The sequence below is a fragment of the Hyunsoonleella aquatilis genome (assembly GCF_014270105.1).
GTDB lineage: Bacteria > Bacteroidota > Bacteroidia > Flavobacteriales > Flavobacteriaceae > Jejuia > Jejuia aquatilis.
The window spans coordinates 115,344-173,014 of sequence record NZ_JACNMF010000003.1 but is presented as its reverse complement, the minus strand read 5'-3'; the positions used below and the strand labels follow the sequence as shown (position 1 = coordinate 173,014).

Here is a 57,671-nt window from a genome sequence, read left to right as displayed (position 1 = left end):
TCTGCAGATGCTGGCTCTGGGAAAGCTCCAATATTTTGTACCCAACCTACACGACCATCTTCGTGCTGACAAGCAGCTATTGCACTCCATGCCTTTTTTACTGCTGGCGTATGCTTTTTATCTACTAAACCATTGTTGATGCCCCACGCTAAAGCAAAAGTATGGAAACCGCTACCGCTCACCTCTCCATGATCGTAAGTTTCTGGACATAGCAAACTGGTTCGCCATAATCCATCCTCTGGCTGAATTTTCAACATTTTATCGGCTATTTCCTTGTATAGTTTTTCATAAAATGGACGGTGTTTATAATCGGCTGGCATATCATCCAAAATCAAAGCTAAACCTGCAATTACCCAACCATTGCCTCTAGACCAAAATACTTTTTTACCATTAGGCTCTTTAGTAGGGTTGTCGTTACCTTCCCACACAAAACGCATGTCCCTGGCAAACAACTGCTCCTCTTCATCGTACAATTGATTGTAGGTTTGCATGTAAAACTTATGCATATCATCTAAGTATTTAGGCTGGTTTGTGTGTTTCGCATACAAGTTTAACACAGGAGGTGCCATAAAGAGTGCATCACACCACCACCATAAAATAGTTCTACCATACTTAGTCTTATCTGTCCCAGCTTTCCAATTATCGTCTTCGTACAAATGGGCATCTAAAAACTTTTTCGTAGGCTCTAAGTCTACAAAATTTTTCCTATTCTCATTCCTATCAATATATATATAGCTATATGAGATAGCAACATCATCAGCATGATGTAAACGAGTATAGGTTTGCCAATTGTTCCAATAGGCTTGATTTTTTAGGGCCGCCATGTACATCATATCTTTGGTGGTCTTGTGGGCTCTTGCAACCCCTACATAATAGGCTCCTGCCGTCCAATCTGTCGGTGCAAGTGCAAAAATAGGATGTGCTTCTTGCCATTCCAGAGCCTTAATCATAGAGGCCTTTACCTCCTCTTTATTTATAGACTGTACTTCTGCTACTTTTTGTGCAGTGGAACAGTTGAACAATAGCATAACCGCTATTAGTGTTACAATGGATTTACTCATGATGTTTTTATTTTACAAGTTTAAATTTAGTTTCTAAATAATCTTTTGAAGAGGTGCCAAGCATAACAGTGTAATCTCCGGCTTCTAGTCCTTTTTGCATGTCCAGACGGGTGAACTCGAGCATTTTAGGTGTTATTTTAAATGAAACCGTTTTACTTTCTCCTGCATTAAATTCTATCTTTTGGAATCCTTTGAGCTCCTTATCAGGGCGCGTAACTGAACCAATTTCGTCTTTAATATACATTTGAATCACTTCCTTGGCTTTCATACTTCCGTTATTAGTAACCTTCACACTTACCTCAAGTTCCGTATCTGGTGTAATCTCTCCGTTAGAAATTGAAATGTCTGAATATTCAAAATCGCCATAGCTCAAACCATGACCGAATGGATACAATGGCCCTTTACCTAGGAACAAGTACTCTTTCTTATAATTGATTTCCTTCATACTATAATGAAATGGAATTTGCCCAATAGACCTTGGAATAGTGACAGGTGATTTACCCGATGGCGACACCTCGCCGAAAATAATTCTTGCGGTAGATTGGTCTCCAAACTCACTTAAATCCCAAGTATCCAGAATAGCATCGGCGTGCTCCGCAATGGCATTAATAGAAAGTGTTCTTCTATGCTTTAATACCACAATAACTGGTTTGCCTAAGGCCTTTACACGCTCAATCAATTCGTCCTGTGGCCCTACAGGATCTATGGTGGCTCTATCACCTAAGGCATGGGTAAAGAAAGCTTCTTTTGACGTAAACTCATCGCCTCCCATAAATAATACAACAACATTAGAGCTTCTAGCAATGGATACCAGTTTATCTAAGGCCCTTCCATCTCTTGGCAACAATTTTGGTTCACCACCTGTTTCATCTGTTAAATGAAACCCTTTTTCTGCAACAAATTTAATATTGTCGCCTGCTACAGATTCAAACATAGCTTTGGTGTTCTCTGTTACAAGAGGCCCTAAAAGCGCAATTTTAGTAGGTTTTTTAGCATCAAGTGGTAGCGTATTAGCTTCGTTTTTTAGAAGAATAATAGACTCCAAATCTGATTCCTTCGCCAATTCTAAAGACGATTCTGCTCTGTTTCCTTTTTCTACATCTTCTATATTAATGTAAGGATTATCAAAAAGTCCTAAAATAAATTTTGTTCTTAAAACACGTCTTACAGATCTATCAATTAGTTTTTCAAGTTCTGGATTTTTCTTTACCATTTCCGGAAGATATGAATAAGAATCCTCAGCATATAAATCGATGTCTATTCCTGCTTCCAAGCCCATTTGTGCGGCATCCTCAGGGGTTTCGGCCACATTCATAAAATAGTGCAAACGTGCAATATCGTTAGAATCAGAAACCACATATCCTTCAAACCCCCATTGGTCTCTTAAAACACCGGTAAGCAACTCTGGATTACCATGAGAGGCCACACCATTTATATCACCATGCGATGCCATTATACCTAAAGTTTTAGCTTCCTTAACCGCGGCTTCAAAAGGTGGGTATATTTCATCTATTAATGTTCTTGGAGAAATTTCGATAGCTGCAAAGTTAGAGCCTCCTAACACTTGTCCGTAAGCTGCAAAATGTTTTGTCACTGCACCAATATGGGTCCCATTACCTAAACCTTCGTAATTCCCTTGCACACCAATAACAGCGTTTTTAACCATTTGAGTGGTTAAATAGGTGTCTTCACCAAAGGCCTCGCTCATACGCCCAAATCTTGGGTCGCGCACCAAATCCGCTTCAGGTGAATGGCACATATGCATCCCTCGTAGTCTTGCTTCTCTACCTACAATATCCCATTGGCGTTGCACCAATTCTGGGTTAAAAGATGCGGCTGATGTCATTGGGCGTCCAAATCGAGTACAACCTTCTGCATCTACACCATTATAGGATTCTGTAACGAACAATGCTGGAATACCCCAACGGTTATTTTCAATAATATATTTTTGAAGTTCGTTATTCATTTTTGCTGCTGCAACAGCATCAATATGCTCTCCAGGGTTTTTAATTCCTGCAATGCCCAACTTTAATTTTTTAATGACTCTATCTGAAAGTTTTAAGTTGCCATTTGCATCAGGTTTTGTACCAATATTGGCATGAAAAATTCGCATTTGTGCCACTTTCTCTTCAATGGACAACTTTGGAAGCAATGCTTCAACACGTTCGTCAATCGATAATGATGCATCTTTATAATCTTTGGAACTCGAGTCTTCGGTCTTGCAAGACGCTAGAATTAAGAGTACTGCTAAAAAAAGTAATTTCTTCATTAGTTTTTAAGTGTTTAAATTGGTTTAGTTTTTAAATTGAAAACGGTTTAACATTAAAGGTTCTTCTCCTCTGAATACCAAACAAATGGTAATGTTATCCCTTAAGTTTTTAGTCTTAAATTGTCTTTTTTGAAAGGTATAAATATCATTTCTGGGGATTTCTAAGGTAGCCAATAATTTACCATCAGCATCAGTCTCTCTTAGTTCAATTGAACTAGCTTCGCTTGCCAACACTTCCAATTCCAAAACAGTTTTATCATCCAACCCTTTCACATTGGGGTAAACTACATAACTTTGATCTACCATTGGTTGTATTGAAAACCCTCCCAAAGTGTTTTCAACTTTTTTTATGCCTTCGGCTTTAAAATAATCCTCTGCCTCAATACTCATATCGGCATCATAATTACCTACTCCAATACCATCTACCCGTATTGTGGCCATTTCGCCATTATCCCTATAATGTACATAGCTGATAAAGCTATCCCTAAAATAACGATTTCCTGTTTGACTGATATCGCAATATACATAGTACCATTGATTATGCCACTCAAAAAATGAGCCATGACGACCTTGTAAAAATCCGTTAGGCCATGTAGGCGCTTCAAAACCTTCTGCAAAACTCGTTTCTTTTATAACCGAATCTTTATAATCATAAGGGCCATAAAGATTATCTGCTATGGCATAAAAGCAACCCCAAGATAAGTAATATTTGCCATTGTGCTTATGCAAAAACGGCTTATCGTCCGTTGGCATTTTGTTGTTATTTCCATGTGGGTTATAGGGGCCTCTTGGATTATTAATTTCGATTTTCTTCGGTGTTTCGGCTAAACCAATCATATCGTCATTAAGTCTAGCAATATAATAATCCCAAACACCAAAAATGATGTAGTGCTCACCATTTTCTTCAAAAAGGGCCATGTCGTATTCATGTGTGGGCGTTAAATCAGAACTCAAAAGGGGTTTACCTAAAACATCTTTCCATGGCCCAATGGGCGAATCACCAACTACTACTCCAGTCTGCTCGTTTCCCTCGGAAAAATACCAATAGTATTTTCCATCTTTGTGGGCAACATCGGTGGCCCAACACCTTGAAAACGTTTTTCCAATATAGGTGTCTTTGGGGCTTAAAACACTCCGTTTTGTCCAATTAACCAAATCTGGAGACGACCACACCCACCAGTCTTCCATAATAAATTTGTCATTATTTATAGATTTATCATGTGATGCATAAACGTAGGCGGTATCGTTGAAAACGTGGATGTGCGGATCGTTCAATCCTACGTTCGGCACAATAGGGTTTTGAGCATAAATTGATGATACAAAACTTATCATTGCAATCATTAAAATCTTTGAAATTTTAGAATTTACTTTCATAAACTACTCAATTCCACAAAAGGTATCCATAATTTTAGTCACTACTGCGGCCTCTCCTACTGAGCATGGATTTTCGTTTTCTCCTAAAAAATAACCAACAACCTCCTCTATCATAGGTTGCTGTACATGTTTAGGGTTTTCAAACTTAAAAGTTTCGGTTTTGTTGTTGGTATCAACGCTAATTTCATCGCTATAAAAAGAAAACGTAATAGTACCTTTTTCTCCATTAAGAGTACATCTATCACTATCTTCGGAAGCTGCAAAATTCCAACTGCCTTTAAATTGAACGCCGTTTTTAAATTCCACTTCACCTATAACCAAATCATTTGAAGAAACGCTACCTAAAACGTTTCCCTTTGTTATTTTGGCAACTTCACCAAAATAATGATACATTAAATCTATTTGATGGGGTGCAATATCATGAAAATAACCACCACCCGAAATTTCAGGATTTAACCGCCAATTTTCATCGGTTTTGGCTATTAAATTGGCGTTTTGAGATTGTGCAATATCAATTTCTGCTGAAGATACTTTACCAATTACATTGGCATCTAACAATTCCTTAACCTTGATAAACAAAGGTAAATTTCTACGATAATGCGCTACGGTAACCTTTACATTGCTTTGGTTCACTATCCCTAAAAGCTCATCGGCCTCCTTACTATTTAGTACCATAGGCTTTTCTAAGTACACATTTTTACCGGCTTGAATAGCTTGTTTTGTATAGTTTAAGTGTGAATAAGGTGGAGTTGCTATATACACAGCGTTCACCTTTTTATCGTTAATTAACTCTGAAGCACTCGTAGTATAATTTGGCACATGATGTCGCGCGGCAAAATCCTTTACTTTTTCCTCATTTCGACGCATGACGCTAATTAAAGATGAGTTCTGTACCTTTTGAAAAGCAGGACCACTCTTAATTTCCGCAACATCGCCACAACCTACAATTCCCCAATTGATATTTTTTAAAGCCATTTAATTACAAGTTATCTCGCCGAAAGTAGCATTTTGCGCTTGAGATAGTGATTGGTCCGATTTTAAATAATGCAAATTGATAAATTCATTGACTAAAACCTACCTTTATGCTCGAGGGCAGAAGTCCTAAATTCAATTTCAAAATAATTAGTGTTAAAGATAAAATTTGAAATCTGTAGACCTGTCCTGTACTGTGCGGTTATTGTTAGGGAAAAAAGAAAAAAAACTACTTTATATTGAACGAATAAGCCATTTTAACCTAATTAGCTCAAATGGAATCAGTACTCACTAAAACCATCCAATCTTTATCAATTTCTGATGGTGGCTCTCCTAGTTGAACTATTCCTGGGCCTTTGGCCGAAGAAACCCTGCCTTCTTGTAAATCGCCACCCTTCCTTGGGTCAAACCACTTTATTTTATATGAGCTAGCAGAGGCTCCTAAATCTAGTTTTATTTCACCTGCATACGCTTCTGCATAAATAGCATAAACCTCACCTTCCTTAGCTAAACAATACGATATTTCGTCGGAAGTCACTAAATCATCACGCGGTTCCATGTCCCAAAACGGGATATAATTATTGAAAAAGTGTAACGCATATCCATTTTGATCCCAAAACAAATCGCGACTTCTAAAATCCTGACATGTTAAATCAGAATTGGGGCTTGCATAGCCAAAATACCATTCTACACCATAACCACCTGCCATCAGTGTACCGTACATAGCCCTTCCTCTGGCATAATTATGTTCTGGGTCTTCGTCATCTGGCAATAGCGCAATATTTGCTTTTCCAGGTTCGTCAACGGCCAAGGCCCATTTTTTACCAGTGGCGTTTGATTTTTCCCGCCATTTTAAAACCCTAGCGTGAACATCATTAAAATCTGGATGACTCAGTTGCAAAGACGCTCCCGTTAAGGGTGATTTATCACCAATAAAATCGTAGTACCTATCGTCCTTATTCGGGAAGGTGTGCAAGACCAAATGACTCTTATATGCATCCAATTTTGAAACATAGTCCGCTGCTTTTAGGACTTCCTCAGTAGGTTGATTATTTTCTTCACCTAAATTCCAGTTCATTGATAAGTGGTGCCCAAAACGTGCAATTAGCTCGCGGTAGTACAATTTACCTTCTGTACCAAAAACGCCCTTATCCATTAAATGATCCGTTTCGGTTTCGTGGGTTTTAAAATGCAAAAACATGCCTTTAGTTTCGGCATATTCAAAAATTCGTTCCCATTGGTCTAGTTTAGAAACATCAAACCGTGTTTTATGGAACATGCTTTCCCACGCCTCTTTATTTTTCTTTACGCTAGCGTAGGTTTCATAGTCTTTAACTGGTACTTTTAATAAATGAGGAAATATATTTCTATCATCTCCATCAACATTAAAGGTTAAAAAAGAAAAGACATTTAATTCCTCAATTGCCAAATAATTAATAGCACCTAAAAGGTTCTTTCCTTTGGTTTCCTGCCATAGGTATGGAGCGGCGCTATCATCAAAATCTTTAGAATGTGGCTCCCATGTTTTTTGAAAACCGAGTGCATTGGTGGACACATCAAAATCAGTATAGGCGAGTAAGTTCTCGGGAGCATCCACTCCTAATTTTATAAAATACTTTTGGCTATCAGCGAATCTTAAATAAGACTCCCCAACATACTGCAACTTTCCTTTAGCTCTGTTATCAATGCCCGTTTTATCAGATTCTGCAATGGTAAAACTACCTGTTTGTCCATCCATAAAACCGGCACTTGAGGCATTGGTTATATCTTCTGCAATGGCAACATTTTCTCCTTCCTTAAAGGAAACGTTATAGGTCCATTCCCCAATAGCATTGGGTGTAAAACGCACCTGCCAAATATTCCCTGAATCACTACTAGTTTCTGCCGAATTTCCATCGGCGGCATAAAACCCTAGGATTTTATATTCCTTATCTCCATTTTTGAATGTGACGTCTAAACGATAATTTAAAAAGGGATTATCATCAGACATCTCACTAGTTTCAGGCCCTTCAAAATTTAGAACAATTCTATGCCATTTTTTTAATTGACCATCTATTTTAGCATCTTTTTGTTGTCGACATGAACTTAGAATTATGAGAAAGAAAAATAGAAAAGTAAGGAGTTTATTCATTCTGTATTAGTTTATTCAATAACTATCTTTTTAACAAGTTTATTAATTTCGTTGGATAATTCTAAAAAATAAATCCCTTGTGCGTGGTTCGAAAAATCTACTTTACTGTGAGAAACTTTTCCCCTTTGAATAATTTGACCTTGAATATTTAATAAGTTATACTTGAGGTTTTGAGCATTAGACTGAATATTGAAAACACCTTCACTAGGATTAGGGTAAATGGCGATATCATCTTGGTCTAACGCATCTATGCTCAAAGGTGTTTTTAAGTATAACTCCAGTTTGTCCGGTTCGCTAGATAGCGAGCTTACCTGCTCCAGTCTTATTACATTTTCACCTTGAATCAACGAAACATTAGGGATGGTATTCTCCCAATACGTGTTCCAGCTGAAAGTTCTTTGCATTAATACGTCATTATACAACTGCCCATTTACTGTAACATCCATAAGAGAATTGTCATTATTTTGAACCGCCACAAACAGCACTAAGTCGTAAAGACCTGCCTGGGTCACTTGAAATCTATATTCCAAAAATTGACCACCTCGGAAGGCGTCAATGTATTCACCCCCGGAAGCACCAGGGTTTGTACCTATTACTATATCAGCCGAGGCTGTTGTATAATCTTCAGCCTCAAGTACAATATCAGGGTTTGCTGGAGCGTCTTCCTCTGAAAGTGTAAACTCTTGAAAATACAATGGGCGTTTATCTCCCACTCCTGGTGTGTTGTTTCCAGTATCTTCCATGAGATAAACATATAGTTTATTACCTTCAACAAAAGCATCAAAATGCTCAAAGTTTATAGATTCTGTTCCGGTATAAACTATTTTCCAATTATTTTGTCCTTCCAAAGTGGTTTTAATATTTACTTTTCCTCCTAAAAGCTCCACCATAAACACATGGCTTTTGTAACTGTAAATTTCTCCACGAGTTTGTGGATTAGGGATAAGTCCGCCTACATTACTAGAAAAATTAATATCGGTAGCCAACTTATAATAGTGTACGTTTCTACTATCAACGCGTTGTACAAAATGAATCGCACCATTTTCAGTAACTGTCCATGCTGGATCGGAAGACGATCTAGGCAATGAAGCTGTCCCATAATCATCACCTGGTTGTGCTATCTGAACTGGATCTAAGTTTGGGTTAATATTATTTCTGATTGGTAACGAAATAGAAACATCATCAACATCAAACCATGGTGTGGATGCATTTGCAGGAATTCCATTGGTATATGCATAATATAATCCGCTATTTAGCATATAGCCATTACTGGTATCAGTATCACTATTAGTGGAGTATCGTATAGAAAAACCAGAATAAAATTTACCGTTTAAAAAGCGCTCACCGCCATACATATTGTTTCTATTAGGTAATGCAAGCGTACCTTCATGAAACAACCAATTATCACTCCACACACTACCATCATAATGTGCTAAAAGTATATCGCCATTACCAGAGCCACCTTGCCTGTATCTGGCAATCAAACTCCCGTCATCAGCTCTGTGTATCATTGGATACGTCATACGTTCATAGTCCTCACCAAGTTTTAAATAATTTCGCTTAGGATTAAAAATATCGAGGGTAAATTCATTATCAGGCACAAAAGCTTTGTTTGCCATGGATACCGAATAATTAAAGAAATGATTGGGCAACGAAGATGACCTATAAGCGTGCATGTCATATAATATATGAATGGTATTATCAATTGTACTTACTCCAATAGCCGCTGTATTATGAGAATCGCCACGTATACCTGTACCATTAAGAAGTTCCCCACCTTGTCCAACATGTTGGTGTGGAAATTCAATAGTAACCCAATTGGAGCTTGGTACGTTTAAATTCTTTCTTGACAACATTAAATTACGGGTGTCCATACCCCCTTTGTACCAAGTAACAAATGCATAACCGTTAACAACATCTACACAATCACCATGTGGTGTTATTCTCGGTGAAAACCTATAGTTTACATTCCTGGTACCAGCAAAATACAAACCGCCTTCACCATCACCAGACACTCTAGTTGAACTGTCTAATGTAGCAACTAATTCTTTTTGAGCTTCAACAAAAGAACAAAACACTAATAACAGGCATAACCCAAAGTAACTCTTTTTCATTTTTGTCTTTTTTTTAAGATTTTGTCTTTATCTTTCTTAAAACTTACAAAAAAAGCCAGTAAAAACATAATCTTACTGGCTTTTTTTAAGTATTCATTTTCTTTTAAAATGAATTAATCTTAAGTTGAATTGTGTGCTTACCTGGCGACAATCTGATATATTTAAAAGCAGACGGTACTTTTTCACCATTATGAATTAAGTCTTTCCCTCCTAAGTCATTTAGCGAAAATTCTCCAACCATATTCCCTGGAATTTCAATTTCATAAGTTTGCAATCGTTTTCCATTATAGGTGTATTTTCCTTTTATTTGACCTCTTACAGTTGGTACAGTAATCTCACTTGATCTTAATTTACTCATTTGCGGTTTAATAGTAACAATGCCAAATCCTGGAGTTTTAGGTTTTATACCCCACAAACCTCTTGGTATCACATTAGCCGGTGCTGCACCCCACGCATGGTTCCAATCTAGGTTTACTTTATATTCATAATCCCAGGCTTCTAAACTAATTGTTGAGCCTATTCTGATCATATTGTACCAACTTCTTTTGGCTTCACTTGTTAATAATTCCAGTGCGTAATCTGCTTCACCAGCGTTGTACAAACCATCCATTAAAAATTGTGCGCCATAAACACTACAGGCCATGCCTCGAGATTTAACATAATCTACAACAGAACTAAAGTGTTCTTCTGGAACAAGCCCAAATGCCAAAGGCATCATATTAGCATGCAAAGACGCGTGGTCTGTACCAATGCCATCTACGTAAACTCCACGTTCTTTGTCGAACATTTGTTCGTTTACTGCTTTTTTAGCTTTCGCAGCTCTATATTCAAAATCTAGAGCTTCTTGAGTTTTTCCTAATAAAGTAGCAAACTCCGCCATAATTTTCATATTCTCGTAAAAGAACGCATTAATTACTGTACTGTAAGGCTTAAACACAAATCCATCACGTTCTCCTTTTGTTTTGCTTCCTGCAAAATTCTTTGAAGGCCAATCTACTATATCAGTCAATGGCTTTTTATAACCTTTTTCGAACCCTAGCTTGTACATAAACTCTTCGGTAACTTTTGTTGATGTTATTAAACCATCTTCATTAGAAAGTTCATAGAGGGTTTTATGCTTTAATGGCTCATAGTAACGTTCTATTAATTCGGTATTTCCGGTATACATGTAATCTGCATAAATCAATAGCGCCACATGCTGTTGCCATTCTGTTGGCCAAGTAGGGTTTTTCATGAAATACTCTATGGTACGTCTTGCTATTGCGTATTCCCTATCTGTGGTGTAATGGCTTAACTGATTAAGGTATGCATCGGCTTCATAAGGAATACGTTCTCTGTCGCCATCTACATATAAACCAGCAAAAGTGGTTGCCTTAATGGAGTATTTACAGAAATCCCAAACTTGGTTTAAAATATCATCATTACTTTCAAAGCTACTTGCGTTATCATCCCAATAACTTGTGTATCGTAATTGTTCAAAATCTTCTGCTTTTAAAGCTGTTTGAGCACCTTCAACTTCCGCATATCTAAACGGCTGTAAAACAGGCCATCCTTCTTGTAAAGGAATAGCCTTACTTGGCCCCTTCATACGCTTGTCTGGAACAGGATTAATTTCTATTTGATATCTCGTTTTTCCAGGGGTTACATTAACCTTAATTTCTTGGTAACGAATGTTACTTTTTGCTGGAGGCGTTCTGTTTACATTACCCTTATCATCCAACATTTCGCCAATTCTAACAGTTAATGTGTGTGGTTCTTTCGCTGTGTAGTTGAAATCGATGGTCGCAAAGGCCGCCTTACCAAAGTCAATAAAGTAAAAGTCGCCTCTATTTTCGAAATTAACAGGGTTTACTTTATCTATTTGATATTTATTTTCTGTTGAAATGATGTAGTCATCTGGCTTTCCTGTGGTAAATTTTTGAGCTTCAGAATAATCTACAAGCCTATTTTCCTGCTCCCAAATTCTAACTTTCCAGTAGTATGTTTTTCCTATTTCTAAAGGATTACCTTCATACTCCACATCCGTTGATTGCGTTGAAGCTACTCGTCCACTATCCCATACGTCACCATTATTATTGTCAATTTTAGATTTGCTTGAAGCCACTAAAATCTGGTACGCGCCTTGAAATTTGGAACCCAAAGGCACAGTCCATCCAAACTCTGGTTTTAGGTCAAAAATTTCAACATCAGTTGAAGGTTCCCTTATCAACTCAACGGTGAGATCAGTGGGTGCCGCTCTATATGCGTCGCTGTTTTTTTTGCCCAACTCATCAAGCTTGGCTCTTAACTTATCTGCCACAGCTTTAAATTTCTTATTGCCCATGAGGTTTTTAGTCTCTTTAGGGTCTTTCTTCAAATTATAAAGCTCCTCGATAGATTTGTCGTTTACGTATCTAAAATATTTCCATTCTTCGGTACGCACACCTTCACTAGGAGGTATATTTACAAAATCCCATAGATGCTCAATTAAAATAGTATCTCTGCTCATCGTATTAGTTTCCTGCTTAACGATTGGCAATAAGCTTTTACCCTGCCACGTTTCCGGTGCTTTTACACCTGCAATATCAGCAATGGTTGAAGTTACATCAATATTTAGCACCATATCTGTGATATCCTGATGCTTATTCACCCTTGGATCAAAAACGATTAGTGGCACACGAATGGAGTTCTCATACATCAACCATTTTCCAGCAAATTGCCGCTCACCAAGAAAATAGCCGTTATCGCCCATCAAGATGATAACCGTATTTTTATCTACACCCTTAGCCTTAAGTTTCTCTCTTATTTTCTTGATTTCCAGATCGATCCCTGAAATCATCCTGTAGTAGCCCTTTAAGCTATGCTGGTACTTTTCTGGGGTGTCATAACGCCATGTCCAACGTAGCCTGTTGAAGCCGTCCCTCACCATTTTTGGTTGTGCCAAGAAGTATTTGTCGTCACCAAGCTCCGGACCCGGAATTTTTGTGTTTTGCAATAAACCATCCGTTTCAGGTTGCCAGAAATATTGTTCTGGTGCACCATCGTGGGCATGCGGTGCACTAAAACTTAAGGATAAGCAGAACGGTTTTTCGTTTGTGGCATTTTTATCGATAAAATCTAACGCCTGTTGCCCAGTATATCTCGTTAAGTGAACTGTATCGTTATCTATGGTCTTATAATAATAGCCCCTGCGGTCCTTAAAACGATTGTTTCTGTCATAATCATCAAACTCATCAAATTGTTCATCTAACCCATTATATTTCACACCATATTTGCCGAAAAACCCAGTATAATATCCATTATTTCGAAGCAATGTTGGATAGGAATTCGCCATATACTCGCCGCGAATATTACCAGTCTGGAAATTGTAATTATGGGTTCTTTCATGCAAACCTGTCCAAATGGACGCTCTACTTGCTGCACAAATGGGTGTGGAAACAATAGCGGTGTGGAAATAGGTTCCAGATTTTGCCAAATTATCCATCTCTGGAGTTTCGACAAATTTGTTTCCGGCGTAACCGATGGCATCGAAACGCTGGTCGTCGGTTAGAATAAAAATAATGTTTGGTTTATCAGATGCACTTTTTTGCTGGGCATATAAGGGAGCAAAAATGTATAAAGCACTAAAAATAAGGATTAAAAAATTGTTGTTTTGCATGAGAATATATGTTAAAATCTGATTTTTGTGTTTAGTTAAAATGAATTAAAATTGTAGCAAATAAAAGTAAAACTTATCACGACAAATTCTGTCCTGCTGTGTCCTGAAACGGATTAACACTAGCCAACAAATTTACCAATTATCTGTCCTGAAGACAGACATGGGCAAACCTGATTTAGTTTTTAGGTCATTTTCAAAACAATCTTCAAACCCATATCTAACGGCTTCAGGATTGGTGATGTTTTTATTTTTCAGGACTAAAGTCCTTCCATCACTACCAAAAACGACATCAGCGTCATGGAAAACTTTATCTTTTCCTGCTATTGCAAAACCGTTTACCTTTTCAGTTAAAACAAAACTATCGTTTTTATCAAAATGAAATGACAATATCACCTTATTGTTCTTAATCTCCATCGACCTATATTCTGGACTTCTGTAATACAAACCTGTACGGTGATATTGTTCTGTTAAAGCCCAATTGACCAATCTTTTGGCTATAATCTCTTTTTTTGAAGGATGAATATCATTACAATCTCCAGCATCAGTGGTCACAACTATACCTGTATTCTTTATTTCTTGTGCTATCTTTAGTTGTGCCTCACGAATCAGGTTTGCTTTAATTCCTTGAGATTTTCTATGTTTGGTATAGTCATAGGGAGCTATTTGCACGAAATAAAAAGGAAGATTTTCATTCTGCCATTGGCTTCTCCAGGATGCAATTAAATCTTTCATATAACCATAATACGACTCAGGCTCCGATCTATTTGATTCACCTTGATACCACAGCATTCCTTTTACTTTGAAATTTTTGAAAGGATGAGTCATGGCATTGTAAAGGAAGGTAGGCTTTTTTTGTTTATTCTGCTCCTTCGGCAAGCTATCTGAAAATTTTATACCATCATACTTTAATAGATAACTCTTAGGAATCCAACTTTCTATTTTGGTGCCTCCCCAAGAAGATTCAATAATACCAATGGGAACATTTAATTTTTCAAAAAGTCTAGTGCCAAAAATGTAGCCAATTGCACTAAAGGAAAAAGCTGATTCCCTACTCGATTCTTGCCATTTTCCATTGACATCAAAACTAGGCGAAACACTTGCTGTTCGTGCATTATTAAACAGCCTGATGTATATATTATCAGATTTTTGAAGATATTTTTCTGCGTTTAATACTTTCGATTTCCTAAGTCCTTTTAACGGCATTTCCATATTGGACTGCCCTGAACAAAACCAAACTTCACCTATTAAAATATTTCGTAATGTTATGGTTGTACTTCCTTTAATCTCGAGCTCTTCAGTTTTAAAAGATGCCTTTTTAGTTTTTATTGAAGTTTCCCAAAAGCCGTTTGGATTTGCAATTGCATTTGTCTTGATGCCCCAACTAGAGCGTATTTCTATTTTCGTCCCAGGACTATCCTTTCCCCAAATTGACACGTTCTCGTTTTGTTGCAAGACCATATTATCACCAAAAACCGCTGGCAACTTGGTTTGACCCTGCATAGACAAAGCGCAAAGGATAAAAAACAAAAAAACTATTTTGATGTTGGGCATCGTAATTATCCTAATATATCATTATTCCACCCAATTATTTCATTATTGTACATGGCATCCAATCCCATTTGTACACAAATTGAAGTTTTGGCCCCTGTGAGTACATTTGATATTGGGCTTGAATTATCAATAATTGCAGTTTTAAAATCCAATAATGCTTGTTTACTTGGACCTAAGTGTTCAACATTAATGCGCATACCTTTTTCGGCATCCCATTGTGCAGTTGCCCCACTAACTCCATCTACGTCTTTAATTACTCTATTTTTGCGTTTGCCTTCAGCATAAAACCAGGCATGCCTAGTATCAATAATAATCGTGCCCTTATCGCCGATAACCTTTATTTGATAACCATCTTTGGCATTGCTGGTCAAACAGGTGAATTTTGCCTTTACGCCGCTTGCATAACTGTAAATTAGATGAATGTTATCAAAGGTTTCCCTGCCATCTTTCCAATAATCAATGCCGCCAACTCCCATTACTTTTTGTGGCGTTTCGCCCAATACCCAATTTGCGAAATCAATTTGATGCGAACATAATTCTGCAACAAGTCCACCTGAAAACTCTTTATACATCCGCCAGTTGATAGCCCTTTCAAATTTTGGATCTGGAACTGGCCGTCTCCAATTACTATGTCTATTCCATTGGCATTCAAAGGCTGTAATATTGCCTACTTTTCCATTTTTAATTAAATCCACAACGTGGGTATATAACCTTGAACTGTGGTACTGATGGCCAGTTTGAAAAATGTGGCTTGAATTTTGAGCTTTTTCCACTAACGCCCGAATGCCTCCATATCCTTTTGCCATTGTTTTTTCGCAATACACATGTTTGCCTGCATCAAGTGCATCAATCGCAATTTTGGAATGCGTATTGAATGGTGTTGCTACTATAACCGCATCAATATCTTTATTATCCAAAAGTTTGCGATAATCGGCATATCCTTTTGGGTTTGAATCCACCTTTGCCAAGCCTTTTTCTAACCTAAATGGCAAAATATCACATAAACCAACAACCTTTACGCCATCGATTGTGTTAATTATAGAACTAAGTCCTCCACCTCTATCTCCTGACCCAATAACACCAATATTGATAGAACTATTAGCGCCAATTACGGAGAATGGCTTAGCATATAAATGACTTCCACTGGCAACACCTATGGTTGCTAGCCCTGCTTTTGTAATGAATGATCGTCTTTTCAATTATTATAATTTCGGTTCCCAACCAGGTTCGTAAGTTCTAGACCAAAGTTTCATAGCCTCCCTATCGAAAATTTTGCCTGTATTCTCATCCACATTGAAGCCCTTGTTAATTCTATAAGAAATGTTGGCATAGTGCGTAAGCATTTGAGAAATAGCGCCTACCTCTATGTGCGAGTTAAGCTTTTCTTTCCCTCTAATGGCATCAAAAAAGTTAACTACATGCATCGTAGATAAATCGCCTCCACCTCCAAGGGCAGTACCACCTTCTTTTCCACCGGATTTATTTTCCTTTATTAGTTTTCCTCTAAGGTCATAAAGTTCAAATCCATTTCTGTCTACAATTACAGAACCTTTAGAACCATAAATAATAGTTCCACGCCCTCGTCCGTATTTTGAATATCCATTTCTACTACTCCCATCCCACTGGATCATTTTATTGTCAGCAAATTTATAATTAGCTTCCATTGTATCGTACATCTCCCATCCGTCATCAATAAATTGATGTTTTCCGGCTATAACATCCACATATTCTGGATATTTTACATCCAATGCCCATCTAGCAATATCCAATTCATGAGTAGCATTATTACCCATTTCAGCAGTACCGTAATCCCAACCATACCAATGCCAATTATAATTCCAAGTGTCGTGCATATAATCTTTTCTTGGTGCAGGGCCTTGAAATAAATCCCAATTTAATCCTTCAGGAGGTGCTGATTTTACTGGTTTTGGCACTTTACCACGCCCATTGGTATAAAATGCAATGGCTTTATAGACATGTCCAATAATACCGTTATGAATTTCGTTAATAATTTCGATACTCTGTGGAGAAGACCGCTGCTGGTTTCCCATTTGCACCACTTTACTATATTTTTTTTGAGCCTCTACAATAAGTTCATTTTCTCTTGGATTATGGCTACAGGGTTTCTCTACATAAACATGCTTACCTGCATTCATTGCCATTATAGCACCTGGAGTATGCCAATGATCTGGTGTAGCCATAAAAATTGCATCAATATCTTTATCGTCCAATATTTTACGAATATCAGCTTCTAATGCAATCTTATTATCAATTTTTTCACCAACCTTTGTAGTTGCTTTGGTCATTTGACTCGGTAGCACATCACATAAATATTTCAACCGAACATTGTTATCTTTTGATGCTATTGCAGGAATGAATGCCCCATATCGCCTTCCCAGTCCTTGTATGGCAACATTTATTCTATCATTTGCTCCGAGAATATTCCTATAGCTCAAGGCGGACATTGCGTTTACACCTCCTGCGAAGCTTACGCCAACCCCAGCCAACGCACTTTTTTTAATAAAGGTTCGTCTTTTATTTTCCATTCTTGTCTTTTTTTGGTGTGTGGACCTTAATTTTAATATTTCTATAAGACACAGGAAACCCATGTTCTTGCAACAGAATATTTCCTTTTTTTAACATCCCAAAATTAGGCCATTTAGCATATTTACTTTCAGAAACTAATTTTAAAAATTCATCGCTACCGCGTTCGTACTCTAATACCTTAACGTCATTAATCCAATGTTCTACATGATTATCTACGGATTTAATATAAGCTGTATTCCACCCTCCAATTGGTTTAACTGGCTTATTGGGGTCCGCCTTTATTAAATCGTACAGAGAACAGACTGTTCTACTGCCTTCATGCGAACCCAATTTAGCATCGGGGTGTAATTCGTCATCTAAAATTTGATATTCCAAACCAATAGAAGATCCGGGACCCTTATTAATTTCAGTATCTACATAATACTTAATACCACTATTAGCGCCAGGAGTTAATTTAAAATCTACCGATAATTCAAAATCCCCAAATTGTTCTATTGTGACAATATCACCTCCGGCGGCAGATTCTTCTCCTCCCGCAGTTATAACAGATAATTCGCCATTAGATATCTTCCAAATACTATCTCCAGGAAATTCATTTGACTTTGCACCTCGCCATCCATTCGTAGTCGTTCCATCCCAAAGCATTTTCCAGCCGGCACGCTTCTCATCAAAAGTGAGATTGTTTTTGGTGATAATTGGTTCTAACGGAGTTTTTTTCGAATATTTTTCTAAATCATCAGTCATAATTTTAGCGTTTCGCCACATCACTTGTTTTCCTAATTTTTCTTTGTGCTTTCCTATGCCATGTACCTGTAAACCAATAAAACCAGAAGCTGTTTTATCATCAATTAAATAGGATGCAGGCACCCCATTTATCCAAGTTTTAATCGTATCAGCTATGGCCTCAACACGATAATGGTTCCATTCATTTTGTTTAAATGCTTGTTGGGCAGAGGTGTTGCCATCGAGAGGGTGAAGCCATCTACGTCGTTTTTCATCATATATGCCCCCACTCCAAGCACGTTTCGATGGATCGATCTCCACTTGATAACCGTGCACCATACCATCTCGGTAATATGGTAAACTATTACTGCGTATCTGGATACCAGAATTCATTGTTGAATCTACCTTAAACTCTATTTCAAAAATGAAATCGCCATACATTTCATTAGTCGTTAAAAATGTATTTGGTGTATTGGCTACAGTCGTACCTATGATGACGCCATCGACATTTTTATAAGGGGCATTGCCTCCTTTGATGTTCCAGCCATCAAGGCCCTGATCGGGTATTAAGTTAACCCAAGGTGTAATTTCTTTCTGTTTACATGAATACAGATTGCTCAAACTGATAAAGCCTACAACAATTAACAAATACGAATAAAATTTTTTCATGGTATGTTTTTTAAAAATAAAAAAAGCTTTCCATCATAACAAACTAAAATATATGATGGAAAGCATAGACTAACTCAAACACTTAAATAAATTTAACTGTGCTATAAAACTGATTAACGCTTAAAACTAAAGAAATAAATAATCAATCCTATCCTGTTGTATCCTGAATGATTAACTTTGATGATGGTTTTAAGCTAGAAATTCTTATCTATATTAATGTCATGAATAAAAAAAGATGGGCTTTAAGCCCATCTTTTCATTCTTTTATTTTCAAAACGATTTATTCAAAAACTTGACCGTTTTTTAATTAGGGAGTAACAGTGGTTAAATCAACTGTAAACTCCTCAAATTTAACATCTCTGTCTCTGATAACTAAAGTATCTTTAACTGTATGCGTTAAATCAAGTGTTGCTGTTGTTGTTGAAACTAATCTACCAAAACTCCTTACCTCAGTGACTTCAACTTCCAGTTCTCGGTATTGAAAATCTAAGTAAATTACGTCTCTAGTTTCTCCCCCCCATTCATCTGCATCCTCTACAAATCTACCTGAGCCCGTTACAGTAACCGTGCTATTTGGGTCAGCATTAGTAACAGTAATTTCTTCATTATCGTTAAATGTCAATAGTAAAGACAATGTATTATTAGTAGCAAGATCTGGATCAGCTCTTCTAACATTAATAGCAGTAGTCGCTGCACTCCTTCCTGCAGTTGATACTGGAAGTAATTCATCTCGTACAACAAACTCAGATCTATAAACTGTAGAGCTATCAATGTTCCTTGTTTCTGATTCTGTGGGAGCGCCACTTTCAAAGACCGTTTCCAATCCGACAAATCCTGCAACTGCATCCTCACCACGTCTTAAATAGATCCCTTGATATTTATTCATAAACTTGATACCAAAAAGTGTATAGTCTTTAGGTTGCGTTTGCCAGTCGTCTGCTTTGATCTTAATAGGATTTGTAACACCTTCAGCCGGTACACCTGCTAAAAGCGAATCTAATTCTTCATAATCCGTAATTCTTAATGGAATTACATAATGCACTTCACCAAATTCTGCAAATGATTGCGGGTCATCAAAAAAGGCATCTGAAAGCTGCACCGGGATACGCCCCTTTGTAGAACCAGAAGGAATGGTTACTGGGCTCTCCTGTTCTATAGTATAGTAAGAAGCTGGTAAGACCTTCACATTTACAGTATCTAAGCCTAAAGCAGTAGCATCTATTAATTCAGGAGCCAACTCAAAATGTACTCTTCGGTTTGTATTATTATTATAAACTCCCGACATGATAACACCGATTTCAAACCGTCCATTATTATCATTGTCGTTAAAACCCAAATCATACTTACCCTGAATTAGTGTTCTTACAGGCGTTTGAAATGGAAAATACACTGAGGTTGATCCAAAATCAGGAAACTCATTTTCCTGATTTTCGCAAGCCATTAAACTAAAGGCAATTGCGAATATTATTACTAATTTTATTTTCATGTCTAACATTTTTTAATTCTTATAAAATATACATCTGTCCTACCAGCCATTATTTTGCTCCAGTTCAGAAAACTTTATAGTCTCTGCATTTGGAATTGGCATATAAGTCGCAAATGGTTGGAAATTTCTAATTTCAACAGACGGTAACTCAACATAATTACTTCCGTCAAAAAAGTAACCTTTAGCTGATTCATTTAAAGGTAGTTCCCATCTTCTAATATCCCAAAACCTGTGTCCTTCAAAACTAAGTTCTATACGACGTTCATTTCTAATAAGTTCTCTCATATCCTCTGTACTAGAAATAGATGCCAAGTAATTATCTGGTTGTGTAATTCCTGCTCTATTACGTATTGCTGCAATCACGTCGCGAGCGGTAATACCATCAACCTGATAGTCAGGCCCACCGATTTCATTAGCCGCTTCTGCTAATATTAAGAACAATTCGGTATATCTAAAATACACATTGGCATGTCTCTTACCTTGAGCGGTTCCATCATTATTAATTCTAACCTCTGGTTGCAATAATTTTTTAAGGTAATACCCAGTAGTTGTAGACTGCCCGGGGATAGAATCTAACCTATCATTGCCTCCACCAACACCAGTGTTAATTATTCCACCTCCATAATCAGCCCCATTAACAATAACATATTTTTCTAGCCTTGGGTCTCTATTTGCATAAGGGTCTTGAGGGTTAAAACCATTAGCCTCCGTTGCAGGATATCCATCTTGCATTGGAAATGCCATTACAAAGTTATGTGTTGGGTTAATCTCCCCATTTCCATTTACTGAAGGCGGAAACATTCTTCTTTCAATGTTAAAAGTATTACCACCTATTGAAGCACGCCAAAGGGATTCTCTACTCTTTATATTATCATCTGATATATAAAATTCAAGACCATTTGGATCTAGGCCAGCAACACCTCCAATAGTATTTAAAACTTGAGCCGCATTAGTTGCCGCGATACTGTAATACCCTTGGTCGTCTAAAAACGCAGGGCTAGCTGCAAAAAGTGCCAAACGTGCTTTTAAGGCTCTTACAATTTTTCCTGAAAGACGTAAATTAAAAAAGTTATCATTTACTGTTCCATATTTAGCATAATCAAAATTTTCTAACTCTGAATACCAAGGATCTACTTCTGCTTCTGGTAATCCATAATCTGTTGGTAATAAATTAAGTGCCTCATCAAAATCTGCCATAATAGCCTGAACCGAAGCTTCAAATGATAAACGCGGTACATTAAAGTTACCCTCAGGTTCGATAAACTTAGTAAAGTATGGAATGCCTAGCAATTCTCCAGATTCACCTACACCAGCATGGGCTTGAAGTACATAAAAATGATGCAATCCTCTTAAGGCCAAAGCTTCTCCTTTCATGCGCATTTCAAACATTGTGTTAGTTAATGTATCCCTGCTCCATTGTGTTTCTCCTGTTTCAATAGCTTCTAGGAATCGGTTTACCCAAAATACCTGCTCATACCTATCCCAACGGGCTGCCGGGTTAAACCATGCGTTTAACTCGCCAAGAGCCATTCGCTTAAAATTGTTGTCCAAAACATTATTAACAGCATCATCAGTAGCTGCTTCAGAAAATGAATATTGATTTACCAAATCTGTATATCCATTTAATAATACGCCCTCCGCAAAATCCGGATTCGAGGCAACAACATCAAAATCCCACCTGTTTTCATCAACAGGCTCCAGGGTATCGCAGGCAATTATGCCAGTAAACACCAACACAACTAATATATAATTTATTAAATTTTTCATTTTATTTATCTTAATTTTCTAATTATATTAAAATGACATTCTCAAACCAAGCGTATAAGTTCTAGTTAGAGGTGAACTTCCAATTCTTAATTGACGAACATCTCTATTTTCAGCTACCTCAACAAGATTGGTGCCTTGAAAATTCAAGCTAAAATCTTCAACTCCTATCTTATCACATAAAGCGTCAGTAAATTCATAGGTCAACTGAGCGCGAGTAATGCCAAAGAAACTGTTATCGTACAACCAAAATGTAGATGTTCTAAAATTATTTTGATTTGTACCCGCCGATAGTCTTGGATACGTTGCCGTACTTGCAGTTTCTGGTGTCCATCGTCCTAAAACAACTTCAGAGTATTTATCATTACCATCTACAGAATAATATTCGTTAAAATTATTATTTAACTTATTACCCTCAGCTCCTGTTTGCCCAGTTCCTAAAACAAATAAATTGAATCTTTTATAGTTTAAGTTTAGGTTAATAGCATACGTCCAAGGGCTAGAAGATTGCCCAATCTCCACCTGATCGTCTTGATCAATATTGCCATCACCATTTTGATCTACATATTTTATATCTCCTGGTTGAACACTTCCAAATCGAGGCACTGGCAAACCAGCGTTTAAAGTTCTCCTACCGTTTGCATCGGTAGTGAAATCCGTTTCAGCATAAAAACCTTGGTCCACTAATCCAAAAATAGAAGACAATTCTCTTCCAACTCTATTTTGGTAATCAAACTCATTAATCTCTGATCGTTTTATAGCTTCTGTTTGGCTATACAAAACATTGGCACCTATACTTACTGAAATATCATTAAAGGACTTGTTAAAATTCATCCCTAGTTCAAAACCAGTATATAAGTTCTCATTAAAATTACTATATGGTCTGAACGCATTATAAAAAGAAGGGTATTGCGCTTGTACGAATGCCAATTGCTTGTCAAGTTCTGATCTAAAGTAATTAGCTTCTATCCAAAGTGAATTCATTAAATACGTTTCGAAACCTAAATTTAAATCAATACGCTCTTCAAATGTTAAATCAAGATTCTCCCCTTGTGAAACATCTATTCTGTTATTATTATTTCCATCAGCCCAATTAATATTGTTTGCTCTAGAATAGTTTATATCATATAAATAGTAAGCGCTAGCGTTATTATTAACAGTACCATTAGCATTTAGAGCTCTAATACCTTGATCGGACCTTATAATACCAGCTGAAGCCTTTAACTTAAGGTAGTCAATAAATTTGCTGTCCTTCAAAAAAGATTCTTCACTTATAATGTAAGCTATACCCGAAGTTGGTGATAAAGCACCTCTATTTCCTTCTGGTAGTTTTATTGAATTAGCATAGGTTGCAGTAAAATCAATAAATAGCTTCTTTTTGTAGTCATAGGCCATTTGAAGCCCTAAGTGCGTATCAACATCTGTTTGCCTAACATCATTTTGCCTTTGCGAATTATAAAAAGCCAATACAGTGGTATTTAAAGAATGGTCCTTATAGAAAGTGGTATCGTAATTTATCAGTCCATAAAAACCAAATCGGGATATAAAACCATTAGTATCAAGATTTTCAGTTAGATCTTTTAGGTCTTCACCATAAATACCAGAATTATCTGCAATAGGGTTTAACGGATCAGTGTTATCAATACCAAAATTGGTTATCCTATCGCCCTCCCAACCTGGAACATAGGTTTTAAATTGATTCCTTATTGTTGCATTATAAGAATCGTAAAAATCAAAACTTAAATAGGTTTTAGCTGACAACCCTTTTGTTATCCTATCCAAATCAAAATTGATGGTGTTGTTAAACTGCGTAGAACGAAATACAGTATTTTCATATCCACCGGCAATGGCTAATGCAACTGGGGCTCTTTGTGTTGAGGTTGGATCAAATGAATTACCATTACCATCCTCATTATTAAGATATCTTGCCCCTTGTTGTATTGAAGTTCCTAAAAGCATTCCATTAAAAGAACGCGCTGCCAGTAATTGTCCTGCTACTGTAGGGTCACTGGTATCTATAAGATTTAGAGGTAAAAACGGTGAATATTCATGAGGTCTTACTGAAGTAGCTGCGTCCAAAAAATCCGTTCTAGACGACTTTTCTGTACTTATAATCGCAATACCATCTATACTACTTGTAATCCAATCGTTTACTTTAAAATCTATGTTACCTCTTACATTAAAACGGTCCGTGCCTGCATTGATATCATCATTTAGGTCTACCCATGCTTCGTTACGACTCCAACCCACATTAACGTAATACTGATTTTTATCATTCCCACCAGAAAACTCGGTTATAATTTGTGTGGAATTTACAAAAGGTTGCACAAATTCCGTTGAATATAAATCTACATCTGGGTATCTGTATTTATTTACGCCACTAAAGGTATTTCGAATAAGGTCGTTTGAAAACCTTCGTCCATCATTTATGGCTGCACCATCATTATCCAAAGCTTCATTAAAAAGTTGCATGTAGGGCACCGCACCTAAATATCTAGGTAAAGAAACAGGCGTACCAATAGCAGAACGAATATTAACATTAACTTCTCTTTTATTGGCTTTTCCACGCTTCGTGTTAATAATAATAACACCATTTCTTCCTTGACTACCATACAGCGCAACAGAATTAGCATCTCTTAGCACTGTTATCTGCTCCACCTCTTCCATGTTTAGGATGTTAGGATCACGACCAAGTACGCCATCAATAACAAAAACGGCATCTCCAATACCTCTAATATTATCAGAGCCTCTAACACCTAACATTAATCCGGCAATATAATTTCTAACAAATTGCGTGTTGTCATAAGTTAATCGGTCCTTTGTGTTAATTGACGATATTGCTCCAACAGCATAACGCCTATCTTTAGTCGTAACTCCCATCTTTAATTCGTCATCTTCCGAAGCGAGGAAAGGAGATTTCTTCATGGTAATATTGCCTATTGCATCAAAAGCACCAATAATCTCCGATGCATACCCCCTTTTTTCAAGAACAATGGACGACTCGTCATCTTTCAGATTCATTTTAAACTGTCCATTAACATCCGTAGATGCCTTACTTCCTTTAGGGCCAAAAACCTTAACACCGCTTATAGGGTTACCTTGTTCATCAACCACGGTTGCTTCTACCTCTGTACCATCTGTTTGAGCCATTGTAACATTACAAAAGCAAAACAACATTAAGCTAACTAGAGTAAACAACCTATATAATTTATTTATCTTCATTTTTTTCTTTATATTAATTAAAACGAATTTGTACAAGACTACCATCCTGGGTTTTGAGGGAAACCTGCGTAAATAAGTGTTTGCCCCGGAGGAAATGGTAACCAATAATGCTTAGGAAACTCACAAACTCTATCTATAAGAAGTGTTTCTGTGAAATTACTTCTGTCTTGTGGAAAATCTAAGGCTAATTTTCTTCTGTATTTATCTAAATGAGCTACTCCCCATCGTCTAATATCTACCCATCTATGGGCTTCATAACTTAACTCAACAGCTCTTTCTCTTCTTAGTTCGTCCATAAACTTATTGTTATCCGAAACTATATTAGGGTGTACATTAGGAATACCCGCTCGATCACGGAATAAATTAATAGCCCCCTCGGCAGTTAAGCTGTAAGAAGCCGGTGCTGTGGTTGCTCCCCTGGATGCATGTAATGCTTCTGCGTACATTAAATACACATCTGTTAGTCTCATATGCATTCTAACTCCAACGTATTGGCTTATAATAGGGTTCCATATAGAATTATATTTACCGTCCACTTTAGGGTAAAATTTAGACCACATATACCCGGTATTATTTACTATTTTGATGTTTTCAGCACCAGTACTACGATGAACACCTTTATTAGTAGAAGATTCAAACCAAAGCTGGGCTGTTTTATGCGGATCGTCAGCTCCAGGATCTATAACTTGTCCATCAATAATATGCCATTTGTAAAAGCGTGGATCACGATTTTCAAAAGGCTCAGTAGGGTCAAACGTTGGTTGCCCGAAAGCACCACTAGCATCATCTTCTATAGAAAGACCATTGGCCATACCAAAATTGTTATGAATAAAATTATGCGTAGGACTAATAACTTCAAATCCTGCAGAAGTGCTGTGGATAGCTCTATTTACTCCCGATGTCATAAATCTTCGGGATTGTACACTATTACCCCCAGTTGCAGCAAACATAAATTCTGTGCTTCCTGGCCATTCACCAGGTGCTGGTGATCTCCAAAACACATCATCTAATTCGTCCAATGTAGTAGCTAAACGATAACGTCCTTGGTCGACTAATTTAAGAACTCCTGAAAAAGCTACAACCGCCGAATCACATAAATCTGTGTCATAGTCATATGTATTTATACTAACATTATTTCCTTTCATTAAGGGGCTAGCCGCAAGAAGCAGATTTTTACCTTTAAAAGCATACGCTGTCCCTTTGGTAAGCCTACCCTTATTATCACCCCGTGTTAGTTGTCCATAAGGCTCATTATCCCAATCTACGGGCAACAATTCAATGGCTTTATTGTAATCTTCGTTAGCTCGTAAAGCAACTTCTCTATAAGTATCTGGACGTGGTATTCTAAAATCATCTACTAATACCCTATCAATGTAAGGATAGCGCCCCCAAAATTTCATAATCTCATTATGGAAAAATGCTCTAAAAAAATAAGCTTGCCCCAGGATAACATCTTTTTCGGCTTGGGTAGCATTTACCATTAAATCAATATTTTCAATTACAAGATTAGCCTTACGGATACCGCGTAAGCTACCATCATATAAACCAGGTCTTTGCCTATTAAAAGCATTTGTGTTTTCAACGTTGGCAGAGTTCGTCCCTGTTGATCCATAGTCAGCCCCTAAGTGGTTATTTAAGTAACAAAAATTGTCATTTATAACATCAAAGAACCTTCCTGCATCAATATCACCACTTGCTTTTGTAGGTCTATCTACAAACCCATCATCACCCAAAAGGAAATCTTGAAAGGTATGCGTTTGCTGTTCATACGACACCACTAAGGCATACATTTCTTCAACGAAACCTTGCGCATTTTTAAAGGTTGAAAAAACATCTTCTTTCTCTATGACCGACTCTGGTGCCACATCTAAATAGTCCTCGCATGAAAACGAGAAGACGAGTCCTAAGACTATTAATATTTTTATTTTATAGCTTTTCATAATTTCTTTTTTTTAAAAGTTCATATTAAAACCAAAGTTATAGCTTTTTAAGGTAGGATAATCCCCTCTGGACTGTCCATCACCTTGATTTGATCCACCTGTGTTAAACTCTCTATCATCGGGCATATCAGACCATAAGTAGAGGTTATTTCCATTTGCAAAAATTTGAAGTTTCTTCAGCCCAAGTTTTTCGCATATCTTTTTTGGTATATCATAAGTTAAAGAAACTGCTCTAAGCCTTGTTAATGACCCATCTAAAAAGTTATCCCTTGGATTAGTATCACCTTGAACTCCAAATGATGGTTGGGTATCCGTATTACCTGGCGTATCTACAGTCCAATAATCTAAATCTTGGGTAAAGATTAGAGGAGTTGAATTACCAAACGTTTGGTTACTGAACAATCTAGACGCATTCTGAGTACCATATAGCTGCGCTGAAATACTTAATCCTTTGTAACGGACACCTAGCGTAGCAGCCCAGTTTCTTTGAGGTTGTTCTGGATAACCAAAAGGTGCATTATCAAAACGATCGTAAATACCGTTTCCGTCAAAATCCATAACATCATAATACCCTACACGTGTTAAAGTTTGATCTTGAACTTTTGGTGTTGACATGTAAACATCGTCCCAATTTGTCAATATCCCAACCGGAATGGCCGTTCTTCTTTGCCCAATTGTAAAACCAGCATCTTTTAGGTGATCAAGTTCAAAATCTTCATCATCTCTCTGTATTATTTTATCTATGGCTTGCGTAAAATTAAAATCACCAAATATATTGATACCGTTATCGAAGGTATAGTTGGAACCAAGAACAATCTCATAACCCCTTATCTCAACGATACCTTGATTAATATCTGGAGCCGATGCTCCAAATAAATCTGGTGTAGTTTGAATATCACTGCTAACAATTACAATATTATCACGATCTTCTGCAAAATAATCTAACTCTGCAGTCAATAAACCATTAAATAAAGAGAACTCAGCACCTATATTATATTTGGTAGCTGACTCCCACTGGAGGTTTGGATTTCCTACTACAGCCTCTCTGTAAAACGTGTAGGGTGATCTTCCTGCATCACCTTGATATGTACTTGGCACTAAAAACGCAGAGCCACCAGACTCCCAACGAGAAATATAACGCCATCTACCAGCAAAATTATCATCACCAACAATACCATAAGAACCTCTAAATTTAAGATTATCTAACCAATCTGCATTTTCCATGAAGGCTTCATTTGACACTGTCCAACCTGCTGCAATAGAGGGAAATAAGTCGAAACGGAATCCTGGGCCAAATTTTTCAGAACCATTGTAAGCGCCGTTAATATCTAAAAAATATCTTGAATCGTAGTTATAAGTCACCCTTCCTACCCAGTCTTCACGGTATCTTGGAAAAGCATTAAGACCACCACTACCACTTGCACTCTCCTGTCTCCTAACTAAGAATAGTGCTGTTAGGTTATGCTTTTCAGCAAAAGTCCTGTTGTAATTTAATGAAAAGTCATATACCATTCTACGCTCTCGTTGGTTCTCTTCTACTTCTAAAGTTTCTAAATTCCATGGTCGTCGCACAAAATCAAATCGATTTTCGTTAGGAGGAGGAAGATCTGTCGGTTGATCACCATCGTAAACCCTAACAGTTATACCTCCATCATTTAAATTTTGCCTACTTCTCTGTTCATTATCTAAAGAAAACCGTCCTTGAAAAGACAAGCCTTCAGTTATAAAGTCTAATTTTTGTTTTAGTATAAAATCTGTATTGACTCTAAAGGTTCTAAAAGTATCATAACCCTGAGCTTGTAAAGTCTGAACAGGGTTTACGTAGACGTTAAAATAACTAAAGGGGTTTCCATACACCCCATCTGGATATACAGGCGGATAAAGACTTGGTGCAATTAGGTAAAGTCCATTAGTTACATTACCGATTGTACCAGGCGTCTCTCTAATACCATAGAAACCAGCTAGGTTAACAGACAACTCAGTAGTATTTGTAATATTAAAATCGATATTAGATCTAAAGTTAAACCTATCATATCGATACTCACCTAAATAGCCTCTTCCATTATCGTATCTTCCTCCATCAAAAATATCACTAACAGTTTGATAAGCTAAACTACCAAAATACTTAGCTGTTTTATTACCCCCACGTACAGAGAAGTTAACCCTATAATCTTGCGCAAAATCTTTCAACAACTCTTCTTCCCAATCCACATTAGGATAAATATAACTCTCCTCTAAACTGGACTGGTTACGGTACCTTTCTACGATAGGCAATGGCGTATAATTTTCCCATGTACTAGGTTGTTGAGCCACCCCTCTTAAAATAGCACTATTTGCTTCTAGTAAACCATCATAAGAATCTAATTTTTCTGGTAATTGAGAAACCGTTTTAATGGTTGTATTAAAAGTAAGCGACAGTTGCGCTTTTCCTGTCTGCCCTCGTTTAGTGGTAATCAATACTACCCCGTTAGCGCCCTCAACACCAAAAACCGCCGTAGCAGAAGCATCTTTAAGTACCGATATGTTTTCAATATCGTTCATATCTATATCGGACATCGACCTCTTAACACCATCCACAAGCACAAGAGGATCGCCATTACCATTCCATGAACTTCGACCACGAATAAAAATCCTCATGTTATCTTCTCCGGGAACACCACTACCTTGTATAGCAGTAACACCCGGTAAATTTCCTTGCAATGCTTGTTCAACATTGGCTATACCCATTGTCCTTTCCATCAAATCCTCACCTTTCACCTGAGTAATGGCTGCTACAACACTCTCTTTTTTCTGAGTACCATAACCTACAATAACGACTTCATCAAGGGCTGCAACATCTTCTTCTAGACTTACATTGATTGTTGTTTGCCCATTTACCGAAATTTCCACTGTTCTAAAACCTATATAAGAAAACACTAAAGTTTTCTCACCAAGGGTTAATTCAAGAGAATAGTTTCCGTCAAAATCTGTTGATGCTCCTCGAGTGGTACCTTTCTGGATCACACTTACACCTGGTAAGGGTATCCCACCTGCATCTGTAACAACACCAGAAATCTTTTCCTGTGCATGAAGATTAACACTTGAAAAACTGGATAACAACAGCGTAAGCATTAATACAAACCCAAAGACAGGAAATTGTCTTTTAATTTTTTGTTTCATTTTGAGTTTTAGTTTTAACATTCTTTTAGTTTAATAGTCAGTATAATTGTTATTAATTTAAGCCAATGTATAGCCACAAAATATACCTAACAATTTTACGATTAAAGTTAGGTATTCGTATCCTGTTCTATCCTGTTAGAACAGTATTTTTACGAAAATATGCGTACCAGAGCTATGCTAACCTGAATTGTTTATCAAAACGTTATGTTCAACATAGCTTTTCTCAATATTATAAAGGTTTTGAATAATAGTATTACTCTTAAATAAAACCATCAATTTATTCTTATCACCCATTCATTCAGCTTTTTGATCTTACAAATCAAACAACATGGATAGCCATAGTGATATCCTAAGAATATATCGATCCTGGAGGCATAATTATTTAACCCATCTTGGTTTACAATAAGTGAATCACAAAAAAACAACCCTTCCAATATAAAAGAGACATTCATATATAAAGGCTACTGTCAAGAATTTTGATTGTAGCCTTTAAGTCATTATATCATAACCTGCCTACCCTTCTATTAGGTTTAAATTTTCATCCATCGGTGTCATTTTTGGCATAATTAAATGCACAAAACCTAGGATTATTAGATAACTAGAGCCAGCAATTAAGAATGCCCAAAAGTATCCTGTATTACCGGCCTGATCTAAAACAGATCCTAGAGCAAAATCGGCAATAATACCTGCAACAGCACCAACCATACCACCAATTCCAACTACCGATGCTGTAGCCTTTTTAGGAAACACGTCAGATGCTAAAGTGAATATATTTGCCGACCAGGCTTGGTGACCCGCAGCTCCTAAGCCCATTAAACAAATTGCTAACCATTTGTTATCTGTTATAGCAACAAAAGCTACTGGAAGAATTATAAGTCCGCAGATGAGTAAAGTTATTTTTCTTGCTTTATTGACAGACCACCCTTTTCTTATAAATACTCCTGACAGGTACCCTCCTAATATGCTTCCACCATCTGCTAATATGTAAATTACAAAGAAAGGCAAAGCAATATTTTTAATATTTACATCGAAGGTTTCAGCTAAAAATTTAGCACCCCAAAAAAGATAGAACCACCAAACTGCATCTGTAACTTTGGCTAAAGCAAATGCCCAAGTTTGACGTTTTCCTGCAACAGCCTTCCATGGTAGTTTTTCTTCATTTTCAGCCTCAGAATCTTCTTGAATATAAGCCAACTCTTCTTTTGATACCTTTGGGTGCACCTCTGGTTTCTTATAAGTTCTTAACCATAAAAATACCCATATTGCACTGAGAACACCTGTAATTAGAAAAGGTATTTGCCAGTTTTTTCCATTTTCATGAACAATCCAACCAATAACAAAGGGAGCTGCAATAGCTCCAATACTGGTAGCGGCATTAAACAATCCGGTTGCAAAAGCTCGGTCTTTTTTAGGAAACCATTCTGCAGTAGTCTTAATGGCGGCAGGAAAATTACCTGACTCCCCAAAACCTAAACCAAATCGGGCCGCTGCAAATCCTATAACACTAAAACCTGGACGTACAGCCGCGTGTAGCATTCCAAACACACTCCAAAGACCAATGGACAGCACGTATCCTTTTTTAGTTCCCAAACGGTCAATTAAACCACCCATTGAAAGCATACCTATTGCATAAGCTACTTTGAAAGAGATCATAATATTTGCATAGTCAGTATTTGTCCACCCAAACATTTTTTCTAATGTAGGTGCCATAACACCAATTATACTTCTATCAAAATAATTGATCGTTGTTGCAAACATTAACAACGCCAAAATTCGATAACGATAATTCCCAATCTTATTTGTTTTACTCATAATTTATGTTGGTTAATATATTTCTAGTTAAATATTCTAAGAAAACTACATTATAAATCGCTACCCTTTATAAAAAAAGTATAATCACAATCGGCCCTAAAGCCAAATGTATTCAAATTAGTTGAATTGCATTAATTAAAATCAAAATAATTCTTTGCGTTGTAATAGCAGATGTCTTGAACCATTTTACCAAGAAACTCTATGTCGTCAGGTACTAGGCCTCGCTCAACATCCTCTCCCAATAAATTGCACAAAATACGCCTGAAATACTCATGCCGCGGAAACGACAAAAAGCTCCTGCTATCGGTGAGCATCCCGACAAATCTACTTAATAGCCCCATATTAGACAAACAATTTATCTGGTTTTCAATACCATCTTTCTGATCTAAAAACCACCAGGCCGAACCCCATTGCATCTTTCCTGGGCAATCTGAATTTTGAAAATTACCCATCATTGTGGCAAAGGTTTCATTTTGCGATGGGTTAAGATTATAAGTTATTGTTTTGGCCAACTGGTTAGTGCTGCTTAACGCGTTGAGGTATTTAGATAGACTATCTATCATAGTGTAGTCTCCAATGGAATCACAGCCGGCATCTGCACCGACCGTATTCTGTAAATGATCATTATTATTTCTAATCACTCCCAAATGGTACTGCTGTACCCACTTTTTTTCATGGTATTTTTTCCCTAAATGAAGTAGAACTGCGGAACGGAATTTTTGGGTATCTAGCTCCGAAAGCGATTCTCCTTTTAACCTGTTCTTAAATATTAAAGCTACTTCCTCTTCATTAAAACCTATATAAGCAAAAGCGCCACTTATACCATAGTCCGAAAGCCTGCAACCGTTGTCATTAAAAAATTCGATCCTTTCATCAATAGCCTTTAAAAGTGCTTCAATACTATCAATTTTGAAACCAACGCAAGTGGCCAGTTTTTCAAGGTAGTTTAAGTAGGTACCGTTCTCAATAAGCAACAAGGTATCCGGCCTAAATGTTGGAAATACCTTTGTGAAGAAATCAGATTTTGCAATCTCTTGATGGTAGCGCAAATCATCTGTTGGATCATCGGTGGTACATACTACTTCAACCTTCATATCCTCGAGCAATTGAGCTGGTGTTCTATCCTCTAAAATAGCATTGCATTTTTCGTAGATTTCTTCTGCATTGCTAGGTTGCAAGATGTCGTCAACACCAAAATAGCGCTTCAGCTCCAACTGGTTCCAATGAAACAGAGGATTACGCAATGTGTACGGTACGGTCTGAGCCCATTTTAGAAATTTCTCTTTATTCGATGTAGCTGAACCTGTGATATAAATCTCCTCTATACCGTTGGCGCGCATTGCCCGCCATTTATAATGGTCTCCCTTCAACCACGCTTCGGAAATATTTTTAACAGGCTTGTTTTCTGCAATTTCCTTGGCCGAGAGATGGTTATGATAATCTATTATCGGCAAATCCTTGGCGTACGAATGATAAAGCTCTCTGGCCACCTCAGTTTGCAAAATAAAATTGTCCGTAATAAAATTGCTAGCTTTCATAAATCACTTATTCAATTGTTACTTTAAGCGGATTATTAATTTTTAGTGAAAATTCATCCAGATAACTTTCCCATTCAGATTTGGACGAAAAGTCTTTTGACTCTTTCCACCCAAAGCCAGCATAATACTTCGCTAATCCATTTTCCACTTTAATCTCAGCAAATAGGTTACTTTGATCTTTTAAAGTTGTATCAAAGAGAACGCTTGACACCATATTATTGTTTGGCACAACTACAGCTGTCCCTAATTCTGAATCCCCATGAGGTTGCCAATAAGACACCCATCCCGAAGTTTGATTTTGGGTTGGCTCACCATCCTTTTCATGGAGTGTTAATCCCGCATAGATGGTTTCTGCACCTTTCAATTCGACCTTAAATTTTGAAAGATGACTCCCATAATCCAACGATATGTGTTTCGTTTCTGAAATTTCGTTCCCTCCAGCATCCCAATCCGCATATTCCAAAATAAAACTTGTTCGTATTGGGCCAGTGGTAATCGTCTTCCATTGGGTAAAATTTTTGGAAATATAATAGATTGAATCACTCTTAACCGCTATGCCTCCAACACCACGACTTACACCAACATGAAAATTATCCAAACCTTCGCCCTTGTCCTTATGATAGGCTCCCTTTTCTTTTTGATCTTCGGCATACCACTTGTTTATAATTGGGTAATCTACCTTTTTCAGCCATGCATCAATACCGCTGGTCAAGGTACCCCCTTTTACGGAATCTTCTACCATTTTTTGAGCGGTAGGCCCAAAAGTTCTAAAGGCCACTTTGTTATTTTCCCAGGCATAATCGTCAGTGCGCTCTGGGACAAACCTTGAATAACAGTAATCTGTAGATTCAGGCACCTTAGAGGATTCGGCTTTTACCAATTGAAACGTTTTTATTTCATTGGCTTCCACCTGTGGTTGAAAGAGCAATACATCGGCATTTCCATCTCCGTCTTCATCTACAAATTGTGATATTATGAAGGTATTGCTTTCTAAATCCTTGACCGACAAATGCTCAAATTCCGCATTCTCTGCCATTTTCAAATCGGACTTATTGATTTCAATAGTTTCAAAAGAGCGTTTAATACCCAATGGATTTTCCACTGTTACAATATATTGAGCTTGATGTTGACATGAGGTAAGGCATATCACTATGGCTACCAAAATCTTGTATAGGCTTGCTTTCATGTTAAGTATATATACGCTCTATCTTAATTCGGTTATTTTGGCAACATCCATATCGCCATAATCTAAATTCTCGCCAGCCATACCCCAAATAAACGTATAGTTTGAAGTTCCCGAACCAGAATGGATCGACCATGGTGGAGAAATAACCGCTTGGTGGTTCTGCATCCAAATGTGGCGTGTTTCTTGTGGTTGTCCCATAAAATGGCAAACGGCTTGACCTTCAAGAATATCCAAATAATAATAGATTTCCATTCTTCTATCGTGAACGTGCGCGGGCATGGTATTCCATACACTACCCGTTTTAAGCTCGGTCATCCCCATTTGCAATTGGCACGTATCTACAATACCACCGATTATTTGCTGGTTCACAGTGCGATGGTTTGCCGTCTCTAAAGACCCCAATTCAATTTTATTGGCTTCCGCCTTGCTTACTTTTTTTGTTGGATAACTCTTGTGGGCCGGAGCCGAGTTCAAGTAAAATTTTGCTGGTTTTTTTGAATCTACACTTTTAAAAACTACATTTTCGTTGCCGCTGCCAATATAAAGTGCATCTTTTAGCGTTAGCTCATAAACCTCTCCATTTACTTCAACAATACCGTCGCCACCAACATTGATAATGCCTATTTCCCGTCTTTCCAAAAAATATGATGATTTTAACGGGTCGATGGTTTCCAAAGTAATTGGGGCTTTCACCGGTACGGCTGAACCCGCCATATATCTGTCGTAATGTGTATAGACCAAAACCAACTGGTCTTCCTGCATTAAATTATCAATTAAAAACTCATCTCTTAACTCTTTGGTATCATACTGTTTTACAGCTTTTGGGCTTGATGCGTATCGCGTTTCGTAGTGTACTTTCATTTCTTTAATTCAATTTATATTGTTTGTTTTAAACCGTATTCCAATCCTCTTAACTCGGCCAAGCCTCGCAATCTGCCAATTCCCGAATAGCCGGGGTTGGTTTTTTTATGTAAATCGTCCAGCATTTGATGGCCATGGTCCGGTCTTACCGGAATTGCAAAATCGGCACGTCCTTCGGCACGCCTTCTTTTTTCTTCTACTAGAACTTCTTTTACAATGCTGTACATGTCCACATCGCCTTCCAAATGGTTGGCCTCGTAAAAATTACCATGCTCGTCGCGCTTTGTACTTCTTAGGTGAAGGAAATGTGCGCGATCGGCAAAACGCTTGAATATTTTCACCAAGTCATTATCGCCCCTTACGCCAAGGGAGCCCGTGCAGAAGGTAATACCGTTGGCCCTATCGGGAACATTATCGAATAAATAGGCATAGTCTGACTCGGTACTCACTACTCTTGGCAATCCTAAAATAGGATATGGAGGATCGTCAGGATGGATACACATTAAAACATTGTTCTCGGCGGCCACAGGAATGATTTCCTTTAGAAATGCCACTAAATGCTCCTTCAATTTTTGAGCATCAATATCCTTATATGTATCTAACACAAGCTGAAACTGCTCCAAGGTATATCCTTCCTCAGCCCCTGGAAGCCCTGCGATAATATTGTTTATTAATTGCGTTTTTCCTTCTTCTGAAAGATTATCGAAATAGGCTTTGGCCTTCTCCTTTTGCGCTTCAGAATAACTATTTTCCGCTCCTGGTCGTTTTAATAGGTACAGCTCAAAACAGGCAAATGCCACTACATCAAATCGTAAGGCCTTTGAGCCGTCCGAAACCTCAAAACCTAAATCTGTTCTCGTCCAATCTAACACTGGCATAAAATTGTAGCATACTGTATTAATACCACATTTGGCCAAATTCTCAATACTCGTTTTATAGGTTTCGATATAGTTTTGAAAATTCCCAGAGCGTGTTTTAATACTTTCATGAACAGGGATGCTTTCCACAACGCTCCAAGTTAAACCCGCCTCTTCTATTATATCTTTTCTTTTTTGGATCTCATCAACGCTCCATACTTCACCATTTTTAATATGATGAAGTGCCGAAACTACCCCAGTAGCTCCTGCTTGTTTAATATCCGATAAACTAACGGGATCATTGGGCCCGTACCATCGCCATGTTTGTTCCATAAATTTAAATCTGTTGTTCCTTTTTATTAAACTCCGCTATATGCGCTAAATCCTCCATCAATTGGAACGACTACACCCGTTACAAATGATGATCCTTCACCGCACAACCATAAAGTTGTTCCCACCAAATGCTCGGGCTCTCCAAATTTGCCCATTGGCGTTTGTTCTATGATTTGATTTCCTCTTGGGGTCAAACTGCCATCTTCATTAGTTAACAAAGTTCTATTCTGCTCAGTTAAGAAAAAACCAGGCGCCAAGGCGTTTACGCGAATACCAACTTTCGAAAAGTGCACGGCCAACCACTGTGTAAAATTTGACACGGCCGCTTTTGCCCCGCTATAAGCTGGTATTTTAGTTAAGGGCGTAAATGCATTCATTGACGATACATTTAGAATACTACAGTTATCCCTACCTACCATATCTTCGGCAAAAATTTGGGTTGGCAACAAGGTCCCAATAAAATTTAAGTTAAATACAAATTGAATTCCTTTTGGATCTAAATCAAAGAAGGTTTTAAATCCTTCTGTTTTGTTCAGCAAGTCTTCTGCTTGTAGAAACGGGTTACTTGTTGTGCCTAATGGATGATTTCCACCCGCACCATTAATTAGAATGTCACATTTACCGAGTGCTTTGTTAACCTCTTCTTTTGCCAAGACCAAAGAGTCTTTTTCTAAAACGTTGGCTTTCACCCCAATGGCTTTGCCTCCAGCATTATTTATTTTTTCTGCAACCTTGATGGCCGCATCTTTGTTTAAGTCGAGTAAGGCTATTTTATGTCCTTCCTTTGCTAATGCCTCTGCCATAGTACTGCAAAGCACCCCACCTGCTCCGGTTATTACTACTGTTTTTCCCATTTTCTACTTAGTTCTTCAATTATATTTAATTTGATTCAGTTAAAATTTGTTTATCTTATTTTTGAAACCAACGAAGCTCAGCTACATTATGCTGAAAATGTATCTGCAAGATGGCTTTTTTTCTTGAAATAAGGGTATATCTGTTTGAAGATATTGTTATTGAGTCTATAAATCATACATCATGTCCTTAGATCAACTTCTTGATACTGAAAAAAGCACTTGGGACGTATGCTCAAATAGTTATAGCAAATCTAAAAAACATACTTGTTTAACCTGTCCTGCTCTGTCCTGATAATCTTGTTTTTTTTACCGTATTACGGAGATGGATTTATCAGAAGCACCTAAAGGGATTCCCTTAAAATTAGGTTAGTTTTTAAATATGTTTGCAATGGAACATCGGCGGTAATAAATTGGGCAACTTTATTACCAAATTCTCTAAAATCAACCGAAATAACGGAGATGCCTTTTTTAGTAAAACGTTTTAACGGGGTATCGTTATATGACAAAATTCCAACATCCTTACCTACAATTAAATCGGCATCAGCACATTGACCAAGTAATTCATATAAAATGCGATCGTTCACACATATATAGGCTGTATTCTTTTTAACAACCAGCTCTGAACCATTATTGCTTACACTGTATTCTAAACGATTTGAATTACAAAACTTTTCGAAATATGACACACTTTCATAAGGGTGATGTGTATATTCAGGATAGATAAAACATAGCGCTTCGTAATTCTTAAATAAATGAAGTGCATCTTCCAAACAAGAATAAAACGCTTTGCCGAAATCTTGAAAAACATAATTTTCGGCCAATTTCAAATTAGCCTTCCAATCGATAAGCAACAGTTTATGTCTGTCAATTTTGGAAAGGGTACTTTCTACGTCCGGATGGTCAAAACCCATTACAATATATTTGTAATACTTTCCATTTTCAACATCCAGCATAGACTTGAAATTCTTGATATTGTAGTGGTGAAACTGCAAATCAACTATTACATTATCGGGCAGGCAACCCATAAAGGAATGATAAAAAACTTCTTTGTATGCCTTGAAAGTGCTAATTAACATAAGCACCTTTTTAGTGTTCTGAGATATGTAATAACCCTTGTTGGGGGTAGCCTGAATGTAGCCCTGTTTTTTAAGCAATACGTAAGCCTTATAAACAGTATCCCTTGAAACACTGTAATCCTTACTGAATTCGTTTATCGAAGGTATAGATTCGCCCTTTTTTAAAGCATTTGTCTCAATAGATTCCTTAAAAGCATTTACGATTTTAATATATTTCGGGGAATCATTATTGCTTAAATTCTTTAATTTTATAAGTTTAGTTGGCATTTCCTGTACAATCTGATTAGCTTAAATTTGTTCTTAAACTTTAGTAAGGTTTTACCTCAAAATAAAAGGATATTAAAACAATAACTATCCTGCTGTGTCCTTTATCAAAATTTAACAATTCCGTGGGGTTTATATTCTATTATGCTTCGTCAGAACAAAGATTTTAACCAATTAAAAGACCTTTAAATCAATGTGGTATTCGTAAAACTGATTTCTGAAAGTTTGCCTGGAAAGCCTATAACAAATGAAAAATTGTTTGGAGTTACTTCTGGCTTTTCTTTAATCACAACTAAAGAAATCAATAAAATAGAGATATATAAATAAGTAGATAACTTACGTTTCATTTTAAATCATCCATTTTCGCTGAGCAACATTTCTTCTAAGCTAGCTAATCTCTGTTGAATTTCTAGCAAGTTTGCAGTACGCAATCGTAAGAACATAGCAATAGTAGCCAATATCGCTACAATTAAGGCTATTGTGCCGAAAATAATTAAAAATGGAATAATAGTATCAATGACATTTTGAAACTTTACACGTCCACCGATATACATTTTATAGCTTTCTAAAAATTCCATAATCGTAAATACAAGAAATACAAGGAGTATAAGCAATGTTATTCCCCATCCAGCTTTACAGACTCTTTTAATAATTTTGTCCTTTTTATTTTCTTTTTCAATTAAGGCTCCAATTCTATCTACCTGATTTGTTTTTAACTTTTCCATGATTTTAGTGATTTTTGTTTAACCATTCCTTTATTTTATGCTTTGCATTATGTATTCTAGATTTTACTGTACCCATTGAACACCCGACAATGAGGGCTATTTCTTCGTAATCCATTCCTTGAAAATAATACAACTCAACTACCTCATTCAGTTTGGGAGATAAACTTTCCCTGGCCTTATGAATTTGTTTATGATAAAACAAATTTTTATCATCTTCATACGTTGTAAATAATTGAAGGGCAGTACCATGAGTTAGCTCGTCAAAATAGTCCAGCTTTTTACTTTTTCGGAAATAGTCCATTGCCTTATTCCTTGTAATCTGATATAACCAATATTTAAATCTAGAAACATCATCAAGCGAGGCTATTCTTTGGTATACAGAAATCCAAACCTCTTGATTTAAATCTGAAGCCGCATCGCTTTTAACTAAACTCTTTAAAAATCTACGTGTTACAGGGTTAAACTGAACACACAACTCTTTGAATGCTTGTTGATCACCTACCTGACACCTCAACACAAGCAAATTGAGTTTTAAACCTAAAGAGTTTTGAGTTTTGGAATTCATTGAAACATCATTAATTACAATAGCAACCTATAAGGTGAATCATATTTTTTTAATGCTCATTTTAATATTAATTCAGTGGTTATTGAGATTAAATTGGGTTATATAACTTAGCGACCTTTTTTAAAATATCATATTTCACTTTTCCTTTGTTAGACCTTCTATATGCTGCTTTGGTTTTATAGGCTACGACTACATTAATTTCTGGGTAAACAGCTATTACTTGCCCCATAGAACCTAGAGCAGCATATGCATTTTTAAATTTTTTATCTTGCATATTTTCGAATAACCACCACATATATCCATATCCAAAATTTACTCCCTTATTTTTAAAAATGGGAACGTTATTATTAATTTCTTGATGCGTAGTTCTTTGTTTTAACATTTCGTCCACCCAATGCCTCGGTATAACTTGTTGACCGTACCAATTTCCTTTATTAAGCATTAATAGTCCTATTCTAGCCATATCTCTTGTTGAAAACCACATTGGATACGCCAAATATTTTGAAAGTGCTATATTCCCCCTTTTTCCCTGAAGATTTCTGTTCCAATCTTGCATATTTATTGGCCTTACAAGTTGTTCTTCAACCTCATCATAAATACTCTTTTTTGTTTCTTGTTCAAAAACAAAACCTGCAACATTGAAATCCCAATTATTGTACAACCAATATGTCCCTGGCTTTACAGAACCTCTTTTGGGGGCATATTGTTGTAGCCCTCCTTTATAATTTTCGGGGTGGTAAACCCCAGATCGCGCTGAAATTAAGTCTCTTATTGTAGCTTTTTGTTCTATTGGCAAAATACCTTTAACATCATCTATTTTCAGCTCTTTTAGTGTTTTATTTAAATCAATAGTCCCATTTTCTACATATTTACCATATAACATGGACAAAACACTTTTCCTGCAAGATGCTATGTAGCTATTCTCTCTAATATCACCATAGTCATAAATAATTTGTCCGTTGTATACTATCACAAGTCCGGTAACCTTTGTACTATCAATAATGTATCTATTGAACTTTTTTATTTTTTTAATGTTCCAACCTGACGATTTTGGATTCTTATTGTAAATCCATTCATTTTGAGCAAAAACTGAACTAGCTAGTGTTGACAGTACAGCAAATAGTAATATCAAATTTTTCATAAGATGTTTTTCAAATTATCACACCTATAGGACGCAACAACTTTTAGAATGTTCAGTTTTGGATTAAAAATGGATTTTTAACCTTCTAAGGCATTTTCAGTGAAGTATTGTACACCTTTTTAATGGGTTTAAAGCTTTCATTTGATATCAAATAAAAACCCATAAAAACAAAAAACACTGATAATCATAAGATTAACAGTGTTCTGCTTCGACCTATAACTAGGCTTGTCGGGGTGGCAGGATTCGAACCTGCGACCTCCGCGTCCCAAACGCGGCGCGATAACCGGGCTACGCTACACCCCGAATTGGCTATCTTTAAACTTGCGGAGAGACCGGGATTCGAACCCGGGCAACACTTACGCGTTGACAGATTAGCAATCTGCTCCATTACCACTCTGGCACCTCTCCCAGCTCTTTAAAGAACTTAGCAATCAAAATTGCGGTTGCAAATGTAAGTCTTCATCTGAAAGAACACAACTTTTTTTTATTTATTTTTTCATTTTTTATTCAGGATATTCTATCCTTAAATGATAAATATTTGCAAGCTTGTGTTTTAGTATTTTTTTAATGGACTGTATTTCCTTAAACGTAATATTCGCATTCAAAAACTGCTCTTCATCAATCTGCTTATTGATAATGTTTTCCACAAAGGCATCAATTTTGGTTGACGTAGGGTTTTTTAAACTTTTTGATGCCGCCTCAACACTATCGCACATCATTAAAATGGCCGTTTCCTTACTAAAGGGTTTTGGTCCGGGATAACGGAACAGATCCATATCGATATCCTTATCAGTTTCCTTAGCCTTTATAAAAAAATAATAGACTACGCTAGTCCCATGGTGTGTTCTTATAAAATCAATGACCCTGTCCGGCAGGTTATATTTTTTAGCTATTTCGATGCCATTTATCACATGATCGGTAATAATCCTAGCGCTTTCCGTTGAAGATAGTTCATCATGTGGGTTTATTCCCGTGGATTGGTTTTCAATAAAATAATTAGGGTTTACCATCTTCCCAATATCGTGATACAATGCCCCTACCCTAACAAGCATGGCGTTGGCCCCAATTTCATTGGCGGAAGCTTCTGCTAAATTTGCAACGTTTAACGAATGGTGAAATGTTCCAGGAGCAATATTAGACAACTCCTTTAGTAATTTTGTATTGGTATCGGACAACTCCAAAAGCGATACATCGGAAACCAATCCGAACAATTTCTCAAATGCATAAATCAAAGGCTGTACAAATAATGTGGCCAATCCGCAAAGGAAAAACAACAAAAAGTTGGTCAAATCAATGGTTTCTATACTGCCTTCATGAATTACAAAAAATGCGAAATACGCAATAATATAGATCAGCGTAATCTGCCCGACGGAAATAAAAAGATTGGCCCGCTTATACAGTTCTGAAACCGTAAGTATGGTAACAATACCTGCCAAAATCTGCAAAAACATATATTCGTAGCTATTGGGAACTATTGAACCCAAAAGCAACACCGTTATCACATGGGCAAACATCCCAAGTCTGGCATCAAAAAAGGCTTTTAAAACCAAAGGCAGCACACATATAGGCACCACGTATAAGAACTCCGAATTGTAGTTTACAACCAAAGTTGTGATAAATACCATCAACAATACATTGAAGAAAATAAAAGTAACTTTTGTGTTGTTTTCAAACACTTCAATACGATATTTTCTCAGAAAAAGGAGCAACATCAACAAAGCCAAAGCCACCAAAAGTGTATAGGCGAAAAGAATCCAATTATAGTTGGACTCATTCCACACTTGCGACTCATATTCAGATTGAAGAGATTTCAAAATCTGAAATTTATCCCCCTCAACTACTTCCCCTTTGGAAATGATAAGCTGCTCCTTTTCGATACTTCCTCGGGTATATGAAATCTTGTTCAAATCGCTATTTAGGGCCTTTTCGGTAAACGACTTGTTATATTTCAAATCAGGCTCAATAATATCGAAAAACAATGCTACGTACTGCGGGATGTAAGTTTTCAAATTACGCTTCCTCAAAGCATTCTCAATGAAGTTCCTTATTTCATCCTGCTGAATCAAATTGGAAAAGGTTGTACTTTGCATCTCAACATTTCCGCTTAAAATGGTCACCAACTTATCATCTTCAAAATTCATGGATTCCGATAGGACACCATAAGCGTAGAGCTCATCGATAATATCCAATCCATTTTGTTTCAGTCTTTCAGAAAGCGTGTTGGAAATGGAGTCCGTAAAGTTTTCCCTAAAATCAGCGTCGTAATTTTTTAGGACTTTACTTTTGATGCTTTCATCTAAATCGAAATACGCCGGCGCCCGGCTTTCAATGTCCTGTATTTCCTTGGCGATTTCGGCATCCGATTTTTTGATAGCAAAATCAAAGGGAGCCTGCAAATCCTCTGATTGCCAAGGCTTCCCTTTTTCAAAACCGTATTTAAATTTTCCGCTCTTTGGAAAAAGATAAACAATTAAAAAAGTAGTGGAAACGAATAATAGGACCTTATAGATCAGCGAATGATTTCTGTAAAGTTTATTGATAAAGTCCCTCATAGTTTATCTTAGTAAATTCAAAAGTACATGAATTTTTTCATTTGAAAACTCACAAAAGACAAATGAAATAAATTACATGGACTAGCGGAGCGGTTACAGAGGTGAAACTGAAATTTGTAGTTTTAAAATTTATGAAATTCAGTTTTACAGAAGAAAAGCAATAAATTTCGTTGCATAATCTTGATTTTTTATAATAGCCCCAATCCTTATATTATCTGTTAAAAATTGATTATTTTCGCCTGTAATAAACTCGCGAATAAAGATGGATTCAGACGTTGTAATTGTTTCTGTGGCAAGAACACCTATTGGAAGCTTTTTAGGGGCATTGTCCACTGTACCCGCTACAAAATTGGGTTCGATAGCCATTAAAGGGGCTATGGATAAAGTAGGGTTAAAACCTGATTTGGTGGAGGAAGTTTTTATGGGCAATGTGATTCAGGCCGGTACTGGTCAAGCCCCGGCAAGGCAGGCCGCGTTGGGTGCAGGTATTCCAAATACGGTGCCATGTACCACGATAAATAAAGTTTGCGCGTCCGGAATGAAAGCTGTAATGCATGCCGCTCAGGCCATCCGCTTAGGTGATGCGGAAATAGTAGTTGCTGGAGGTATGGAAAATATGAGTTTAATCCCACATTATCTTTATGCGAGAACTGGAACAAAGTTTGGCCCAGGTACTTTAGTGGATGGCATGCAAAAGGATGGACTCGTCGATGCCTACGACCAAAATGCCATGGGTGTTTGTGCAGATGCTTGCGCTACTGAATATGAGTTTTCAAGGGAAGCTCAGGATGCCTATGCCATTCAATCTTACCAACGCTCGGCGGAAGCATGGGAATCCGGAAAATTTAAAAATGAAGTCGTTCCAGTTGAAGTACCGCAGCGAAGAGGCGAACCGATTATTGTAGATACCGATGAGGAATTCACTAAGGTAAAACTTGAAAAAGTCCCGAGTTTGCGCCCCGCTTTTACAAAAGAGGGAACGGTTACTGCCGCCAATGCGTCCACCATTAATGATGGTGCAGGTGCCATGGTCTTAATGAGCCGAAAAAAAGCTAATGAACTCGGACTAAAAATACTGGCAATTATTAAGAGCTACGCTGATGCCGCACATGAGCCCAAATGGTTTACAACGGCTCCGGCAAAGGCACTGCCAAAGGCTTTGGCTAAAGCAGGAATTGTTCAAAAGGATGTTGACTTTTTTGAGTTCAATGAGGCATTTTCCGTGGTAGCCCTTGCTAATATGAAAATTTTAGGTTTAAATGATGAAAATGTAAATGTAAATGGTGGTGCTGTATCCTTAGGGCATCCGTTGGGTTGTTCGGGCGTGAGGATTTTAATTACTCTTCTGAGTGTTTTGGAGCAAAACGATGCCAAGATTGGAGCAGCCGCAATCTGTAATGGAGGCGGTGGTGCTTCCGCAATGGTTATTGAACGACCCTAATCAGTTGACAGTGAACAGTGGCAGTAGGCAGTTAATTCGCATGGAAAACATTTTCTTTTTTTGATACTAACTTTTGATTGATGCAGTACGGAATTTGTAATTTAAGTATCGTTCCCTTAAGATTTGAGGCTTCTGACAAAAGCGAGTTGGTGTCGCAGGTACTTTATGGCGATTTTTTTAAAGTGACTGAACTCCGCAAGAATTGGAGCAAAATCCGTTTGGCATTTGATAAATATGAGGGCTGGATTGACAACAAGCAATACCTTGAAATTTCAGCCGAGGATTATAGAAGCCTAAATATCGAAACACCCAGAATTGCAACTGATTTGGTGGAATTTGTTCAAGATGAAAATGAACAACTGTCTCCTATCCCATTGGGCTCCTCATTGAATGGGTTGTCGCTATTGAACCATCAATTCGATGGTAATTCTACCGAAGGTCTATCGGATAAATCAAATCTAGTCAACACTGCATTTTTGTATTTGAACAGCCCGTATCTTTGGGGTGGAAAAACCCCGTTCGGTATTGATTGCTCTGGGTTTACGCAGATGGTATATAAACTTAATGGCTATAAACTGCTTCGAGATGCTTCACAACAGGCTACTCAGGGGGAACCTCTGAGCTTCATTGAAGAAAGCGAGCCTGGGGATTTAGCTTTTTTTGACAACAATGAGGGAGAAATTATCCATGTGGGCATCATCATGAAAGATAATTACATCATCCACGCACACGGCAAAGTGAGAATTGACCGTTTGGATCACTCAGGAATTTATAATGTGGACAAAAAAAAGCATACCCATAAACTTCGGGTCATCAAAAAAATAGTCTAATTTGAAAGTCTTCGGTTTTTTTCTACTCCAATAAATCAATATGCCTATCATGGTAGCCCAGCAGATATAATACACCATCCAGCCCTATACTGGAAATAGAACTTTGGGCATTGTCCTTTACTTTAGGCTTAGCGTGAAACGCGATACCCAGACCTGCTAAATTAAGCATGGGCAAGTCATTTGCCCCATCACCCACGGCAATAGTCTGGCTAATATCGATACCCTCCTTTTCAGCAATTTCCCTAAGATATTCGGCTTTTTTGTTACCGTCCACAATTTCGCCAATGTATCCTCCTGTTAAAGCGCCGTCCTTTATTTCTAACTGATTGGCATACACGTAGTCAATCCCCAATTCCTTCTGCAAATAATGGCCAAAATAGGTAAACCCACCAGATAATATCGCTGTCTTAAAACCATAACTGTTCAGCGTATCCATTAATCTTCGCGCTCCTTTGGTAATAGGCAAATTCTTCGCCACATCTTGCAGGACTTCTTCACTCAGACCTTTTAGCAACTTCATTCGGCGTTTAAAACTTTCGTTGAAATCAATTTCGCCCTGCATGGCAGATTCTGTAATGGCTTTCACCTGTTCGCCTACCCCCGCCAATTCGGCTAGTTCATCAATGACCTCTGTTTGAATTAAAGTTGAGTCCATGTCAAAACATACCAAGCGTCGGTTCCTTCTGAAAATATTGTCCTCCTGAAAAGCGATATCTACATCCAATTCTTTGGAAATCTGCATGAATTTCTCAGTGAATTCAGATTTGTTATTGATTTTGCCTCTAATAGACAATTGAATAGACGCACGTGGATACTCTTCCTTTTTGACTAGAGATAATCGCCCTGTCAATCGTTTTATGGAGTCTATATTTAGGTTCTTTTCAGAAATTATTTTTGTGACTTCGGAAATTTGTTCGGCAGCCAGTTTTTCGCCCAAAATGGTGACAATATATCTATCCTTTCCTTGCAGGCCAACCCAGTGCTCATACTCGTTTAGGGAAATAGGCCTGAACTTCGCTTTAATACCTAATTCATAAGCCTTGAACAACAAATCCTTTAACACAGCAGCAGACTTTTTTCCTGACTTAATTTCAAACATGATGCCCAAAGACAAGGTTTCGTGAATATTGGCTTGGCCTATGTCCAAAACCTTCGCGCCATACTCCGCCAAAACGCCAGTTAAACCTGATGTCAATCCCGGTCTATCCGGTCCAGAAATACTTAAAAGGAATATATCAGTAGCCATAATTTGTGCTGTCGATTTTGAAAGCTGTAAAAGTCACTATTCTATTTTAAATATGAAAATTTTTTGGAGCTTAATCCTTTAAAGCAAAACCTACTATTTTAAAAATCGACTATGCCAGCTTTCGCTCGCAGGGACTTCCCAGTTCTCCTTAAATTCAGCAATATTGGCTACAAGATTGTTGAAGACAACAGTGTTCTTTGACACCGCTTTATCCTTTGCCATTTTTCTGAAATCCGTTAAAGATTTATAAGCCACAAACTCTCCCTGCTTATAAGACACATTCATTTTGTCCATTAGATCTACATTGAAATCTTTCTCCAACTGTTGGATAAAATGTACAGAAGCATCAATTGAACACCCTGTAGCAGAATTCAATTGTTGATTCAGCCCTATGACAATAAATCGCTTATATTTAATTGTATAGCCTGCCTTCAAGTCGGCTCCGTGAGCGGTCCAGTTTTCAATAAACTCAGCCAACCTTGACTCTATCTCTTCAATTTCTTCGGGAGTAAAAGAACGATTGGCTTGGTAAATCCAAACTCTGGCATCATCGGGCAATGTGTTAAAATCGACTAGCATTTTTGATTTATGATTTACGTATTACGATTTTAGATTAAAGTCAAAATCAATTTAAAGATTCATGGATTGAGCAATCAACTCGGCAACGTCCAATACTTCAATTTGGTTTTCCTTTTCTTTGCTTTTTACCCCATCTGTCATCATCGTGTTGCAATAAGGGCAACCGGTTGCAATAATATTGGGGTTGGTTTCTAAAGCATCCTCGGTTCTAAGTACATTGATGTCCTTATCCCCTTTTTCAGGTTCTTTAAACATTTGTGCGCCGCCTGCGCCACAGCACAGAGCTGTGCTTTTATGGCGTTTCATTTCTACGAGATTAGCTTTTGTTTGTTGCAACAGTGTTCTCGGTGCATCATATTCACTATTTGCCCTACCCAAATAACAGGGATCGTGAAAGGTGATGCGCTTCCCTTTATAAGTATCGCCTTCTACCTTTAATCGCCCTGAACTAATTAGTTGAGAAATAAACTGCGTATGATGGTACACTTCATATGTACCACCCAATTGTGGGTATTCGTTTTTGATGCAATTATAAGAATGCGGATCGCAAGTGACTATTTTTTTTACCTCATAACCGTTTAGCACCTCAATATTCATGACGGCCTGCATTTGAAACAAGAACTCATTTCCAGCGCGTTTGGCTACATCTCCAGTATTGCTTTCTTCGGTGCCCAACACCGCAAAATCCACATTGGCCTTGTGCAGAATCTTAACGAAAGCTTTGGAAATTTTTTTGGCCCTATCGTCATAGCTTCCGGCAGAACCTACCCAAAATAAAATTTCGGGTTGCTTGCCTTCGGCAAAAAATTCGGCCATTGATTTTACTTCGAGTGCCATGTTTATTTTAATAATATTTTTTAGATGAATACATTTATTCCAGCGCTAAGGCCAATAATATTAGTCACAAATTTTAAATCATTAGAACTTTCATCAGGTTTACTACTTGAAGATAAATACCCAACGCCTAGGTTTATTGAAATACTTTCATTTATAAAAATAGCGACCCCTCCATCAAAACCATACAAAAACAAGTTAGATTTCGATTCTGAATTACTAAAACCATTTCCGTTACTTTCAAATTGTGATTTAACTCTTCCCAAACCTATTGTACCTTGCAAAAATGGCTTAATAGAAGATTTTGAAAAATAGTATCTAACAAAGGGAGATACGGCAAAAGAAGTGCTTTTAACCTCAACCGAGCCAGATCCATTAAGATCTTCAGTAGATTTTTCAAAGCTAATAGGTGCTTGCAGACCTAAAGCCAAATTATTTATCACAAAAAAACCACCAGCAGGGCCAAACGAAACATTTGTGGCCTGTGGTCCATCTAAATCCTGACTATTAGTTTTAATTTTACTTTTTGACGACGTAAACGAAAAATTTGATGACCCTCCTACTATGAAATTGCCTTTTTCCGTTTGACAAAAAGCACTAACTGTGAATAATAACACAATTATTAAAACGGCTTTTTTCATATTTATCTGACTTAGTTTCTAATTTGTTAATTATTCATCCTTCCAGTTAAGGCGATCCATTTGATTGTATGGCCATGGCGCCCCATTGTTTTCAATGTTTTGCATCATATTGTTCAACTCTGATGGGGCAGCGCTTTGTTCCATCACCAGAAAACGGCGCATATCCAAAATAATCGAAAGTGGATTGATGCTTACAGGACATTCCTCTACACAAGCGTTACAAGTCGTGCAGGCCCAAAGCTCCTCATGTGTGATATAATCACCAAGCAATTGTTTGCCGTCATCCTTGAACTCACCATTATTGGTGTCGATGTTTTTGCCCACTTCTTCCAAACGGTCACGGGTGTCCATCATGATTTTTCGTGGGGATAATTTTTTACCAGTCAAATTTGCTGGGCATGCTGAAGTACATCGTCCGCACTCCGTACATGTATAGGCACTCAATAATTGAAACCTGTCTAAATCCATCACATCACTAGCTCCGAATTTGGCGGGAACTTCGTCTCCTGAAACATCTTCAGCAGGCGCGGCAAAAGGGTCTGCATTGGGGTCCATCATCAGCTTTACCTCATTGGTAACGGCCTCCAAATTATTGAACTGACCCTTTGGCTTTATTGGTGCCCAAAATGTATTTGGAAATGCCAACAGGATATGTAAATGCTTGGAAAAATAAAGGTAATTCAAGAACACTAAAATCCCCAAAATATGCAACCACCACGCGCCTCGTTCAATGATATGCAACGTAGTTTCGGGCAATCCGGAAAACAATGGTGCCAAGAATTGGCTTACCACATTACCCGATTCCATGCTTTGAAACTGTAAATCCGTGGCATTCATCACCAAAAACAGTGTCATCAAAACCATTTCAAAATACAGGATGTTATTGGCATCGTTCTTAGGCCAACTGGTCATTTCTTCTTTCCAAAAACGGGCAAGCCTAATCACATTTCTTCTGACCCAAAAGACGATAACTGCCATAAACACCAAAACCGCCAGTATTTCAAAACTTCCAATGAGAAAGCCGTAAAACGAAGTTGGCAATACACTCAGACCAATTCTATGGGTACCAAAGAGGCCGTCAATTATGATTTCCAAAACCTCTAGATTGATAATTATGAAACCAACATAAACAACAACATGAAGGAGTCCCGATATTGGTCGGCGCACCATTTTGCTTTGCCCCAAAGCGATGTTGATCATATTTTTCCAACGTTCGCTCCTATTATCACTAATATCTACCTTACGGCCCAGCTTTACGTTGCGGATAAGCTTTTTGACGTTTTTAGAGAAATAACCAATCCCGACGATAAGGGCAATGGCAAAAAGAATATTGGGTATGTAAGACATGCTTAATTGGTTTCTTCTTCGTAAGGTATTTCCTTTTTGGATAAAATTCGAAAGTAGCGTTTTGGATGTAGTTTTACGTCTCGCAATAATTCTTCTAATTCTTTTGACGCTCCTTTCAAGTTGATATATAATTCGTCATCATTCATTAATTTTCCTACAGACCCTTCGCCCTTATCGATTTTAGCTGTCAATGCGTTGAGATTTTGAATTGTGCCTTCCAGTTTATCGAAAGTTTCTTTTAAATTGATTTGGGACAATTGATCTGCAGTTTGCGAAAAATCATCAGTAATGGTTTCTAAATTAGAAAACGTTGAATTCAGCTTTGCCTCGTTATTTGCCAAGAGTTTATTTAATGTACTTGAAGCTCCATTAAAGTTCTTCATAGTCTCGTCCAATTGTGCAATGGCATCTCTCAAATTTGCTTTCGTTTTGGCATCAAAAACTTCGTTAACGTTGCCCAATAAGGAATCGGCCCCGACCATCATAATTTCAATTTTTTCCTGCAAAGGGGTTAAGCGCTGGTTTACTAATTCCGTTAGGCCAGCTTTAACACCACCTTGCAATACATCACCACTCGATGCTTTTTCAGCACCATCAAAAGCGGGAATAATGGCAATGGCCTTACCTCCAATTAAACCGGTTTCATAAAGTTCAGCCCTACTGTTTTTGGAAAACTCAAAATCGCTATCTACCACCATAGTCACCTTTAGCTTTCCCGAACCATCTTCTTTAAAATCGATGTGAGTCACTTTTCCAACACTTAGTCCATTAATTGTAACTGGAGTTGATGGCACAAGGCCTTCAACGTTTTCATATTCAGTGAAGAATGTATCGGAGGAACTGAGTATGTCCTCCCCTTTTAAGTAATTAAACCCGTAAATAAATAATGCGATGCCCACAAGAACGAGCACGCCTACTTTTACTTCTCTTGAAATTTTCAAAATGCTTTCTTTTGAAAACAAATTTAAAACAATTTTAGATAGGAACTATTGAATTCTTAATTAGAAGTAGAATTTAACACCTCTGCCAAAGGTACTTTTTTGTCGCCCTTGAAAGCCACCACAAAACTGGAGGCATACCCCTTGGATTTTGCAGTTTGCACCAAGTTCATAGCTTCATTATAATTGGAGGTGCTTCCGTAGTAATACTTATATAGATTATTCTCCTGAATACGAGAGATATTGTCCAATTGCTTAAAATTATACGGCTTGGGCATTAACTTTCTGGAACTGGCAGCAATTTGTACCTTAAAGGTTACATCTTTAAATGCTATTTCAGGAACCTCAGGAGTATGGGCATTTGTTTTATCATTAATAGTCTTAGTTGCATTGGCGCCCATATAATCGATGTACTTCTTCAAGGCTTTAAAAAGTGCCTTGGACATAACTACCTTGCCCTTTTTCGAATTAAGGAAGTCCTCCTCCTTTTTATGTGTTAAAAACCCGAGTTCCACCAAAACACTTGGCATATAGGTATAGGCCAAAACATATAAGCCTGCCTGCTTAACCCCTCTACTTTTTCTTTTGCCTGTTACTTTAAACTCAGTCTCTATGTAGTTTGCCAGCTCAATACTATTATCTAAATAATCTTCTTGAGCCATCATTAAACTGACTAGGGATTCGGGAGAACTTGGGTCAAACCCTTTGTAGGTTTCCTCATAATTATCTTCCAAATAAATCACAGAGTTCTCGCGTTTTGCAACTTCTAAATTTGCTGCATTTTTATGAATTCCCAACACAAAAGTCTCCGAGCCGTAAGCATTTCCCTTTCCACCTGGTTGGGCATTGCAGTGAATTGATATGAATAGATCCGCCTTCTTTTCATTGGCCAAAATAGCTCTATTATTCAAGGTTGGATATACATCCTTAGTCCTTGTGTACAATACTTTTACATTGGGCAAATGTTGCTTGATAAGCTTACCCACAGCCAGCGTTACGTCCAGGGCTATATCCTTTTCAGCTGTCTTATAACGTTTGGTACCCGGAGTTCCGGAATCCCTTCCTCCATGTCCTGCGTCTAGCACAACGATAAATTTATCATTGCTTTGAGCATTCAACAATCCAGCAAATGTTAAGACTATCAAAAAAGATACGAAATGCAATACTCTGTTCGTTTTCATGGGGTAAAAAATGGTTATTCTATTTTTGCACCATTTTAATTTGACATTTATTAAAAAAGGTTCAGTTTTTGATGCTGTTTGCCCTTTTAAACGTCATTGAAAATGGGTTTATTTTACTCGGAAATATTTCTACGGAAATATAAATCAATCCAAGAAAAATATATGTAATTTTGGCGTTTCAAAAACCGAGCCATACTTTTACAAAAATACATCTAAAAGCGTTGGGTACAAACAAGTTTAAAATACTTTTTGCATTGAGTTTTACAGTGTTTATCAACACGTTTGGCTACACTCAAGACATCCCAGAAAAGAAAAAAACTATCAAACCAAGCAGGGCAGATTCGGTAGCTGTAAAAATAGATAGTTTGATTACGCCACAGATCGTGAAAAACGCCGAACTTCCAGAGCCAGTTCAAGATACCATTGTAAACGATTCTATAAAACCGAAGAAAAAGGAGTTTTTGGATCATATCGTAACCTATAAAGCTCAAGACTATACATCCCTAAACCAGAAAAAACAGAAAATATACCTTTATAACCAAGCGGAGGTAACTTATGGAGATGTCAATATAAAATCCGGGGATATTACTATCAATTATAAAACCGATGAGGTTTATGCCAAAGGAATTGTAGATTCAACAGGAGCATACACCCAAGGTCCAGTTTTTACCCAGGGGAGCCAAATAGTCAAACCTGATTCGATTTTGTTTAACACGAAAACGCAAAAAGCGTTAATCTATAACAGCGTTACCGAACAGGAAGGTGGAACTGTAATTGCGGAAGTGACCAAAAAAGAAAACGACTCCGTATATTTTGTGAAAAGAGCAAAATACACTACTGCAGAAAACCTTGAGGACCCGGAGTATTATATCAAAATGACCAAGGCCAAAATTGTGCCAAAAAAGAAGATTATTACTGGTCCTGCGGGACTTTTTATTTATGATGTGCCCACGCCTATTTGGTTGCCATTTAGTTTCTTTCCGCAAACGGAAAAGCACACCTCTGGTATTTTGATGCCAACCTTTGGAGAACAGAACGAAAGAGGTTATTTTTTACAGAACGGTGGCTACTACTTCGCCATTAGCGACTTTGTTGATCTGGCCATAAGGGGCGATTATTACACTAATGGAAGTTACGGCCTTAGGGCCGAAAGCACCTACGCCTGGCGCTATAGGTTCAGGGGTAATTTCGCCTTTCGATTTGAAAACCTCATCACTAGTGAACGTGGTTTTCCAGACTATGCTATCAACAGGTTGTACAATCTGCGATGGTCGCATAGCCAGGACGCAAAGGCTAGTCCCAATTCGCGGTTTACTGCTTCGGTAAACCTCGGTAGTAGTTCATTTTACCGTGCCTCTATCAACCAAAATACAACAGGGAGTTTCTTGAACAACAACTTATCTTCCTCAATTTCATACTCCAAGACTTTTCAGGGAGAGCCTCAAGTAAATTTCAGCCTAACGGCAACGCATTCGCAAAACACCCAAACCGAGCAAATCGACATGACCCTGCCTACTTTTCAGGCGAGTGTTGGCCGGATATTTCCTTTTGCGCCTCGAACTGGAACCAAAAAAGGTATCATTCAAAATGTCAACTTTCAGTATAACGTAAGAGGTGAAAATAGAATTAGAACTACGGATTCGTTATTCTTCAAAAAGGAAATGTTTGATGATGCTAGGGCAGGCTTTCAGCACAACATTCCATTGAGTACAAATTTTAAGGTATTCAAGCATTTTAGTCTAACGGCAGCAACCAATTACAGTGAGGTTTGGACCTTTAACACCATTGACCGAAGTTTTGACCAAGAGGAACAGGAGGTCATTACGGACACTATTGGTGGATTTGATTCTTTCCGGACCTACAATTTCAGTACTAGTTTAGGAACTACGGTTTATGGGATGTTCAATTTCGAAAAGAAAGGTGAGGATCGAAAAATAAAGGCCATAAGACATGTAATGCGACCCTCAATTAGCTATAATATCAATCCGGCTTTTGATAAATATTATGATACTTACGAGGTAGTTAGTGCGGACGGATTAACTCGTGAGGATGTAGAGTTTACGCGCTTTGAACAATCCATTTTTGGTGTTCCGGGAAAGACGTTTTCAAGCTCGATGGGGATTTCTTTATCCAATAATTTTGAGGCCAAAGTTAGAGATAAGGATTCTACGGCCACAGAGCCTAAAAAGGTGATTCTTTTAAACAATCTCAACTTTTCGACTGCTTATAATTTTGCTGGTGACTCATTGCAATGGAGCCCGATCAGAATGACAGGCGGAACCCAGTTATTCGATAACAAGATGAGCGTTAACTTTAGTGCAACAATGGATCCGTACGCTTTGGATAATAACAACCAAAGAATTGACAAATTCAATATCGACAATGGCGGAAGTCTATTTAGACTTACCAATGCTAATTTAAACCTTAGCTACTCTCTATCCAGCAAAGACAATAAAAGCAAGAAAGGAGACAAGGACGACCCTGCTATTCAAGAAAACTTGTTAAACGGAGGGCGCGCAGACGACCTATTTGGACGGCCGGAAGATTTTGCAACCGACCGTTTTGACGCAAAAGAGGAGGACAAAAAGGAGGAAGACGACGAGTTCTACAACTTTAAGATTCCCTGGAGTTTGCGTTTGGCGTATGCCATTAATTATTCTAACCAAAGGAGGAACAACGAAATCTCATCACATTCCCTTATGTTTTCGGGAGATATTGAGCTCTCCCCAAAATGGTCGATAGGTGCTTCTTCAGGTTATGATTTAAAAAACCATGGATTTACCTTTACCCAATTGCGCTTTGAAAGGGATTTATTGAGTTGGCGAATGAATTTCAGTTGGGTTCCATTTAGCTCACGTAGTTCTTGGAATTTCTTTATTGGTATAAAATCTTCGCTGCTTCAAGACCTGAAATACGAAAAACGCAGACAGCCAGACCAGACGCTTTAAAATTTATTAGGGTATTTTCTTCATTTTTATTGCTATCTTTAAAACTACAATATGAGCACATATGAAAACCATAATTAATACAGACAATGCTCCCGCCCCACTTGGGCCATACAACCAAGCTGTTTTAACCGGAAATACGCTGTACATTTCTGGACAAATTTCTATAAACCCAGAAACCAACGAATTGGTTTTGAGCGATATAAAGAGTGAGACCCTTCAGGTTATGAAAAATCTAGGTGCTATTCTTGAAGCTGCGGATTTGACTTTTAACAATGTGGTGAAATCTTCAATTTTCATTAGCAATATGGATGATTTCGCGCCCATAAATGAAGTATACGGCAGTTTTTTTGACGATGCCAATGCGCCAGCAAGGGAAACCGTTCAGGTGGCTAAACTTCCTAAAGGGGTGAATGTAGAAATAAGTATGATTGCCTCTGTAATGGGCATTTAGGACACATTTTCTTTTTCGAGAGCATAACGCTTTAAGAGGTTTCGCAATTTTTGGTTGTCGATAGGTTTGGCCAAAAATTCATCTACACCCGAAGCCTTTGCATTTTCAATATCTTCTTCAAAAGCACTGGCAGAAACCGCAATGATCGGAATCTTATGCTTCGCGAATTTATCAGAGTTTTTTATAATCTTGGTAGCTTCATAGCCGTTCATTTTCGGCATGTAAATATCCATAAAAATCATATCGAAATCGATGACCTTATAGAGATTAACTGCATCCAAACCATTGGTTACAAAAGTACATTCAGCCCCTTGCTGTTCCAATAAAAACTTAATCACCTTTTGGTTCATTTTATTATCCTCGGCTACAAGCACGTTAAATCGATAATCAAACTTATTGAGCAAAATGGGGGTTTCCTCCGGAAGCTCTTGCTTCAAGTTCAAGGTTTTTTTCAATTGTAAACTAAAATAAAATGTAGAACCTTCGTTTTCCTTACTTTCCAATTTTAATTCGCCACCCATTAGCTCAACCAGCTTTTTAGTTACGGCCAACCCAATTCCAGAGCCCCGGTAGTGCTGTAAGGGCATAATATCACGTTCTTCCAAAGTACTAAAAGCATGCTCAACCTCGTGTCTCTTCATGCCCACGCCGGTGTCTTTTATATAAAAAGTAACCACCTGATGGTCGTCGTGAGTTACTGTATGGTCGATAGTCACCGCAATTTTCCCCGAATGGGTAAACTTTATGGCATTGTTGACCAAATTAATCAATACTTGTTGGATTTTGCCCAAATCGCCTAAAAGCAAAAATTTCGGCTTTTCCTCACCTGCAAAATTGTACTCGAACTCCAAC

At 37.5% G+C, this 57,671-nt stretch carries 39 protein-coding genes and 2 tRNA genes (2 of these 41 cut by a window edge); 4 read left to right on the top strand and 37 right to left on the bottom strand.

Annotated elements, in window-relative coordinates:
* From H7U19_RS09630 to H7U19_RS09490, 29 genes are all read right to left on the bottom strand, one after another.
* Positions 1–1,061, bottom strand: the 5' portion of a protein-coding gene (locus H7U19_RS09630) for a glycoside hydrolase family 88/105 protein (protein WP_186561789.1). Its footprint begins 67 nt before the window's first position; the window shows 1,061 of its 1,128 coding nt (coding positions 1–1,061); its start codon is at positions 1,059–1,061; the stop codon falls past the left edge of the window.
* 7 nt (positions 1,062–1,068) lie between these two features.
* Positions 1,069–3,330, bottom strand: coding sequence for a glycoside hydrolase family 3 N-terminal domain-containing protein (locus H7U19_RS09625; protein WP_186561787.1), 2,262 nt, complete (start codon positions 3,328–3,330; stop codon positions 1,069–1,071).
* Positions 3,331–3,354: 24 nt separating this feature from the next.
* A complete protein-coding gene (locus H7U19_RS09620) occupies positions 3,355–4,671 on the bottom strand; it encodes a family 43 glycosylhydrolase (RefSeq protein ID WP_222597414.1) in 1,317 nt (438 codons plus the stop codon).
* 36 nt (positions 4,672–4,707) lie between these two features.
* Positions 4,708–5,679 (bottom strand): Gfo/Idh/MocA family protein, encoded by a 972-nt coding sequence (locus H7U19_RS09615; protein ID WP_186561785.1) that lies wholly within the window; start codon positions 5,677–5,679, stop codon positions 4,708–4,710.
* A 268-nt stretch (positions 5,680–5,947) separates the two neighbouring features.
* Entirely contained in the window at positions 5,948–7,807 is a 1,860-nt protein-coding gene (locus H7U19_RS09610; protein ID WP_186561783.1) for a DUF5060 domain-containing protein, read from the bottom strand.
* An 11-nt stretch (positions 7,808–7,818) separates the two neighbouring features.
* Positions 7,819–9,921, bottom strand: a complete 2,103-nt coding sequence (locus tag H7U19_RS09605) for a BNR-4 repeat-containing protein (RefSeq protein WP_186561781.1) — start codon at positions 9,919–9,921, stop codon at positions 7,819–7,821.
* A 103-nt stretch (positions 9,922–10,024) separates the two neighbouring features.
* A complete protein-coding gene (locus H7U19_RS09600; protein WP_186561780.1) occupies positions 10,025–13,558 on the bottom strand; it encodes a family 78 glycoside hydrolase catalytic domain in 3,534 nt (1,177 codons plus the stop codon).
* 132 nt (positions 13,559–13,690) lie between these two features.
* Complete coding sequence (locus H7U19_RS09595) at positions 13,691–15,085, bottom strand: sialate O-acetylesterase (RefSeq protein WP_186561779.1); 1,395 nt, start codon at positions 15,083–15,085, stop codon at positions 13,691–13,693.
* A gap of 29 nt (positions 15,086–15,114) precedes the next feature.
* Positions 15,115–16,308, bottom strand: coding sequence for a Gfo/Idh/MocA family protein (locus H7U19_RS09590; protein WP_186561778.1), 1,194 nt, complete (start codon positions 16,306–16,308; stop codon positions 15,115–15,117).
* A gap of 3 nt (positions 16,309–16,311) precedes the next feature.
* Complete coding sequence (locus H7U19_RS09585) at positions 16,312–17,655, bottom strand: Gfo/Idh/MocA family protein (protein WP_186561777.1); 1,344 nt, start codon at positions 17,653–17,655, stop codon at positions 16,312–16,314.
* A complete protein-coding gene (locus H7U19_RS09580) occupies positions 17,645–19,048 on the bottom strand; it encodes a 3-keto-disaccharide hydrolase (protein WP_186561776.1) in 1,404 nt (467 codons plus the stop codon). The genes H7U19_RS09585 and H7U19_RS09580 overlap by 11 nt, the downstream gene beginning before the upstream one ends.
* Before the next feature lie 307 nt (positions 19,049–19,355).
* The gene (locus H7U19_RS09575; protein WP_186561775.1) at positions 19,356–20,534 is read right to left on the bottom strand and encodes a DUF5627 domain-containing protein; all 1,179 of its coding nucleotides are present in this window, start codon (positions 20,532–20,534) and stop codon (positions 19,356–19,358) included.
* A gap of 39 nt (positions 20,535–20,573) precedes the next feature.
* Positions 20,574–22,301: a RagB/SusD family nutrient uptake outer membrane protein gene (locus tag H7U19_RS09570; RefSeq protein ID WP_186561774.1), complete on the bottom strand. Its 1,728-nt coding sequence runs from the start codon at positions 22,299–22,301 to the stop codon at positions 20,574–20,576.
* Positions 22,302–22,328: 27 nt separating this feature from the next.
* A complete protein-coding gene (locus H7U19_RS09565; protein WP_186561773.1) occupies positions 22,329–25,448 on the bottom strand; it encodes a SusC/RagA family TonB-linked outer membrane protein in 3,120 nt (1,039 codons plus the stop codon).
* A gap of 110 nt (positions 25,449–25,558) precedes the next feature.
* Complete coding sequence (locus H7U19_RS09560; RefSeq protein ID WP_186561772.1) at positions 25,559–27,385, bottom strand: RagB/SusD family nutrient uptake outer membrane protein; 1,827 nt, start codon at positions 27,383–27,385, stop codon at positions 25,559–25,561.
* An 87-nt stretch (positions 27,386–27,472) separates the two neighbouring features.
* Positions 27,473–30,640, bottom strand: a complete 3,168-nt coding sequence (locus H7U19_RS09555) for a SusC/RagA family TonB-linked outer membrane protein (RefSeq protein ID WP_186561771.1) — start codon at positions 30,638–30,640, stop codon at positions 27,473–27,475.
* Between the two features lie 492 nt (positions 30,641–31,132).
* Positions 31,133–32,431, bottom strand: a complete 1,299-nt coding sequence (locus H7U19_RS09550; RefSeq protein WP_186561770.1) for an MFS transporter — start codon at positions 32,429–32,431, stop codon at positions 31,133–31,135.
* Positions 32,432–32,562: 131 nt separating this feature from the next.
* On the bottom strand, positions 32,563–33,969 hold the full coding sequence (uxaC, locus tag H7U19_RS09545) for a glucuronate isomerase (RefSeq protein WP_186561769.1): 1,407 nt from the start codon (positions 33,967–33,969) through the stop codon (positions 32,563–32,565).
* Positions 33,970–33,976: 7 nt separating this feature from the next.
* Complete coding sequence (locus H7U19_RS09540; RefSeq protein ID WP_186561768.1) at positions 33,977–35,155, bottom strand: DUF4861 domain-containing protein; 1,179 nt, start codon at positions 35,153–35,155, stop codon at positions 33,977–33,979.
* A gap of 18 nt (positions 35,156–35,173) precedes the next feature.
* Positions 35,174–36,016, bottom strand: a complete 843-nt coding sequence (gene kduI / locus H7U19_RS09535; RefSeq protein WP_186561767.1) for a 5-dehydro-4-deoxy-D-glucuronate isomerase — start codon at positions 36,014–36,016, stop codon at positions 35,174–35,176.
* Positions 36,017–36,030: 14 nt separating this feature from the next.
* Entirely contained in the window at positions 36,031–37,206 is a 1,176-nt protein-coding gene (uxuA, locus tag H7U19_RS09530; RefSeq protein ID WP_186561766.1) for a mannonate dehydratase, read from the bottom strand.
* Between the two features lie 26 nt (positions 37,207–37,232).
* Positions 37,233–38,060, bottom strand: a complete 828-nt coding sequence (locus H7U19_RS09525; RefSeq protein ID WP_186561765.1) for an SDR family oxidoreductase — start codon at positions 38,058–38,060, stop codon at positions 37,233–37,235.
* 341 nt (positions 38,061–38,401) lie between these two features.
* Positions 38,402–39,403 carry a GntR family transcriptional regulator gene (locus tag H7U19_RS09520; RefSeq protein WP_186561764.1) on the bottom strand — a complete coding sequence of 334 codons (1,002 nt, stop codon included), beginning with the start codon at positions 39,401–39,403 and terminating at the stop codon, positions 38,402–38,404.
* 350 nt (positions 39,404–39,753) lie between these two features.
* The gene (locus tag H7U19_RS09515) at positions 39,754–40,125 is read right to left on the bottom strand and encodes a hypothetical protein (RefSeq protein WP_186561763.1); all 372 of its coding nucleotides are present in this window, start codon (positions 40,123–40,125) and stop codon (positions 39,754–39,756) included.
* A gap of 4 nt (positions 40,126–40,129) precedes the next feature.
* Entirely contained in the window at positions 40,130–40,690 is a 561-nt protein-coding gene (locus H7U19_RS09510; RefSeq protein ID WP_186561762.1) for an RNA polymerase sigma factor, read from the bottom strand.
* Between the two features lie 88 nt (positions 40,691–40,778).
* On the bottom strand, positions 40,779–41,831 hold the full coding sequence (locus H7U19_RS09505; RefSeq protein ID WP_186561760.1) for a serine hydrolase domain-containing protein: 1,053 nt from the start codon (positions 41,829–41,831) through the stop codon (positions 40,779–40,781).
* Between the two features lie 228 nt (positions 41,832–42,059).
* A tRNA-Pro gene (locus tag H7U19_RS09500) sits at positions 42,060–42,134 on the bottom strand.
* Positions 42,135–42,155: 21 nt separating this feature from the next.
* Positions 42,156–42,239, bottom strand: a tRNA-Ser gene (locus H7U19_RS09495).
* 95 nt (positions 42,240–42,334) lie between these two features.
* Entirely contained in the window at positions 42,335–44,383 is a 2,049-nt protein-coding gene (locus tag H7U19_RS09490) for an HD family phosphohydrolase (RefSeq protein ID WP_186561758.1), read from the bottom strand.
* A 262-nt stretch (positions 44,384–44,645) separates the two neighbouring features.
* Here H7U19_RS09490 and H7U19_RS09485 point away from each other — a divergent pair, with 262 nt between their 5' ends.
* Positions 44,646–45,824 carry an acetyl-CoA C-acyltransferase gene (locus tag H7U19_RS09485; RefSeq protein WP_186561756.1) on the top strand — a complete coding sequence of 393 codons (1,179 nt, stop codon included), beginning with the start codon at positions 44,646–44,648 and terminating at the stop codon, positions 45,822–45,824.
* A gap of 80 nt (positions 45,825–45,904) precedes the next feature.
* Positions 45,905–46,654, top strand: coding sequence for a C40 family peptidase (locus H7U19_RS09480; protein WP_186561754.1), 750 nt, complete (start codon positions 45,905–45,907; stop codon positions 46,652–46,654).
* A gap of 22 nt (positions 46,655–46,676) precedes the next feature.
* Here H7U19_RS09480 and serB read toward each other — a convergent pair whose 3' ends face one another.
* The 7 genes from serB to H7U19_RS09445 form a co-directional block, all read right to left on the bottom strand.
* Entirely contained in the window at positions 46,677–47,900 is a 1,224-nt protein-coding gene (gene serB, locus H7U19_RS09475; protein WP_186561752.1) for a phosphoserine phosphatase SerB, read from the bottom strand.
* Positions 47,901–47,993: 93 nt separating this feature from the next.
* Complete coding sequence (locus H7U19_RS09470; RefSeq protein WP_186561750.1) at positions 47,994–48,479, bottom strand: ABC transporter ATPase; 486 nt, start codon at positions 48,477–48,479, stop codon at positions 47,994–47,996.
* A gap of 51 nt (positions 48,480–48,530) precedes the next feature.
* Positions 48,531–49,316: a (Fe-S)-binding protein gene (locus tag H7U19_RS09465; RefSeq protein WP_222597413.1), complete on the bottom strand. Its 786-nt coding sequence runs from the start codon at positions 49,314–49,316 to the stop codon at positions 48,531–48,533.
* A gap of 20 nt (positions 49,317–49,336) precedes the next feature.
* The gene (locus tag H7U19_RS09460; protein ID WP_186561748.1) at positions 49,337–49,954 is read right to left on the bottom strand and encodes an outer membrane beta-barrel protein; all 618 of its coding nucleotides are present in this window, start codon (positions 49,952–49,954) and stop codon (positions 49,337–49,339) included.
* A 30-nt stretch (positions 49,955–49,984) separates the two neighbouring features.
* Positions 49,985–51,301 (bottom strand): 4Fe-4S dicluster domain-containing protein, encoded by a 1,317-nt coding sequence (locus H7U19_RS09455; RefSeq protein ID WP_186561746.1) that lies wholly within the window; start codon positions 51,299–51,301, stop codon positions 49,985–49,987.
* A gap of 2 nt (positions 51,302–51,303) precedes the next feature.
* Complete coding sequence (locus H7U19_RS09450; RefSeq protein WP_186561744.1) at positions 51,304–52,242, bottom strand: MlaD family protein; 939 nt, start codon at positions 52,240–52,242, stop codon at positions 51,304–51,306.
* A gap of 56 nt (positions 52,243–52,298) precedes the next feature.
* Positions 52,299–53,420, bottom strand: coding sequence for an N-acetylmuramoyl-L-alanine amidase family protein (locus H7U19_RS09445; protein WP_186561742.1), 1,122 nt, complete (start codon positions 53,418–53,420; stop codon positions 52,299–52,301).
* 170 nt (positions 53,421–53,590) lie between these two features.
* Between H7U19_RS09445 and H7U19_RS09440 the strand changes: the two genes are divergently transcribed.
* The gene (locus tag H7U19_RS09440) at positions 53,591–56,368 is read left to right on the top strand and encodes a putative LPS assembly protein LptD (RefSeq protein ID WP_186561740.1); all 2,778 of its coding nucleotides are present in this window, start codon (positions 53,591–53,593) and stop codon (positions 56,366–56,368) included.
* A 61-nt stretch (positions 56,369–56,429) separates the two neighbouring features.
* The gene (locus tag H7U19_RS09435; RefSeq protein WP_186561738.1) at positions 56,430–56,819 is read left to right on the top strand and encodes a RidA family protein; all 390 of its coding nucleotides are present in this window, start codon (positions 56,430–56,432) and stop codon (positions 56,817–56,819) included.
* Here H7U19_RS09435 and H7U19_RS09430 read toward each other — a convergent pair.
* Positions 56,816–57,671: the 3' portion of a response regulator gene (locus H7U19_RS09430; protein WP_186561736.1), read on the bottom strand. It continues 575 nt past the right edge of the window; 856 of the gene's 1,431 nt are visible here — the last part of the coding sequence; its start codon lies off the right edge, out of view; the stop codon is at positions 56,816–56,818. The two genes, H7U19_RS09435 and H7U19_RS09430, sit on opposite strands and share 4 nt — an antisense overlap.

What these genes read in the sequence shown, in the direction of transcription:
- H7U19_RS09625 (WP_186561787.1), bottom strand. Translation starts at nt 3,330, where the DNA reads ATGAAGAAATTACTTTTTTTAGCAGTACTCTTAATTCTAGCGTCTTGC.
- H7U19_RS09620 (WP_222597414.1), bottom strand. Translation starts at nt 4,671, where the DNA reads ATGATTGCAATGATAAGTTTTGTATCATCAATTTATGCTCAAAACCCT.
- H7U19_RS09615 (WP_186561785.1), bottom strand. Translation starts at nt 5,679, where the DNA reads ATGGCTTTAAAAAATATCAATTGGGGAATTGTAGGTTGTGGCGATGTT.
- H7U19_RS09610 (WP_186561783.1), bottom strand. Translation starts at nt 7,807, where the DNA reads ATGAATAAACTCCTTACTTTTCTATTTTTCTTTCTCATAATTCTAAGT.
- H7U19_RS09605 (WP_186561781.1), bottom strand. Translation starts at nt 9,921, where the DNA reads ATGAAAAAGAGTTACTTTGGGTTATGCCTGTTATTAGTGTTTTGTTCT.
- H7U19_RS09600 (WP_186561780.1), bottom strand. Translation starts at nt 13,558, where the DNA reads ATGCAAAACAACAATTTTTTAATCCTTATTTTTAGTGCTTTATACATT.
- H7U19_RS09585 (WP_186561777.1), bottom strand. Translation starts at nt 17,655, where the DNA reads ATGGAAAATAAAAGACGAACCTTTATTAAAAAAAGTGCGTTGGCTGGG.
- H7U19_RS09580 (WP_186561776.1), bottom strand. Translation starts at nt 19,048, where the DNA reads ATGAAAAAATTTTATTCGTATTTGTTAATTGTTGTAGGCTTTATCAGT.
- H7U19_RS09575 (WP_186561775.1), bottom strand. Translation starts at nt 20,534, where the DNA reads ATGAAAATAAAATTAGTAATAATATTCGCAATTGCCTTTAGTTTAATG.
- H7U19_RS09570 (WP_186561774.1), bottom strand. Translation starts at nt 22,301, where the DNA reads ATGAAAAATTTAATAAATTATATATTAGTTGTGTTGGTGTTTACTGGC.
- H7U19_RS09565 (WP_186561773.1), bottom strand. Translation starts at nt 25,448, where the DNA reads ATGGCTCAAACAGATGGTACAGAGGTAGAAGCAACCGTGGTTGATGAA.
- H7U19_RS09555 (WP_186561771.1), bottom strand. Translation starts at nt 30,640, where the DNA reads ATGTTAAAACTAAAACTCAAAATGAAACAAAAAATTAAAAGACAATTT.
- H7U19_RS09550 (WP_186561770.1), bottom strand. Translation starts at nt 32,431, where the DNA reads ATGAGTAAAACAAATAAGATTGGGAATTATCGTTATCGAATTTTGGCG.
- uxaC (WP_186561769.1), bottom strand. Translation starts at nt 33,969, where the DNA reads ATGAAAGCTAGCAATTTTATTACGGACAATTTTATTTTGCAAACTGAG.
- H7U19_RS09540 (WP_186561768.1), bottom strand. Translation starts at nt 35,155, where the DNA reads ATGAAAGCAAGCCTATACAAGATTTTGGTAGCCATAGTGATATGCCTT.
- kduI (WP_186561767.1), bottom strand. Translation starts at nt 36,016, where the DNA reads ATGAAAGTACACTACGAAACGCGATACGCATCAAGCCCAAAAGCTGTA.
- uxuA (WP_186561766.1), bottom strand. Translation starts at nt 37,206, where the DNA reads ATGGAACAAACATGGCGATGGTACGGGCCCAATGATCCCGTTAGTTTA.
- H7U19_RS09525 (WP_186561765.1), bottom strand. Translation starts at nt 38,060, where the DNA reads ATGGGAAAAACAGTAGTAATAACCGGAGCAGGTGGGGTGCTTTGCAGT.
- H7U19_RS09520 (WP_186561764.1), bottom strand. Translation starts at nt 39,403, where the DNA reads ATGCCAACTAAACTTATAAAATTAAAGAATTTAAGCAATAATGATTCC.
- H7U19_RS09515 (WP_186561763.1), bottom strand. Translation starts at nt 40,125, where the DNA reads ATGGAAAAGTTAAAAACAAATCAGGTAGATAGAATTGGAGCCTTAATT.
- H7U19_RS09510 (WP_186561762.1), bottom strand. Translation starts at nt 40,690, where the DNA reads ATGAATTCCAAAACTCAAAACTCTTTAGGTTTAAAACTCAATTTGCTT.
- H7U19_RS09505 (WP_186561760.1), bottom strand. Translation starts at nt 41,831, where the DNA reads ATGAAAAATTTGATATTACTATTTGCTGTACTGTCAACACTAGCTAGT.
- H7U19_RS09490 (WP_186561758.1), bottom strand. Translation starts at nt 44,383, where the DNA reads ATGAGGGACTTTATCAATAAACTTTACAGAAATCATTCGCTGATCTAT.
- H7U19_RS09485 (WP_186561756.1), top strand. Translation starts at nt 44,646, where the DNA reads ATGGATTCAGACGTTGTAATTGTTTCTGTGGCAAGAACACCTATTGGA.
- H7U19_RS09480 (WP_186561754.1), top strand. Translation starts at nt 45,905, where the DNA reads ATGCAGTACGGAATTTGTAATTTAAGTATCGTTCCCTTAAGATTTGAG.
- serB (WP_186561752.1), bottom strand. Translation starts at nt 47,900, where the DNA reads ATGGCTACTGATATATTCCTTTTAAGTATTTCTGGACCGGATAGACCG.
- H7U19_RS09470 (WP_186561750.1), bottom strand. Translation starts at nt 48,479, where the DNA reads ATGCTAGTCGATTTTAACACATTGCCCGATGATGCCAGAGTTTGGATT.
- H7U19_RS09465 (WP_222597413.1), bottom strand. Translation starts at nt 49,316, where the DNA reads ATGGCACTCGAAGTAAAATCAATGGCCGAATTTTTTGCCGAAGGCAAG.
- H7U19_RS09460 (WP_186561748.1), bottom strand. Translation starts at nt 49,954, where the DNA reads ATGAAAAAAGCCGTTTTAATAATTGTGTTATTATTCACAGTTAGTGCT.
- H7U19_RS09455 (WP_186561746.1), bottom strand. Translation starts at nt 51,301, where the DNA reads ATGTCTTACATACCCAATATTCTTTTTGCCATTGCCCTTATCGTCGGG.
- H7U19_RS09445 (WP_186561742.1), bottom strand. Translation starts at nt 53,420, where the DNA reads ATGAAAACGAACAGAGTATTGCATTTCGTATCTTTTTTGATAGTCTTA.
- H7U19_RS09435 (WP_186561738.1), top strand. Translation starts at nt 56,430, where the DNA reads ATGAAAACCATAATTAATACAGACAATGCTCCCGCCCCACTTGGGCCA.